The organism is Streptomyces sp. NPDC001848 (assembly GCF_042891915.1).
Taxonomy (GTDB): Bacteria; Actinomycetota; Actinomycetes; order Streptomycetales; family Streptomycetaceae; genus Streptomyces.
The window spans coordinates 201,718-242,679 of the sequence record NZ_JBIATP010000012.1; the positions used below are offsets into that span (position 1 = coordinate 201,718).

General features: G+C 68.6%; 39 protein-coding genes and 5 pseudogenes. 12 read left to right on the forward strand and 32 right to left on the reverse strand.

Translation table 11 applies throughout. From position 1 onward, the window contains the following. Positions 1-26: 26 nt before the first annotated feature. The 24 genes from map to rpsJ form a co-directional block, all read right to left on the reverse strand. Entirely contained in the window at positions 27-863 is an 837-nt protein-coding gene (gene map, locus ACFYZJ_RS25255) for a type I methionyl aminopeptidase (protein WP_388571533.1), read from the reverse strand. A gap of 180 nt (positions 864-1,043) precedes the next feature. Then, positions 1,044-1,706: an adenylate kinase gene (locus tag ACFYZJ_RS25260; RefSeq protein ID WP_388571534.1), complete on the reverse strand. Its 663-nt coding sequence runs from the start codon at positions 1,704-1,706 to the stop codon at positions 1,044-1,046. Further along, the gene (gene secY / locus ACFYZJ_RS25265; protein ID WP_388571536.1) at positions 1,706-3,019 is read right to left on the reverse strand and encodes a preprotein translocase subunit SecY; all 1,314 of its coding nucleotides are present in this window, start codon (positions 3,017-3,019) and stop codon (positions 1,706-1,708) included. Before secY ends, ACFYZJ_RS25260 begins: the two co-directional genes overlap by 1 nt. 250 nt (positions 3,020-3,269) lie before the next feature. Next, a complete protein-coding gene (gene rplO / locus ACFYZJ_RS25270; RefSeq protein ID WP_344645644.1) occupies positions 3,270-3,725 on the reverse strand; it encodes a 50S ribosomal protein L15 in 456 nt (151 codons plus the stop codon). A 2-nt stretch (positions 3,726-3,727) separates the two neighbouring features. After that, positions 3,728-3,910: a 50S ribosomal protein L30 gene (gene rpmD, locus ACFYZJ_RS25275; protein WP_030174559.1), complete on the reverse strand. Its 183-nt coding sequence runs from the start codon at positions 3,908-3,910 to the stop codon at positions 3,728-3,730. Positions 3,911-3,912: 2 nt separating this feature from the next. After that, positions 3,913-4,518, reverse strand: a complete 606-nt coding sequence (gene rpsE / locus ACFYZJ_RS25280) for a 30S ribosomal protein S5 (RefSeq protein WP_014674381.1) — start codon at positions 4,516-4,518, stop codon at positions 3,913-3,915. 36 nt (positions 4,519-4,554) lie between these two features. After that, complete coding sequence (gene rplR / locus ACFYZJ_RS25285; RefSeq protein ID WP_029380981.1) at positions 4,555-4,938, reverse strand: 50S ribosomal protein L18; 384 nt, start codon at positions 4,936-4,938, stop codon at positions 4,555-4,557. Positions 4,939-4,941: 3 nt separating this feature from the next. Then, entirely contained in the window at positions 4,942-5,481 is a 540-nt protein-coding gene (gene rplF / locus ACFYZJ_RS25290; protein ID WP_388571539.1) for a 50S ribosomal protein L6, read from the reverse strand. A 24-nt stretch (positions 5,482-5,505) separates the two neighbouring features. Continuing rightward, the gene (rpsH, locus tag ACFYZJ_RS25295) at positions 5,506-5,904 is read right to left on the reverse strand and encodes a 30S ribosomal protein S8 (protein WP_103837545.1); all 399 of its coding nucleotides are present in this window, start codon (positions 5,902-5,904) and stop codon (positions 5,506-5,508) included. Positions 5,905-6,114: 210 nt separating this feature from the next. Further along, positions 6,115-6,300 (reverse strand): type Z 30S ribosomal protein S14, encoded by a 186-nt coding sequence (locus tag ACFYZJ_RS25300; protein WP_003956452.1) that lies wholly within the window; start codon positions 6,298-6,300, stop codon positions 6,115-6,117. A 5-nt stretch (positions 6,301-6,305) separates the two neighbouring features. Beyond that, positions 6,306-6,866 carry a 50S ribosomal protein L5 gene (gene rplE / locus ACFYZJ_RS25305; protein ID WP_388571541.1) on the reverse strand — a complete coding sequence of 187 codons (561 nt, stop codon included), beginning with the start codon at positions 6,864-6,866 and terminating at the stop codon, positions 6,306-6,308. Continuing rightward, positions 6,866-7,189 carry a 50S ribosomal protein L24 gene (rplX, locus tag ACFYZJ_RS25310; protein WP_200418829.1) on the reverse strand — a complete coding sequence of 108 codons (324 nt, stop codon included), beginning with the start codon at positions 7,187-7,189 and terminating at the stop codon, positions 6,866-6,868. Before rplX ends, rplE begins: the two co-directional genes overlap by 1 nt. A 2-nt stretch (positions 7,190-7,191) precedes the next feature. Then, complete coding sequence (gene rplN / locus ACFYZJ_RS25315; protein ID WP_003998823.1) at positions 7,192-7,560, reverse strand: 50S ribosomal protein L14; 369 nt, start codon at positions 7,558-7,560, stop codon at positions 7,192-7,194. A gap of 348 nt (positions 7,561-7,908) precedes the next feature. After that, the gene (gene rpsQ, locus ACFYZJ_RS25320; RefSeq protein ID WP_388571543.1) at positions 7,909-8,193 is read right to left on the reverse strand and encodes a 30S ribosomal protein S17; all 285 of its coding nucleotides are present in this window, start codon (positions 8,191-8,193) and stop codon (positions 7,909-7,911) included. Next, positions 8,193-8,417: a 50S ribosomal protein L29 gene (gene rpmC / locus ACFYZJ_RS25325; RefSeq protein ID WP_018564811.1), complete on the reverse strand. Its 225-nt coding sequence runs from the start codon at positions 8,415-8,417 to the stop codon at positions 8,193-8,195. The genes rpsQ and rpmC overlap by 1 nt, the downstream gene beginning before the upstream one ends. Then, a complete protein-coding gene (rplP, locus tag ACFYZJ_RS25330) occupies positions 8,417-8,836 on the reverse strand; it encodes a 50S ribosomal protein L16 (protein WP_103837549.1) in 420 nt (139 codons plus the stop codon). The genes rpmC and rplP overlap by 1 nt, the downstream gene beginning before the upstream one ends. A 5-nt stretch (positions 8,837-8,841) precedes the next feature. Then, positions 8,842-9,660 (reverse strand): 30S ribosomal protein S3, encoded by an 819-nt coding sequence (rpsC, locus tag ACFYZJ_RS25335; RefSeq protein ID WP_055706471.1) that lies wholly within the window; start codon positions 9,658-9,660, stop codon positions 8,842-8,844. Further along, positions 9,660-10,007 carry a 50S ribosomal protein L22 gene (gene rplV / locus ACFYZJ_RS25340; protein ID WP_006130776.1) on the reverse strand — a complete coding sequence of 116 codons (348 nt, stop codon included), beginning with the start codon at positions 10,005-10,007 and terminating at the stop codon, positions 9,660-9,662. The genes rpsC and rplV overlap by 1 nt, the downstream gene beginning before the upstream one ends. Before the next feature lie 43 nt (positions 10,008-10,050). After that, positions 10,051-10,332 (reverse strand): 30S ribosomal protein S19, encoded by a 282-nt coding sequence (gene rpsS, locus ACFYZJ_RS25345; protein ID WP_039656232.1) that lies wholly within the window; start codon positions 10,330-10,332, stop codon positions 10,051-10,053. A gap of 12 nt (positions 10,333-10,344) precedes the next feature. Then, positions 10,345-11,181: a 50S ribosomal protein L2 gene (gene rplB / locus ACFYZJ_RS25350; protein WP_388571546.1), complete on the reverse strand. Its 837-nt coding sequence runs from the start codon at positions 11,179-11,181 to the stop codon at positions 10,345-10,347. A 40-nt stretch (positions 11,182-11,221) separates the two neighbouring features. Next, a complete protein-coding gene (rplW, locus tag ACFYZJ_RS25355) occupies positions 11,222-11,641 on the reverse strand; it encodes a 50S ribosomal protein L23 (protein WP_388571548.1) in 420 nt (139 codons plus the stop codon). Continuing rightward, positions 11,641-12,294: a 50S ribosomal protein L4 gene (rplD, locus tag ACFYZJ_RS25360; RefSeq protein WP_388571550.1), complete on the reverse strand. Its 654-nt coding sequence runs from the start codon at positions 12,292-12,294 to the stop codon at positions 11,641-11,643. The genes rplW and rplD overlap by 1 nt, the downstream gene beginning before the upstream one ends. A gap of 8 nt (positions 12,295-12,302) precedes the next feature. Then, positions 12,303-12,947, reverse strand: coding sequence for a 50S ribosomal protein L3 (gene rplC / locus ACFYZJ_RS25365; RefSeq protein WP_388571552.1), 645 nt, complete (start codon positions 12,945-12,947; stop codon positions 12,303-12,305). Between the two features lie 18 nt (positions 12,948-12,965). Further along, positions 12,966-13,274: a 30S ribosomal protein S10 gene (rpsJ, locus tag ACFYZJ_RS25370; RefSeq protein ID WP_003948644.1), complete on the reverse strand. Its 309-nt coding sequence runs from the start codon at positions 13,272-13,274 to the stop codon at positions 12,966-12,968. A 634-nt stretch (positions 13,275-13,908) separates the two neighbouring features. Here rpsJ and ACFYZJ_RS25375 point away from each other — a divergent pair. Beyond that, a pseudogene (locus ACFYZJ_RS25375) lies at positions 13,909-14,411 on the forward strand (hypothetical protein); the annotation flags it as partial. Here the strand turns inward: ACFYZJ_RS25375 and ACFYZJ_RS25380 are convergent. Next, a pseudogene (locus ACFYZJ_RS25380) lies at positions 14,401-15,147 on the reverse strand (helix-turn-helix domain-containing protein); the annotation flags it as partial. The pseudogenes ACFYZJ_RS25375 and ACFYZJ_RS25380 sit on opposite strands and share 11 nt — an antisense overlap. A gap of 115 nt (positions 15,148-15,262) precedes the next feature. Between ACFYZJ_RS25380 and ACFYZJ_RS25385 the strand changes: the two are divergent. The 5 genes and pseudogenes from ACFYZJ_RS25385 to ACFYZJ_RS25405 all read left to right on the forward strand — a co-directional run. After that, complete coding sequence (locus tag ACFYZJ_RS25385; RefSeq protein WP_388571554.1) at positions 15,263-15,757, forward strand: ATP-binding protein; 495 nt, start codon at positions 15,263-15,265, stop codon at positions 15,755-15,757. 193 nt (positions 15,758-15,950) lie between these two features. Beyond that, positions 15,951-16,963, forward strand: a pseudogene (locus tag ACFYZJ_RS25390) (helix-turn-helix domain-containing protein). Between the two features lie 88 nt (positions 16,964-17,051). Next, positions 17,052-17,398 (forward strand): annotated as a pseudogene (locus ACFYZJ_RS25395) (hypothetical protein). Beyond that, positions 17,395-17,622, forward strand: coding sequence for a hypothetical protein (locus ACFYZJ_RS25400; RefSeq protein WP_388571556.1), 228 nt, complete (start codon positions 17,395-17,397; stop codon positions 17,620-17,622). Before ACFYZJ_RS25395 ends, ACFYZJ_RS25400 begins: the two are co-directional and overlap by 4 nt. An 82-nt stretch (positions 17,623-17,704) precedes the next feature. After that, positions 17,705-17,971: pseudogene (locus tag ACFYZJ_RS25405) on the forward strand (hypothetical protein); the annotation flags it as partial. A gap of 51 nt (positions 17,972-18,022) precedes the next feature. Here the strand turns inward: ACFYZJ_RS25405 and ACFYZJ_RS25410 are convergent. The 5 genes from ACFYZJ_RS25410 to rpsL all read right to left on the reverse strand — a co-directional run bounded on the left by ACFYZJ_RS25410 (position 18,023) and on the right by rpsL (position 24,011). Next, the gene (locus ACFYZJ_RS25410) at positions 18,023-19,429 is read right to left on the reverse strand and encodes an alpha/beta hydrolase family protein (protein ID WP_388571558.1); all 1,407 of its coding nucleotides are present in this window, start codon (positions 19,427-19,429) and stop codon (positions 18,023-18,025) included. 210 nt (positions 19,430-19,639) lie between these two features. After that, complete coding sequence (gene tuf, locus ACFYZJ_RS25415; RefSeq protein WP_103841183.1) at positions 19,640-20,833, reverse strand: elongation factor Tu; 1,194 nt, start codon at positions 20,831-20,833, stop codon at positions 19,640-19,642. Positions 20,834-21,000: 167 nt separating this feature from the next. Continuing rightward, positions 21,001-23,127, reverse strand: coding sequence for an elongation factor G (fusA, locus tag ACFYZJ_RS25420; RefSeq protein ID WP_388571560.1), 2,127 nt, complete (start codon positions 23,125-23,127; stop codon positions 21,001-21,003). 39 nt (positions 23,128-23,166) lie between these two features. Further along, positions 23,167-23,637, reverse strand: a complete 471-nt coding sequence (gene rpsG / locus ACFYZJ_RS25425; protein WP_003998848.1) for a 30S ribosomal protein S7 — start codon at positions 23,635-23,637, stop codon at positions 23,167-23,169. Between the two features lie 2 nt (positions 23,638-23,639). Beyond that, positions 23,640-24,011, reverse strand: coding sequence for a 30S ribosomal protein S12 (rpsL, locus tag ACFYZJ_RS25430; protein ID WP_003948652.1), 372 nt, complete (start codon positions 24,009-24,011; stop codon positions 23,640-23,642). Positions 24,012-24,480: 469 nt separating this feature from the next. Between rpsL and ACFYZJ_RS25435 the strand changes: the two genes are divergently transcribed. From ACFYZJ_RS25435 to ACFYZJ_RS25460, 6 genes are all read left to right on the forward strand, one after another. Continuing rightward, positions 24,481-25,239 (forward strand): Crp/Fnr family transcriptional regulator, encoded by a 759-nt coding sequence (locus tag ACFYZJ_RS25435; RefSeq protein ID WP_388571562.1) that lies wholly within the window; start codon positions 24,481-24,483, stop codon positions 25,237-25,239. Between the two features lie 737 nt (positions 25,240-25,976). Then, positions 25,977-26,852, forward strand: coding sequence for a hypothetical protein (locus ACFYZJ_RS25440; protein WP_388571564.1), 876 nt, complete (start codon positions 25,977-25,979; stop codon positions 26,850-26,852). After that, positions 26,849-29,059, forward strand: a complete 2,211-nt coding sequence (locus tag ACFYZJ_RS25445; protein ID WP_388571565.1) for a hypothetical protein — start codon at positions 26,849-26,851, stop codon at positions 29,057-29,059. Before ACFYZJ_RS25440 ends, ACFYZJ_RS25445 begins: the two co-directional genes overlap by 4 nt. 27 nt (positions 29,060-29,086) lie before the next feature. Then, on the forward strand, positions 29,087-30,694 hold the full coding sequence (locus ACFYZJ_RS25450; RefSeq protein ID WP_388571567.1) for a hypothetical protein: 1,608 nt from the start codon (positions 29,087-29,089) through the stop codon (positions 30,692-30,694). Then, on the forward strand, positions 30,691-31,239 hold the full coding sequence (locus tag ACFYZJ_RS25455; protein WP_388571569.1) for a Pycsar system effector family protein: 549 nt from the start codon (positions 30,691-30,693) through the stop codon (positions 31,237-31,239). The genes ACFYZJ_RS25450 and ACFYZJ_RS25455 overlap by 4 nt, the downstream gene beginning before the upstream one ends. A 37-nt stretch (positions 31,240-31,276) precedes the next feature. Then, positions 31,277-32,587, forward strand: coding sequence for a M48 family metalloprotease (locus ACFYZJ_RS25460; protein WP_388571571.1), 1,311 nt, complete (start codon positions 31,277-31,279; stop codon positions 32,585-32,587). Between the two features lie 82 nt (positions 32,588-32,669). On the opposite strand, the gene ACFYZJ_RS25465 is transcribed toward ACFYZJ_RS25460, so the two are convergent. Continuing rightward, positions 32,670-36,569: a DNA-directed RNA polymerase subunit beta' gene (locus tag ACFYZJ_RS25465; RefSeq protein WP_388571572.1), complete on the reverse strand. Its 3,900-nt coding sequence runs from the start codon at positions 36,567-36,569 to the stop codon at positions 32,670-32,672. A gap of 99 nt (positions 36,570-36,668) precedes the next feature. Next, positions 36,669-40,157: a DNA-directed RNA polymerase subunit beta gene (rpoB, locus tag ACFYZJ_RS25470; RefSeq protein ID WP_388571573.1), complete on the reverse strand. Its 3,489-nt coding sequence runs from the start codon at positions 40,155-40,157 to the stop codon at positions 36,669-36,671. Between the last annotated feature and the right edge of the window lie 805 nt (positions 40,158-40,962).

Genomic DNA, 40,962 nt, shown 5'->3' on the forward strand with positions numbered 1-40,962 from the left:
ACCGGCGGTCGTGGGTCCGGACGGCGTCAGCCCAGCGGGTCCGGCGCCGCCGTGATCCCGTACTCGGCCAGCTTCGCCTTGCCCCCGTCCGGAGCCGTCAGCACCAGCGGGCCCTCCTCCGTGAGGGCGACGGAGTGCTCCCAGTGGGACGACCATGTGCCGTCCGTCGTGATGACCGTCCAGTCGTCCGACAGGACCTCGGTCTTCGGGGTGCCCAGCGACACCATCGGCTCGATGGCCAGGCAGAAGCCGGGGACCAGCTTCGGGCCCTTGCCCCGGCGGCGGTCGACGTAGTTCAGCAGGTGCGGGTCCATGTGCATCTCGGTGCCGATGCCGTGGCCGCCGTAGTCCTCGATGATTCCGTACCGGCCGCCACCCGGCTTCGGCTGCCGGCGGATGTACGTCTCGATGGCCCGGGAGACGTCGACGAGGCGGTTGCCCTGCTTCACCGCCGCGATGCCGGCCCACATGGACTCCTCGGTCACCCGGGAGAGCTCGATCAGCTCCGGGGCGTGACCGGAGCCGACGAAGCAGGTGTACGCGGCGTCGCCGTGCCAGCCGTCCACGATCGCGCCGGCGTCGATGGAGATGATGTCGCCGTCCTTGAGGACCACCTCGTCGGAGGGGATGCCATGGACGACGACCTCGTTCACCGAGGTGCAGATGGTCGCGGGGAAGCCGCCGTACCCCAGGAAGTTCGACTTGGCCCCGTGCTCGGCCAGCACCTTGCGGGCGACCTCGTCCAGGTCCTTCGTCGTGGCACCCGGCACCGCCGCCTCACGCGTGGCCGCGTGCACGGCGGCGACGACCAGCCCCGCCTCACGCATCTTGGCGATCTGCTCGCGGGTCTTGATCTGCACCATGGGGGCTGCGGCCTTTCTGGACCGGGAAGAGACGGACACCATCAAAGATACGGGGCGGCACGTTCAGCCCGTCCGGCGCTTGCGGACGAGAGCACCGGCGGCTGCGCCCCGAAGCAGCGGCACCCCACACGTCGGCCGCGGCCCCTTCAGGGAACCGCGGCCGTGGAGCGCCTGGAGCGACTACCTGTCGCCCCCCTTCTGCTGGAGCGCCTCCATCGCGCGTGCCGTGACCTCTTCCACCTTGCCGAGGGCCGAGATGGTGACCACGAGGCCCTGGGCCTTGTAGTAGTCGATGATCGGCTCGGTCTGCGTGTGGTAGACCTCCAGCCGCTTTCGGACCGTCTCCTCGGAGTCGTCGTCCCGCTGGTACAGCTCCCCACCGCAGATGTCGCAGACGCCCTCCTGCTTCGGCGCCTTGTACGACACGTGGAACACGTGCGACGAGTCGTTGCGGCACACCCGGCGGCCCGCGATGCGCTTGACGACCTCGTCCTCGGGGACCTCCAGGTCGAGCACCGCGTCCAGCTTCATGCCCTCGGCATCGAGCATGTCGTCCAGCGCCTCGGCCTGCGAGACGTTGCGCGGGAAGCCGTCCAACAGGAAGCCGCCCTGCGCGTCCGGCTGCTCCATGCGGTCCTTGGCCATCGCGATGGTGACCTCGTCGGGCACCAGGTTGCCCGCGTCCATGTAGGACTTCGCGAGTTTCCCGAGCTCCGTCTGCCGGCTGATGTTGGCGCGGAACAGGTCGCCCGTGGAGATGTGCGGGATCGACAGGTTCTTGGCGAGGAACGCGGCCTGCGTCCCCTTGCCTGCACCGGGCGGCCCGACGAGCACGATTCGCATCAGCGGAGGAACCCTTCGTAATTGCGCTGCTGGAGCTGGCTCTCGATCTGCTTCACCGTCTCAAGGCCGACACCCACGATGATCAGGATGCTGGTGCCCCCGAACGGGAAGTTCTGGCTCGCCCCGAAGCCAACCAACGCCATTGTCGGTACGAGAGCGATCAAGCCCAGGTACAGCGAACCCGGCCAGGTGATCCGGTTGAGCACGTACGACAGGTACTCAGCGGTGGGCCGACCGGCCCGGATGCCCGGGATGAAGCCACCATACTTCTTCATGTTGTCCGCGACTTCCTCGGGGTTGAACGAGATGGCCACGTAGAAGAACGCGAAGAACACGATCAGCAGGAAGTAAAGGGTGATGTACATCGGGTGGTCACCCTTGGTGAGGTTCTGCTGGATCCAGGACTTCCACCCGGAATTGCCGCCGGCGAACTGCGCGATCAGCGCCGGGATGTAGAGCAGCGACGACGCGAAGATGACAGGGATCACACCCGCCTGGTTGACCTTGAGCGGGATGTACGTGGACGTACCGCCGTAGGAACGGCGGCCGATCATCCGCTTCGCGTACTGCACGGGGATGCGCCGCTGCGCCTGCTCGACGAAGACCACCAGGCCGACCATGACCAGGCCCACCAGGATGACCGTGCCGAACTCGATCCAGCCGCCGGCCAGGGTGCCCTGCTTCTTGATCGCCCACAGGGCGGACGGGAAGGTCGCGGCGATCGAGATGAACATCAGGATGGACATGCCGTTGCCGATGCCGCGGTCGGTGATCAGCTCACCGAGCCACATGACGACGGCGGTACCGGCGGTCATGCAGATGACCATCGTGATGGTGGTGAAGATCGACTGGTCGGGCACGATCGAGGACGCCACCGGGCAGCCCGAGAACAGTGCGCCGCTGCGGGCGGTGGCCACCAGACCGGTGCCCTGGAGGATCGCCAGCGCCACCGTCAGGTAGCGGGTGTACTGCGTGATCTTCGCCGTACCGGCCTGGCCCTCCTTCTTCAGGGCCTCCAGGCGCGGGATGACCACGGTCAGCAGCTGGAGAATGATGCTCGCCGTGATGTACGGCATGATGCCCAGCGCGAAGACCGTGATCTGGAGCAGCGCGCCGCCGCTGAACATGTTGACCAGACCGAACAGGCCCTGCTGTCCCTTGGCCACGTCGATACAGGTCTGAACGCTCTTGTAGTCGACGCCGGGGATCGGGATGTGCGTACCGACCCGGTACACCACGATGATGCCCAGCGTGAAGAGCAGCTTCTTGCGCAGGTCGGGCGTCCTGAACGCCCGGGCGAACGCGGTGAGCACGGTGCCTCCTGCGACCCCCGCGCAACTGCGTCAAGGGTGACGGTCTGAGTTTCCGACTGAACAACGACAACAACGACATACGTAACGGTCGACTGCCGCTCCGGGTGCCCGAACCGCGACACCCGGTGAAATAGGCAGTGCAGGCCACCTTACCCGCGAGACTGCCTCCCTTGGAACGACCGACCGGGGATACCCCTGTGTGAGGTATCCCCGGTCGGGATCGTTCAGGTCATCGAGACGCCCGAAGGTTTCAGACGAGCTCGGTGACGGTACCGCCCGCGGCGGTGATCTTCTCCTTGGCGGAGCCGGAGACGGCGTCGACCGTCACCTGCAGCGCCACGGAGATCTCGCCCTGGCCGAGGACCTTGACGAGGCTGTTCTTGCGAACCGCACCCTTGGCCACGAGGTCCTCGACGGTGACCTCGCCACCCTCGGGGTAGAGCGCGGCCAGCTTGTCGAGGTTCACGACCTGGTACTCGGTCTTGAACGGGTTCTTGAAGCCCTTCAGCTTCGGGAGACGCATGTGGAGCGGCATCTGGCCACCCTCGAAGCTCTCCGGAACCTGGTAGCGGGCCTTCGTGCCCTTGGTACCACGACCGGCCGTCTTACCCTTCGACGCCTCACCACGACCGACACGGGTCTTGGCGGTCTTGGCGCCCGGGGCGGGACGGAGGTTGTGGATCTTGAGCGGGTTCTGCTCCGCCATGATCAGTCGACCTCCTCGACCGTCACGAGGTGGCGGACGGTGTGCACCATGCCGCGGAACTCGGGGCGGTCCTCCTTGACGACCACGTCACCCAGGCGCTTCAGGCCCAGGGAACGCAGGGTGTCGCGGTGGTTCTGCTTGCTGCCGATGTAGGACTTGACCTGCGTGATCTTGAGCTGCGCCATGATTACGCACCCACCCCGGCACGCGCACGCAGCAGGGCCGCGGGGGCGACGTCCTCGAGCGGCAGACCACGGCGGGCCGCGATCTCCTCGGGACGCTGCAGGCCCTTCAGGGCCTCCACGGTCGCGTGCACGATGTTGATGGCGTTGTCGGAGCCGAGCGACTTCGACAGCACGTCGTGGATACCGGCGCACTCGAGCACGGCACGCACCGGACCACCGGCGATAACACCGGTACCGGGCGAGGCGGGCTTGAGCAGCACGACGCCGGCAGCCTTCTCACCCTGGATCGGGTGCGGGATGGTGCCCTGGATCCGGGGGACCTTGAAGAAGTGCTTCTTGGCCTCCTCAACGCCCTTGGCGATGGCGGCCGGCACCTCCTTGGCCTTGCCGTATCCGACACCCACGGTGCCGTCACCGTCGCCCACCACGACCAGCGCGGTGAAGCTGAAGCGACGACCACCCTTCACAACCTTGGCGACGCGGTTGATCGCGACGACGCGCTCAACGTACGCGGTCTTCTCGGCGGCAGCAGCGCCGCCGTCACGGCCCTTCCGGTCCCGCCGCTCGCCGCCACCGGCACCGCTTCCGCGGCGCTGGGGTCCAGCCATTGGATTACCTCTCTCTTTCCGCTAGCTACAAGCGGCTCAGAACTTGAGCCCGGCTTCGCGGGCGGCGTCCGCCAGGGCGGCGATGCGCCCGGCGTACTGGTTGCCACCACGGTCGAACACGACGGCCTCGACACCGGCGGCCTTGGCACGCTCGGCGACCAGGGCGCCGACCTGCTTGGCCTGCGCGGACTTGTCGCCCTCGCCACCGCGGATCGACGCGTCCAGGGTGGACGCCGACGCCAGGGTGTGGCCCTTGAGGTCGTCGATCACCTGCGCCACGATGTGGCGGTTGGAGCGGGTCACGACCAGACGGGGACGCTCCGCCGTACCGGACACCTTCTTGCGGATCCGGATGTGACGACGCTTGATCGCGGCGCGCTTGTAGGCGTCGCCCTTGAGGATCTTCTGCCCGTATGCCATGGCTTACTTACCCGCCTTTCCGACCTTGCGGCGGATGACTTCGCCCTCGTACTTGACGCCCTTGGCCTTGTACGGGTCGGGCTTGCGCAGCTTGCGGATGTTGGCCGCAACCTCGCCGACCTTCTGCTTGTCGATGCCCTCGACCGAGAAGCGGGTCGGGGTCTCCACCTTGAAGGTGATGCCCTCGGGCGCCTCGACGGTGATCGGGTGGCTGTAGCCGAGCGCGAACTCGAGGTTCGAGCCCTTGGCGGTCACGCGGTAACCGACACCGCTGATCTCGAGCTTCTTCACGTAACCCTGGGTCACGCCGGTGATCATGTTCGCCACCAGCGTGCGGGACAGGCCGTGCAGGGCCTTGTTCTGCCGCTCGTCGTTCGGGCGGGTCACCTGGAGGGTGCCGTCCTCAGTCTTGACGATCTCGATCGGCGCGGCGACGGTGTGGGTCAGTTCGCCCTTGGGGCCCTTGACCGAGACCGTGCGGCCGTCGATGGTGACGTCCACGCCGGCGGGAACCGCGATGGGGAGCTTGCCGATGCGCGACATAGCTGTTTCCTCCGTTCCCTTCCGTTACCAGACGTAGGCGAGGACTTCTCCGCCTACGCCCTTCTTGCCGGCCTGCTTGTCGGTGAGGAGCCCGTGGGACGTGGAGATGATCGCCACGCCGAGGCCGCCGAGCACCTTCGGCAGGTTGGTGGACTTCGCGTACACCCGGAGACCGGGCTTGGAGATCCGCTTGATGCCCGCGATGGAGCGCTCACGGTTCGGGCCGAACTTCAGCTCGAGGACGAGGTTCTTGCCGACCTCGGCATCCTCGACGCGCCAGCCCGTGATGAAGCCCTCCTGCTGGAGGATCTCCGCGATGTGCGACTTGATCTTGGAGTGCGGCATGGTCACCGTGTCGTGGTACGCCGCGTTCGCGTTCCGCAGACGCGTGAGCATGTCTGCGATCGGATCAGTCATGGTCATGAATTGGCCTTCGGCCTCTCTCGCCGGGGTTTCCTGGTGCGCCATCCCTCTCCCCGATCCGAGACGGGACGGGTGCGGCGCGGTGGACCTACGGCGTAGTAAGTCGTACGGGCGGCAGACGCCCAACCCCACAAGCCTAAGGCATGTGAGGTGGGCCGCCTGCCGACCCAGTTGCTTACCGAGAGCCCTGGGAAGTCCCCAATTAGGGGATTACCAGGAGCTCTTGGTCACGCCCGGCAGCTCGCCACGGTGAGCCATCTCACGAAGGCACACGCGGCACAGGCCGAACTTGCGGTACACGGAGTGCGGACGGCCGCAGCGCTGGCAGCGGGTGTACGCGCGCACACCGAACTTGGGCTTGCGAGCAGCCTTCGCGATGAGAGCCTTCTTCGCCATCTCGCTCACGCCTCCTTGAAGGGGAAGCCGAGGTGACGGAGGAGGGCGCGGCCCTCTTCGTCGTTGGTCGCCGTGGTGACCACGGTGATGTCCATACCCCGGACGCGGTCGATCTTGTCCTGGTCGATCTCGTGGAACATGACCTGCTCGGTGAGACCGAAGGTGTAGTTGCCACGGCCGTCGAACTGCTTGGGGGACAGGCCGCGGAAGTCGCGGATGCGCGGCAGCGCGAGCGACAGGGTGCGGTCCAGGAACTCCCACATGCGGTCGCCACGGAGCGTGACGTGGGCACCGATCGGCTGGCCCTCACGCAGCTTGAACTGCGCGATGGACTTGCGGGCCTTGGTGACGGCCGGCTTCTGACCGGTGATCGTGGCGAGGTCGCGGATGGCGCCCTCGATCAGCTTGGAGTCGCGGGCGGCGTCGCCCACACCCATGTTGACCACGATCTTGACGAGGCCCGGAACCTGCATGACGTTCTCGTACTTGAACTGCTCACGCAGCTTCTGGACGATCTCGTCGCGGTACTTCTGCTTCAGACGCGGAGTCACGGTGGTGGTCGTCATCAGATGTCCTCACCCGTCCGCTTGGCAACGCGGATCTTGTTGCCGTTCTCGTCGAAGCGGTAGCCGACGCGGGTCACGACCTTCTTGCCGTCCTTCTCCACGACCAGCTGAACGTTGGACACGTGGATGGGGGCCTCGGTCGTGATGATGCCGCCGGCCTGCGAGCCGCGAGCGGTCGGACCAGCCTTGGTGTGCTTCTTGACCCGGTTGACACCCTCGACCAGGACGCGCTCCTCGCGCGGGAAAGCGGCAATGACCTTGCCCTGCTTGCCCTTGTCCTTGCCGGTGATGACCTGGACCAGGTCGCCCTTCTTGATCTTCATGCTTACAGCACCTCCGGCGCGAGCGAGATGATCTTCATGAACTTCTTCTCGCGCAGCTCACGGCCGACCGGGCCGAAGATGCGGGTGCCGCGAGGGTCGCCGTCGTTCTTCAGAATGACGGCGGCGTTCTCGTCGAAGCGGATGTACGAGCCGTCCGGACGGCGGCGCTCCTTGACGGTGCGAACGATGACCGCCTTGACGACGTCACCCTTCTTCACGTTGCCACCGGGGATCGCGTCCTTGACGGTGGCGACGATGACGTCACCGATGCCCGCGTAGCGGCGACCGGAACCACCGAGCACACGGATGCAAAGGATCTCCTTCGCACCAGTGTTGTCGGCGACACGCAGTCGCGACTCCTGCTGGATCACGTCTATCTCCTGATCGTCTGCCGGTTCCCTCCGGGGGTTGAACCGGAGAGCCTGGCGGAACTGTCCTGCGAGGTCTGCCCCGCAGGAATTACTTGCGCCTCTGAAGGCGGAAACCCTCTCCGCCGGGGGCGGGTTCGCGCTGACGCGCGGGCCGTCGGCGGCCGCAGGCGGTCCGGCCGGGCTCCGCGAGGACTCGCGGGCCGACCGGGCTGCCTGGCGTCGGCCTCCCCGGGCCTCGCCCTTCGGCCCGAGGCCGAGGGCGGTGCCCGGGCCGGGGGCTTCAGCCCCCGACGGGCTACCAGGGGCGGCAGCCCCTGGCGGGGTCAGCGGGGGCCGGGCCCCCGCTTATTACTTCGCCTTCTCGAGGATCTCGACGACGCGCCAGCGCTTGGTCGCGGACAGCGGCCGGGTCTCCATCAGGAGGACGCGGTCGCCGACACCCGCGGCGTTCTGCTCGTCGTGCGCCTTGAGCTTGCTCGTACGGCGGATGACCTTGCCGTACAGCGCGTGCTTGACGCGGTCCTCGACGGCGACGACGACGGTCTTGTCCATCTTGTCGCTGACGACGAGACCCTCACGGGTCTTGCGGAAGCCGCGCGCCTCAGTCTTCTCAGTCACGTTGTTCTCGCTCATCAGGCGTTCTCCACCGTTTCGATGCCCAGCTCACGCTCGCGCATCAGGGTGTAGATCCGCGCGATGTCCTTGCGGACCGCCTTCAGACGGCCGTGGTTCTCGAGCTGCCCGGTCGCCGCCTGGAAGCGGAGGTTGAACAGCTCTTCCTTGGCCTCGCGGAGCTTGCCCAGAAGCTCCTCGTTGCCCAGCTCGCGCAGCTCGGACGCCTTGGTACCGGCCGACATCACGCTTCACCTGCCTCGCGCTTGACGATCCGGCACTTCATCGGCAGCTTGTGGGCCGCACGGGTCAGCGCCTCACGGGCGATCTTCTCGTTGGGGTACGACAGCTCGAACATCACGCGTCCGGGCTTGACGTTGGCGATCCACCACTCCGGAGAACCCTTACCGGAACCCATGCGGGTCTCGGCGGGCTTCTTGGTGAGCGGACGGTCCGGGTAGATGTTGATCCAGACCTTGCCACCACGCTTGATGTGACGCGTCATGGCGATACGAGCGGCCTCGATCTGACGGTTCGTCACATACGCCGGGGTGAGCGCCTGGATGCCGTACTCGCCGAACGCAACCGTCGTGCCACCCTTGGCAGCGCCGTCACGCTTCGGGTGGTGCTGCTTGCGGTGCTTGACCCTACGGGGGATCAGCATGTCGGTCAGGCCTCCGTTCCGGTGCTCTCAGCCGGAGCGGCAGGGGCCTCGGCCTTGGGGGCCTCGGCACCGGCAGCCTGCTGCGGCTTGCGACCGCGCCGCTCGCCACCGCGGCCACCACGGGCCGGGCGGTCGGCACCGCCACGCGCCGGGCGGTTACCCGCACGGGCGGCAGCGTTCTCGGCGCGGACCTCGGCGATGTTCTTGACGTCGCCCTTGTAGATCCAGACCTTCACGCCGATGCGGCCGAAGGTCGTCTTGGCCTCGAAGAAGCCGTAGTCCACGTTCGCGCGGAGCGTGTGCAGGGGCACACGGCCCTCGCGGTAGAACTCCGAGCGGGACATCTCGGCGCCGCCGAGGCGGCCACCGCACTGGATCTTGATGCCCTTGGCGCCTGCCTTCATCGCCGACTGCATGCTCTTGCGCATGGCGCGGCGGAAGGAGACGCGGGAGGACAGCTGCTCGGCAACGGCCTGGGCAACCAGCTGAGCGTCGGTCTCGGGGTTCTTGACCTCGAGGATGTTCAGCTGGACCTGCTTGCCCGTGAGCTTCTCGAGGTCGCCGCGGATGCGGTCGGCCTCGGCGCCACGGCGGCCGATGACGATGCCCGGACGCGCGGTGTGGATGTCCACGCGGACGCGGTCACGGGTGCGCTCGATCTCCACCTTGGAGATGCCGGCGCGCTCCATGCCGGACGTCATCATCCGACGGATGGCGACGTCTTCCTTGACGTAGTCCTTGTAGAGCTTGTCGGCGTACCAGCGCGACTTGAAGTCGGTGGTGACACCGAGCCGGAACCCGTGCGGGTTTACCTTCTGGCCCATTACCGGGTTCCTTCCTTGCTGCTGACGACCACGGTGATGTGGCTGGTCCGCTTGCGGATCCGGTAGGCACGGCCCTGGGCACGCGGACGGAACCGCTTCAGGGTCGGGCCCTCGTCGACGTAGGCCTCGGAGATGAAGAGGCTGTCGACATCGGTGTGGTCGTAGTTGTGCGCGGCGTTGGCGATGGCGCTGTCGAGCACCTTGCCCACCGGCACCGAGGCGGCCTGCGGAGCGAATCGCAGGACGGCCTGGGCCTCCGTGGCGTCCATGCCACGGATGAGGTCCACCACGCGGCGGGCCTTCATGGGCGTGACGCGGATGTACCGCGCCTGGGCCCTGGCTTCCATGGTTGTCCCTTCAGTTACTTACGTGTCTGAATGCGATCCGCTACTAGCGGCGCTTCGACTTCCGGTCTTCCTTGACGTGACCCCGGAAGGTGCGCGTCGGCGAGAACTCGCCGAGCTTGTGGCCGACCATCGACTCGGTGACGAACACCGGGATGTGGGTCTTGCCGTTGTGCACCGCGATCGTGTGGCCGAGCATGGCCGGGACGATCATCGAGCGACGGGACCAGGTCTTGATGACGTTCTTGGTGCCGGCTTCGTTCTGCGAGTCCACCTTCTTCATCAGGTGGTCGTCGACGAAGGGCCCCTTCTTCAAGCTACGAGGCATCTCAACCCGTCCTTAGCGCTTCTTGTTCGTCTTGCGGCGGCGGACGATGTACTTGTTGCTCGCCTTCTTGGGAGAACGCGTACGACCTTCCTTCTGGCCCCACGGGGAGACCGGGTGGCGGCCACCGGAGGTCCGGCCCTCACCACCACCGTGCGGGTGGTCGACCGGGTTCATGACCACACCACGCACGGTCGGGCGAACGCCCAGCCAGCGCTTGCGGCCCGCCTTGCCCCAGTTGATGTTCGACTGCTCGGCGTTGCCGACCTCGCCGACGGTGGCGCGGCAGCGGACGTCGACCAGGCGGATCTCACCGGACGGCATGCGCAGGTGGGCGTAGGCGCCCTCCTTCGCGAGCAGCTGCACGGAGGCACCGGCGGAGCGGGCGAACTTCGCGCCGCCGCCCGGACGCAGCTCGATGGCGTGCAGGGTGGTACCGACCGGGATGTTGCGCAGGGCGAGGTTGTTGCCCGGCTTGATGTCGGCCCCGGGGCCGTTCTCGACACGGTCGCCCTGCTGCAGGCCGCGCGGCGCGAGGATGTAGCGCTTCTCGCCGTCGGCGTAGTGCAGCAGCGCGATGCGCGCGGTGCGGTTGGGGTCGTACTCGATGTGCGCGACCTTCGCCGGCACGCCGTCCTTGTCGTGACGACGGAAGTCGATCACGCGGTAGGCGCGCTTGTGGCCACCGCCCTGGTGGCGGACGGTCACACGACCGGAATTGTTACGGCCGCCCTTGCTGTGCAGGGGACGGACCAGCGACTTCTCCGGCGTGGACCGCGTGACCTCGACGAAGTCGGCAACGCTGGCGCCACGACGGCCCGGCGTAGTCGGCTTGTACTTGCGGATACCCATTTCTCAGTCCTCGTCCGATATCGGACGATCCGGACCGCCCTTAGGCGGTCGGACCGCCGAAGATGTCGATACGGTCGCCCTCGGCGAGGGTCACGATCGCGCGCTTGGTGGCCGCACGCTGGCCGAAGCCGGTGCGGGTCCGCTTGCGCTTGCCCTGGCGGTTGATCGTGTTGACCCCGGTGACCTTGACCGAGAAGACCGACTGGACGGCCTCCTTGATCTGGGTCTTGTTGGCGCGCGGGTCGACGATGAACGTGTACTTGTTCTCGTCGAGGAGCGCGTAGCTCTTCTCGGAGACGACCGGCTTCAGCAGGACGTCACGGGGGTCCGTGTACGCCTTGCTCAGCGGGGTCTCGACGGTGTTCTTGCCCTCGGCGGCGTGGCGGCGCGCCTTGGCGACGCGCGCGGCCTTGGCGGCCTTGGCGGCCTTCGAGGCAATGGCGGGGTGACGGATAGCCATCAGGCCTCGCTCCCTTCGGTGTCAGTGGCCTTCGGGCCGGACACGAAGGACTCGAAAGCGGCCTGGGTGAAGACCACGTCGTCGGAGACGATCACGTCGTACGTGTTCAGCTGGCCCGGCTCCAGGATGTGCACCTGGGGCAGGTTGCGAGCGGACAGCACGGCCTTCTCGTTCTCGCGGTCGACGACCAGCAGCACGTTCTTGCGCTCGCTGATCTTGGCGAGGAGAGCCTTGGCGGCCTTGGTGGAGATGTCCGACTCGACCACGTCGGTCACGACGTGGATGCGGTTGTTGCGCGCCCGGTCGGTGAGGGCGTGGCGCAGGGCCGCGGCCTTCATCTTCTTGGGCGTCCGCTGCGAGTAGTCGCGCGGCACGGGACCGTGCACGACGCCACCACCGGCGAACTGCGGCGCGCGGGTCGAACCCTGACGGGCGCGACCGGTGCCCTTCTGGCGGTACGGCTTCTTGCCGCCACCACGGACTTCACCGCGGGTCTTGGTCTTGTGCGTGCCCTGGCGGGCAGCGGCCAGCTGCGCGACGACGACCTGGTGGATCAGCGGGATGCTGACCTTCTCAACGCCGAAGATCTCCGCGGGGAGCTCGACGGTACCGGCCTTCTCGCCCGCCGGCGAAAGGATGTCAACAGTGCTCATCGGTTACCTCAGGCCCCCTTGGCCGCGGTGCGGACCAGGACGAGGCCGCCGTTCGGACCGGGAACCGCGCCCTTGATGAGCAGCAGACCCTTCTCCGCGTCAACGGCGTGGACGGTCAGGTTCTGGGTGGTGACCCGCTCGTTGCCCATGCGACCCGCCATGCGGAGGCCCTTGAACACACGGCCCGGGGTGGCGCAGCCACCGATCGAACCGGGGGAGCGGTGCTTGCGCTGGGTGCCGTGACCGGCGCCGAGGCCCTTGAAGTTGTGACGCTTCATGACACCGGCGAAGCCCTTGCCCTTGCTCTTGCCGGTGACGTCGACCTTCTGACCGGCCTCGAACACCTCAGCGGTGATCTCCTGGCCGAGCGTGTACTCGGAGGCGTCCGCGGTGCGGATCTCGACGAGGTGACGACGGGGGGTGACGTCGGCCTTGGCGAAGTGACCCTTGAGGGGCTTGTTCACCTTGCGCGGGTCGATCTCGCCGAAGGCGATCTGGACGGACTCGTAGCCGTCGACGTCGTTCGTACGGACCTGGGTGACGACGTTCGGCCCGGCCTTGACGACGGTGACCGGGACAACGCGGTTGTTGTCGTCCCACACCTGCGTCATACCGAGCTTCTCGCCCAGGATGCCCTTGATCTGCTTAGCCATCTCTTCAGATCACCGGCCTCAGAGCTTGATCTCGATGTCGACGCCGGCCGGGAGGTCGAGTCGCATCAGAGAGTCAACGGTCTTGGGGGTCGGGTCGAGGATGTCGATCAGGCGCTTGTGCGTGCGCATCTCGAAGTGCTCGCGCGAGTCCTTGTACTTGTGCGGCGACTTGATGACGCAGTACACGTTCTTCTCAGTGGGCAGCGGCACCGGGCCCGCGACCGACGCACCAGTGCGGGTCACCGTCTCGACGATCTTCTTCGCCGAGGAGTCGATGACCTCGTGGTCGTAGGCCTTGAGCCGGATGCGGATCTTCTGTCCCGCCATGGCTACTTCGTAGTCCTGTCTCTCTTACGCTCTGGAACCCGGCGTTCCCTGCCCTCGTCTCCGACCCACGCGGTCGGGCGTGTCGCGCTCCCGCTGACACAGATGTCCCTTGATCGAACATCCCCGCGGGATTGCGCACGGCCCTGCGAACCGCGCCTGCCGGGGCCGAAAGGCCCACCGGGTGCCTGGCCGGCGCCGCGCCCACGCTTCCCGGAAGATTCCCGTACGTCCGCCCCAGCGCTGCCCTTGGGCAGTTAGGACGACGAGTACCGTGGGACTCGCTTCCGGTCCTCCCGGCGGGAGGCGCGCAGCATCAACACTCGACCGAGCAACTCGGACAGTCTGCCACAGGGGGCGGGGGGCTGGCCAATCGGGCCGGAGAGATTACCCCGGGCGTGACGCGAGTCAAACACGGGCCCCCGCGGGGCCGCGCACGGCGCCGCGCGCAACACCGGTCCAGGTGGCGCAAATCGTTCATGTCCATGAATAAGAATCAACTAGACGCCCATTGACGCGTCTGCAGCAAGCGCTTACGTTCGCCGTGAGAAAGCGCTTTCCGTGACGGGTCTCACTTGCATGGTGCTACCTCCGGGTTCGTCCCGTCATCGCGTGTGTCAGCCTGCTGACCGGCGCGGTGGTCGCGCTGTCCGGCCCCACGGCCCAGGCCGCGCCCACGGCGAGCACGACGCTCCACGTGTCGCCGAGCGGCAGCGACAGCGCGGCCGGCACGCAGTCGGCCCCCACGACCCTCACCTCGGCGATCAGCCGCATCGCTCCTGGGGGAACGATCTACGTACGCGGCGGGACGTACAAGTACGCGTCGACGATCACCATCCCGCAGGGCGACAACGGCACCTCCGGTGCCCGCACCACCCTGACCGCCTACCCGGTGAGAAGCCGGTGCTGGACTTCTCGGGGCAGACCGAGAGCTCGTCCAACCGGGGCATCCAGCTGAACGCCGACTACTGGCCCCTGTACGGCCTGACCGTCCAGCACGCCGGTGACAACGGGATCTACGTCGGTGGCAGCAACAACGTCATCGAGCGCGTGGTGACGGCGTACAACCGCGACACGGGGTTGCAGCTCGGCCGGATCTCCTCCAGCACCCCGAGCAGCCAGTGGCCGTCCAACAACCTGCCGAGCGCCCCACCGCTGTGCCGTCCGGGAACTTCGGCAGCTCGATCTTGCCGTCCAGGCCCGGGTGGGCGTCGGTACTCGTCGGCATTACCTGAAGCGTGACGTTGCGCAGCCTCCCCACCTCCAGCAAGTGTTCGAGCTGCTGTCGCCACACCATTGTGCCCCCGACCGGTCGGCGCACCACCGCTTCTTCCAGGGCGAAGTGGAGGGAGGGGGCGGGATCGCGGTCGAAGACCGACTTCCGGGCCAGGCGCGCAGACACCATGCGCTCCACGTCGTCCTGCGAGTACGGCGGCTGCGCTGCCTCGAACAAGGCCCGCGCATGGTCGAGTGTCTGCAACAACCCGTGGACGCTGTTGCACTCGTACACACCGATTTCGACCGCCTTGGCCTCCATCTGCGCCAAGTCCCGCACCTGCTTCGGATACCGGACCTTTTTCACGTCCTCCTTCATCGCCGAGAGCAGCCCACTCGCCCCGAGCACCTCGTCCGCCTTGTCCAGATACTCGGGCCGAGGGATCCGCTTCCCGCCTTCGATCTTGTAGACCAGGTCCTCGCCGTACCCGACGGCCTATCCGAAATCGACTGCCCGCATCCCCACGGCCTCGCGCCGCAGCTTCAGCTGTCTCCCCACGGTGGCGATCACCGCCAGGCCCCACTCGTCGTCCGGATCCACCTCCCAGCCCGGCTCGTCCGCCTCGCCCTTGAGCCGAACCACATCGGCGTCCACCGACATCCGCGCCCCTCCCTCTCCCGACAGCCCGGACACCACCGGACAGGCAGCGGACAGTCACCGTACGCAACGGCATCGTCACTGTTCACAGTAGGCAGGCGCGGCCACTCTGAGTGATGTGAATCAGGAAATCGCCGAATCCGTCACCCAACTCGACTGCCCCATCCGCCACTTCAGCGTGCTGCTCTCCTCCACCCCGCGCGGAGCCCGCCTCGCCCGGCTTCTCGCCACGGAGCAACTGCGCACCTGGGGGCTGCCGTTGGAGGCGCCAGGGCACATCGTCGCCGAGCTGGCGGCCAACGCGGTCACCCACGGCCGGGTGCCAGGGCGCGACTTCCGGCTCATGCTCTACGTGGTCGCCGAGACTCTTCGCATCGAAGTGACCGACACCCGCTGTGAACGGCTCCCCCAGCTCCAGCAGCCGGCTCCCGGCGCCGAGTCCGGTCGTGGCCTGCTCGTGGTGAACGCGCTCGCGGACCGATGGGGTGTGCGGGAGGAACGCTTCCCGCGCAAGACCGTATGGGCGGAACTGCGCTGCTCAGAGCCGGAACCCGCCCTCACGGACTTCGGTGGCGAAGGCGATCCCCACCCAAAGAACTCGGGGGAGAAATGACCCCACCAAGCCCCACCCCTCCGCCCGAGGTCCACGCTCACTCGGGCGGGTGAACATCCCCGGCTCGGCTGGATCTCGCGGCCCCCAACTCCCCTACTCTCAGCGCAAACAACCGCACACATGCATCGGCCCCCGGCCGGGAGTAGCGATCCCGATCGAGGGCCTGGCCACCGAGGAAGGTAAGGACTTCCCGATGGGTACCCACGACCCTAGCGTGCCCCCGCACGCCCAGTCAGCCGTTGCCGCGAACGAACCCCACTCACGGGCGAACCCACGCACGCGTGCCCGCCGCAGCGCCTACGGTGTCATCCACGAGAACACCCGCCACACCACCCGCTTCACGGTGATCGGCAACCACCTGGCCCAGCACCCGGAGCTGTCGCTGGTCGCCAGCGCGCTGGCCGTGCACATCCAGTCCTTGCCGAGCAACGCCCCCGTGGACATCAAGACGCTCGCCGAGCGCTTCCCGGAGGGACGCCACCGCATCGCCGCCGGGTTACGCGAGTTGGAGGCCCACGGCTACCTGCGCCGCGTGCGCGAACGCACCCCCACCGGCCGGATCGTCACCCGCACGATCAGCTGCAACCAGCCGAAGGCACCGCGCCACCGGAAGCCTGGCCAGGCACCCGTTCCGGTCGCCTCCACAGGGGTGGTGGACCCACCGAACTGCAACACTCCCGGGAAATGTGTCGCACCCGCGGACTCGGCCCCGCGGAAGCCCCCCGCAGGAAGCCTCGCGAACCCCGCACGAAGCACCCGCTCCCGCCCGTCCCCCAGCCGGCGTACCCCTCCCCCACCCTCCTCCAGACCGCCACGGGCCTCCTCGCCACCCTGCATCACCAGGACCCCCGCCTGCTGCTCAGCGCCTGCGACACGGCCCACCTCGCCCCCGGCGTCGCCGCCTGGCTGCAACGCGAGGTGTCCCCCACCGCCGTACGCCACGCCCTGACCACCGACCTCCCACCCGAAGGCCCACGCCGCCCCGCCGCCCTCCTCGCCCACCGCCTCACCGCCCAGCTGCCACCCCCACCCCCGTTCCCCGCACGCGCCGAACCCCTATCCCCCCGGCTCCCCCTCCAGAACTGCGACGGCTGCGACCGCGCCTTCCACGCACCCGAGCCCGGAGCACGCTGCCGCGACTGCCGCTCGGCAACAGCCGACTCGGTCGGCACTTCGCCCGATCCCGACCCCTCGTATGCCCCATGACCAGGAGGAATGGACGTCAATGTTCGCGCCCCAGTACCCCAGGCGTCCCGGACGACTAACCTGGCCAGTGCACTCCCGGGAGGACTCCATGAGCACGCAGGCTGATCACGGACACGAGCTGGTCCCGCGCCCCGAGCAGACCCGGACGCCCTGCGGGCCGCCCTCTCCGTCCTCGATCCCGGGCGACTGCCGGAGATGCAGCGCACGAAGGACGAGGCGTTCGCCAAGGCCGTGGAGTGGCAGTCCCTCAGCCCAGTGCGGAGCTGGGTCCTGGCCTGGGCCAGGGACATCGAGATCGCCCGCCGCGCCGACCTCGCCGCCCGCCACGCCCGCGCCAAGAGCAACCTGGAACATGAGGACTCGGCCGTTGCCCGCGAGGCCCTGAGAGAGCTGACCGCCGTCCTGGACGAAGCCATGAAGGCAGTACGCGGTTGAGCTGGACCTGGGAGTACGCTTTCGGCGCGGAGGAATCCGCCCGCACTGCCCCGTCCGCGTTCCTCGCAGAGGTGGAACGCAAGGCCGCCGAGGTGGTCAGAGCGGCGGAGGCACTGTACATACACGGCCGAAGCCATGACGGAAACGACCCGAAGGGCGGGGACGTCGCCGTTCCAGGCGGCATGTTCACGTACCAGATCGTCGTGCGGAGCGAACGGGTCTAGGTCGTGCAGCTCACTTACCTCGGCTGGTGAGCAGCGGCCCATCCCAGCACCCCGCTCTGACACTCCGGCCTCTCGTCGCAGCAACCGCCCGGCCAAGCACCTCTGGAGGAACCTGGTGGCCGTGGACCTCTCCTTCCACAAGTCCTCCATCTCCGAAGAGATCCGCGACGAGGGCCGCGCCCAGGGGCGCGCCGAAGACATCCTGGTCGTCCTCGAACAACGTGGCCTCGACGTCTCCGAGGACGTCCGCAGGCGCATCACGGACTGCACCGCCCCGGATGTCCTCCGCCGCTGGCTCATCCGCGCCGTCACCGCGGCCAAGGCCGAAGAGATCTTCGAAGACGAGTGACCGAACTCGTTCCCCGCCCCCGCAGACCCCGGACGCCCGCCGCCGGCCAGGTCAACCCGCCACCAACCTCTCCCCCAGCCAGTCGAACACCACCTCGCCGTGCTGCTGCGGCGCCATCGGTGAGCAGTGCAGTTGGGCGCCCGTCGCCGCCGTGAGCTTCACGTAGTCCTTGGGGGCCCTCAGCCTGTCGTACAGCTGGGCCGCCTGGCCCGGGTAGAACTGCTCGTCCTGGTAGTCGAGGACCAGGGTGGGGGCCTTGATGCGGCCCACGACGTCCGTGATCGTCAGGGACCGGATGAGGCTCGCCGGGGTGTGGAAGTCCGTGAACATGCCGCCCTTGCGGGCCGCCTGCATCGCCGCGGCCGAGAACGGCTCGAAGCGTTTCTTCAGCGTCGCGGCGTCGGTGGGGGACAGCTTCGGCACCACCTCCTTGTTCCAGACGGCGTTGGTCTTCGCCCTGTCCGGGGTGAGGATGCCGCGGATCTCCGGCGGAAAGCCGAGCCAGGGCTCCAGACAGCCGGGCATCGCCACGAGCGCCGCGATGCGCGGCTCGAAGGCCGCCGCGCGGGGAGCCAGGCAGCCCCCCAGGCTCAGCCCCGTGAGGGCGATTCTTCGCGGGTCGACATCGGTACGGGCGACCAGCCAGTCGACGAGCGGCCCGACCACGTTCTCCCAGCGCGGGGTGAACACCACCCGGTCGACGAAGATCAGCCGGCCCTGGCCCGGCCCCTCGTACACCAGGGCGTTCCACCCCCGGTCCAGGGCGGCGGACACGCCGTACGTCCACATGTCGACGTTCTGTCCGTCGCTGCCGTTGGTGAGGATCACGGTGGGGCGGGGCCGTTCCGATGCGTCCGGGCGGAAGAGCCACACGGGCAGCGGGGTCCTGCCGTACGGGACGTTCGCCGTCACCGGCGCCGGGTCGCACAGGCCGCAGAAGGTGTTCCAGGCGCCGCGCCCGGCCCGGTACAGCGCCTCCTCGCTGCCGGGGTCCTCGGATCCGAGGACGAAGAACAGCGCCTGGGCGTAGTACTGCGAGGCCCGCAGCGCGCGGAAGCGCCGCGTCTCCCGGTCGGGCCTGCTGCCCTCGGGCGGCCTCATCAGCTGGTCGCCGAGGGTTCTGAAGGTCTGGACGTACGACTGTGCGGAGAGGCCGACCTTGTTGATCGCGTTGACCGCGGTGAGCACCTCGCCCACCTCGCTGCTGCCCCGGCCGGCCGCGCCGAGCGCCAGCAGCCCGCTGAAGTTGAACTCCGGGTTGTCGAAGAGTCTCATCGCACCGGGCGCCGGGACGTCGGCCGTCACCGAGGCCGACGGTCCGGCCCCCGGTCTGCGCGCCGACGAGGTGTCCATGGGCGTGCACCCGGTGGCCAGCAGGGCCCCGGCCGCACCGGCGAGCCCCGCCAGGGTGCTGCGCCGGCTGACTCCGGTCTCCAGGGCAGCCGTTGGGTTCTCCATGCCGCCCGAACGTAGGACCGCACCCGTCCCACCTCTTCGCGCGACACCTGCCGTTACCCCGAACAGCGTCGGAGATCAGCTCGGCCAGGGCACCATCGAGGCGGAGACGAGGAACCGGCATGACAACGCGAAGAGGCCCGCACGACGGAAGTCGTGCGGGCCTCTTCGGGTCAGCTGACCCAGGGGGTCGGACCCTCAAGCAAGCGGAACTTACTTGACGATCTTGGTGACCTGGCCGGCGCCCACGGTCCGACCACCCTCACGGATGGCGAACTTCAGGCCCTCCTCCATGGCGACGGGCTGGATGAGCTCCACCTTCATCTCGGTGTTGTCACCCGGCATGACCATCTCGGTGCCCTCGGGGAGGGTCACCACGCCGGTCACGTCCGTCGTACGGAAGTAGAACTGCGGGCGGTAGTTGTTGAAGAACGGCGTGTGGCGGCCACCCTCGTCCTTGGACAGGATGTAGGCCTGCGCCTCGAACTCGGTGTGCGGGGTGACCGAGCCCGGCTTGATGATGACCTGGCCGCGCTCGACGTCCTCGCGCTTGATGCCGCGGAGCAGCAGACCGACGTTCTCACCGGCCTGACCCTCGTCGAGCAGCTTGCGGAACATCTCGATGCCGGTGACCGTGGTGGAGGTCTTCTCCGGCTTGATGCCGATGATGTCGACCGTCTCGTTGACCTTCAGGACACCGCGCTCGATACGGCCGGTGACGACCGTACCGCGACCGGTGATCGTGAAGACGTCCTCGATCGGCATCAGGAACGGCTTGTCGACGTCACGCTCGGGCTCCGGGATGGAGGTGTCGACGGCGTTCATGAGGTCGAGGACCGACTGGGTCCACTTCGGGTCGCCCTCGAGCGCCTTCAGAGCGGAGACCTGGACGACCGGAACGTCGTCGCCCGGGAACTCGTACTCGGTGAGGAGCTCACGAACCTCGAGCTCGACGAGCTCCAGGATCTCCTCGTCGTCCACCATGTCGGCCTTGTTCAGGGCGACGACGATGTACGGCACGCCGACCTGGCGGGCCAGGAGCACGTGCTCCTTGGTCTGCGGCATCGGGCCGTCGGTCGCGGCGACCACCAGGATCGCGCCGTCCATCTGGGCGGCACCGGTGATCATGTTCTTGATGTAGTCCGCGTGACCCGGGCAGTCGACGTGGGCGTAGTGACGCGACTCGGTCTGGTACTCGACGTGCGCGATGGAGATGGTGATACCGCGCTGGCGCTCCTCAGGAGCCTTGTCGATGTTGTCGAACGGGGTGGCCTCGTTCAGGTCCGGGTACGCGTCGTGCAGCACCTTGGTAATGGCGGCCGTGAGGGTCGTCTTACCGTGGTCGATGTGACCGATGGTGCCGATGTTGACGTGCGGCTTAGTCCGCTCGAACTTCGCCTTCGCCACTGGGGTCCTCCTGTGGAGTGGTTCTGTACGCCTTACTCATCGGCGCCAGGTGATCTTTGCTGGGGTGCCGCCCGCCGGGGGTCTCCCGGGGGCAAAGCCCCCGGTCCCTGTCCGGGGAAGAATCCCCGGCGGTCGGTGTCAAGCCTAAAGCGTGTGAACGGGGTGCGTTACTCGCCCTTGGCCTTCGCGATGATCTCCTCGGCGACGTTCCGCGGAACCTCGGCGTAGGAGTCGAACTGCATCGAGTAGCTCGCGCGACCCGACGTCTTGCTGCGGAGGTCGCCGACGTAGCCGAACATCTCCGACAGCGGAACCAGGCCCTTCACGACACGGGCGCCGGCACGTTCCTCCATGGCCTGGATCTGGCCACGGCGGGAGTTGATGTCACCGATGACCTCGCCCATGTAGTCCTCGGGCGTGGTGACCTCGACGGCCATCATCGGCTCGAGCAGCACGGGCTTGGCCTTGCGCGCGGCCTCCTTGAAGGCCTGCGAACCGGCGATCTTGAACGCCAGCTCCGAGGAGTCGACCTCGTGGTAGGCACCGTCGAGCAGGGTGACGCGGACGCCGGTCATCTCGTAGCCCGCGAGGATGCCGAACTGCATCGCCTCCTGGCAGCCGGCGTCGACCGAAGGGATGTACTCCTTCGGGATGCGACCACCGGTCACCTGGTTCACGAACTCGTACGACATGTCGCCGCTCTCGATCGGCTCGATCGAGATGATGACGCGACCGAACTGGCCGGTACCACCCGTCTGCTTCTTGTGGGTGTACTCGACCTTCTCGACCTTCTGGCGAATGGTCTCGCGGTACGCGACCTGCGGCTTGCCGACGTTGGCCTCGACCTTGAACTCACGGCGCATACGGTCGACCAGCACCTCGAGGTGCAGCTCGCCCATACCGCCGATGACGGTCTGGCCCGTCTCCTCGTTGGTGTGCACCTGGAAGGAGGGGTCCTCCTCCGCGAGACGCTGGATGGCGACACCCAGCTTCTCCTGGTCACCCTTGGACTTGGGCTCGATCGCGACCTCGATGACCGGCGCCGGGAAGTCCATGGACTCCAGGATGACCGGGTTCTTCTCGTCGCAGAGCGTCTCACCGGTGGTGGTCTGCTTCAGGCCCATGACGGCGACGATGTCGCCGGCGCCCACCGACTCGATCTCCTCACGCTTGTTGGCGTGCATGCGGTAGATCTTGCCGATGCGCTCCTTGCGGCCCTTGACGGAGTTCAGCACGGCGGTGCCGGACTCCAGGCGGCCGGAGTACACGCGGACGAAGGTGAGCTTGCCGAGGTGCGGGTCGCTCATGATCTTGAACGCCAGCGCGGACAGCGGCTCGTCGTCGGACGGCTTGCGCTTGATGACCGTCTCCGGGTCCTTGACGTCGTGGCCCTCGATGGCCTCGATGTCGACCGGGGACGGCAGGTAGCGCACGACCGCGTCGAGCAGGGGCTGGACGCCCTTGTTCTTGAACGCGGTGCCGCAGAACACCGGGGTGACGGTGGTGCCGGTGCCCTTGCCGGACGCGATGGTGATACGACGGATCGCCGCGTACAGCTGCTCCTCGGTGGGCTCCTCGCCCTCGAGGTACAGCTCCATCAGCTCCTCGTCGTTCTCCGCGACGGCCTCGAGCAGCTTGCCGCGCCACTCCTCGGCGGCCTCGGTGTGCGTGGCCGGGATGTCGACGACGTCGTACATCTCGCCCTTGGTCGCCTCCGCGGACCAGACCAGGGCCTTCATGCGGACCAGGTCCACAACGCCCTTGAAGTCCGCCTCGGCACCGATCGGCAGCTGCATGACCAGCGGCTGCGCGCCCAGGCGGTCGGAGATCATGTCGACGCAGCGGTGGAACTCGGCACCGGTACGGTCGAGCTTGTTGACGAAGCAGATGCGCGGAACGCCGTAGCGGTCCGCCTGACGCCACACCGTCTCGGACTGCGGCTCAACGCCGGCGACGCCGTCGAACACCGTCACGGCACCGTCGAGCACGCGCAGGGAGCGCTCCACCTCGACCGTGAAGTCGACGTGGCCCGGGGTGTCGATGATGTTGATGGTGTGGTCGACGTCTTCCAGCGACCAGTGACAGGTGGTGGCAGCAGAGGTGATCGTGATGCCACGCTCCTGCTCCTGCTCCATCCAGTCCATGGTGGCAGCGCCGTCGTGGACCTCACCGATCTTGTACGAAACGCCGGTGTAGAACAGGATCCGCTCGGTGGTGGTCGTCTTGCCCGCGTCGATGTGGGCCATGATGCCGATGTTGCGCACCCTGGCCAGGTCAAGCGAAGTGGTAGCCATAAGGCTTCAGTCTTCTCTCGGTTCTCGATGGGGTAGCGACTACCAGCGGTAGTGCGCGAAGGCCTTGTTGGACTCGGCCATCTTGTGCGTGTCCTCGCGCTTCTTCACAGCGGCGCCGAGGCCGTTGGACGCGTCGAGGAGCTCGTTCAGCAGACGCTCGGTCATGGTCTTCTCGCGACGGGCGCGGGAGTAACCGACCAGCCAGCGCAGCGCCAGGGTGTTGGCACGGCCGGGCTTGACCTCGACCGGGACCTGGTAGGTGGCGCCACCGACACGGCGGGACTTGACCTCGAGGGTCGGCTTGATGTTCTCGAGAGCGCGCTTGAGCGTGATGACCGGGTCGTTGCCGGTCTTCTCGCGCAGGCCCTCCATGGCGCCGTAGACGATGCGCTCGGCGGTGGAGCGCTTGCCGTTCAGCAGCACCTTGTTGATCAGGGAGGTCACCAGAGGAGAGCCGTAGACCGGGTCGATGATGACCGGACGCTTCGGGGCGGGGCCCTTACGAGGCATTCTTACTTCTCCTTCTTGGCGCCGTAACGGCTGCGGGCCTGCTTGCGGTTCTTGACACCCTGGGTGTCGAGGGAGCCACGGATGATCTTGTAGCGAACACCCGGCAGGTCCTTCACACGGCCGCCGCGCACGAGCACGATGGAGTGCTCCTGCAGGTTGTGTCCCTCACCCGGAATGTAAGCGGTGACCTCGATGCCGCTGGTCAGACGCACACGCGCGACCTTGCGGAGGGCCGAGTTCGGCTTCTTCGGGGTGGTCGTGAACACACGCGTGCAGACGCCGCGGCGCTGAGGAGAACCCTCGAGTGCGGGCGTCTTGTTCTTCTCGACCTTGTCCTGCCGGCCCTTGCGGACCAGCTGCTGGATCGTAGGCACTACTTCTCCGGTTTCTGTGTGCCGATGGGTACAGCTAACCTGGAACGTCGCCGACCCACGCGGTCGGGTGTGTCGAATCCCGCAGATTCCCGCCGCGAGGCGAAAAGGGCGCAGATTACGGTGGCCGGTCTCGGCTCCCGGTGCGGTGTGAAGGCACGCACGAGAGCCAGGGCACACCCCAGGCACAAGGTCTGAGCGTACCTACCTCACGGACTTCGGTCAAAACAAATGGAGTGCCTCACGACACGCCGGACTTCTCACCTCGCCGCCTGCGATTCCTCCCGGCTTGTCCGATGGTGCCAGGGCGGCTCCCCGGAAGCACCCGGAGCCAGGTCGAAGGCCGTGCGCAACGCTCCGGACACCGATGGCTGAATCCCGCCCTTCCACGCTCCGCGGTCTTGCGCTTTCAGTACGTTGATCCGTCCGCCGCGGCGCATGGTGAACGGGCGGAGTGTTGGGGGGTGGGGCAATGACAACGGCCTGGACGGCCGCGTACTCGCCGGACGACGGCGGGCTGGACGACAGGGTGCCGTTCCTGGCGCGGCTGGAGACCGAGGACCGCTCGGCGCTGCTGTCGCTCGGGCGCGAGTTGACGTTCACACCGCGGATGGTCCTGATCCACCAGCACGAGCCCTCGTCCCATGTCCTGTTCCTGGTGAACGGCTGGACGAAGGTCACCGCGTCGGCGGCCAACGGCTACGAGGCGCTGCTCGCGCTGCGCGGGCCCGGTGACGTGGTCGGCGAGTCGGCGGCGCTGACGGGGCGGCCGCGATCGGCGACGGTGACCGCGCTGGAGGCGGTGCGGGCGGTGGCGGTGGAGCACGAGAGGTTCAGAGGCTTCCTGGGCGACCGGCCGGCCGTCTCGTTCGCGCTGCTGGGCCTGACCGCGGACCGCACGCGGGCGGCGGACCGGCGCCGGCTGGAGTTCGCGTCGATGAGCGTGCGGGAGCGGTTCGCCGTGCTGCTGCTGGACCTGGCCCGCATGCACGGCCGCCGCACCGCCGAGGGCGTCGAACTGTGCGTCCCCTTGAGCAAACAGGAGTTGGCGGGGTCGGTGGGCGCGTCACGGGAGATGGTGCAGCGGCTGCTGCGCGAACTCCGCGACAAGGAGGCGGTGGCCACGGGGCGGCGGACGCTGCTCATCCTGCGGCCGGACATCCTGCGCCGGATCGCGGCGGCGGGGCCTGCGGCGGGGGTTCCCTCGCCACCAAGGCCGCGGGAGCAGTGAGGGATCCTCTCCGCAGGGCGCCGCCCTTACCCTCCCCGCCTTCCAGGGGCTCCGCCCATTCGACCCAGGCGGGGACTGCGTCCCCTACACCCCTTCGGCGGGGCTCCGCCCCCACACGCCTGGCGGGACCGCGCCCCCTTACACCCCTGGCCGGACCGCGCCCCTTACCCCCTGGCCGGACCACGCCCCTCACACCCTGGCCGGACCGCGTCCCCTGCACGCCTGGCGGGACCGCGCCCCCTTACCCCCTGGCCGGGGACCGCACCCCTTACCCCCTGGCCGGACCGCGCCCCTTACCCCCTGGCCGGACCGCGTCCCCTGCACGCCTGGCGGGACCGCGGCCCCTACACCTCTGGCCGGACCGCCCCCGCTACGCCCCTTCGCGGGCTCCGCCCCCGCACCCCGCTGGGGCTTCGACCCGACCCCGTTTCGGGGGCCGGCCCCCCGACCTTCGCTCCTCAAACGCCGGAGGGCCGATGTGTCAGCCCTCCGGCGTTTGAGGACGAGGCCGTTCAGGCCGAAGCGGGGGTCTGGGGGCGCAGCCCCCAGGGACGGGACGGGTAGGGGCGGCGGGGGCGAGAAACATTCCGGGCACCCGCAGCCCGCCCCGCCCCCACCACCCCGCCCAGCCCTTCTGTGCATACGGTCACACTTCTACTGCGTCATCCGCCCTCACCGCGGAGCGTCCCGTGCAGCCACGCTGCTGCCCTGCACGGCGACCCCCTCGAGAGGCGACCATGACCGACCCCGTCAGCCGCACCATCCTTCTGCTGGACGTCGAGAGGTTCAGCGACCGGGACGACGTGGAGCAGGCGTATCTGCGCCGCATGCTCCACGACATCACCGACCGCACCCTCGACGGCGCCGGCATCGACGAGACCCGGCGGCTGCGGGCCGACCGCGGTGATGCCGTGATGGAGCTCATCGACGCGAACGCCCCGGTCACCGCCCTGCTGCGAGCCCTGCTCAACGACGTGCCCGCGCACCTCCGCACGGTCAACCGCATGGCGTCCCGCTCCGCGCAGATCCGTCTGCGCGGGGTCCTGGCCACCGGGTACGTCGCGATCGACGGACAGGGCGGCTGGGTCGGCTCCGACCTCAACCACGCGTGCCGGCTGCTGGACGCCGGCCTGCTGCGCGACGCCCTGCGCGAGAGGCCCGACGACTTCGCGCTGTGCGTGTCCGACGGGCTGTACCTGGGCGTCGTACGCCACGACCACGCCGGCATCCCGGCCGACGCCTTCCACCCGGTGACGGTGGACAGCAAGAACGGCCCCCTCAAGGCGTGGCTGCACGGCCCGCTGCCCGGCGCCGCCGCCGCGCCCCGGAACGACGGCCACGACCACGACGACCACGGTGACACGGGGGCGGGGGAAGCGCCGGGCGGTTCGGGGGACCGCCCGGCGCCGCAGGTCCCCCCGCAGGGCCGCCCGGCGCCGGCCGGATCAGGGGGAGCCCCGGCGCCGGGCCCTGTCATCAACATCCACGGCGGCACCTTCAGCGGCGGCCTGATCGGCGGCACCCAGTACGGCGGCATCAGCGGCGGCCACTTCTCCGGCGACGTCTTCCTCGGTGAGCGCGGCGGCGACCGCGAACGGGGTGAGCGCGCATGAGCGGCCCCGAAGCGGAAGCGCCTCCGCATCCGGCCACCGGAAGCGGACCTTCCGCAGAGCAGCCCCCGGCCGACACAAGCGCCGCGGAGGACACCGCTCAAGGCCAGGGCCCCGAGGCGGAGTCCGAGGAGCACGACCAGCCGCAGAACGCCTGGTCGGCACGGCGGGACCTGGTCGACCACAGCCCGCGGACCATGAACGTCGGCGCCCGCGCCCGCTTCAGCGGCGGCGTCCTCGGCGACCAGCACGGCGGCATCAGCGGCGGCCACTTCTCCGGCGACGTCTTCCTCGGCAGCAAGACGGAGATCTACCAGCTCGCGGTCCCCGGCCTCACCGCGCCCACCGCCGCCTCCGGCGAGGTCCCGCACACCGCCCTGGAGCAGCTGGCCGGACGCTTCGTCGCCGACGAGCAGACCATGGACCGCCTCCTCGACCGGCTGCGCCACGACCGCGTCCTCGTCCTGTCCGGCGCCCGCTTCTCCGGCCGCCGCACAGCCGCCCTCATGCTGTTGCGCCGCCTCGGCGCGCTCCCCGTGCGCACTCTGGTGCGCGACACCAGCCCGAGCGCCCTCGCCGATCAGTTCGGCGACCGGCAACCGGCCCGCGGCCATGTGCTGTGCGACCTCACCACCCGCGGCGACCAGCCCCTGCGCGAGCCCCATCTGCTGGCCGCCCGCGACCGCCTAGCCGAGCGGGACGCCTACCTCGTGGTCACCGTCGGCCCCACCGCCGCGCTGGAGGACGTGGCCGTAGAGGAGTGGCGCCCGCCGGCCCCTGGCGACGTGCTCGCCGCCCAGCTGCGCGCCCTCACCGACGAGGAGACCGCCGCCAAGCTTCTGGGTCTCCCGGCGGTGGCCGACTTCCTGGACCGCGGCCACCAGCCGCGCGAGGTCTCCGCCTTCGCCCGCTTGCTCGGCCGGTACGCGGCGGGCGAGGTCACCGAGGACGCGATCGACGGCTTCTCCCTCGTGTCGCTGGAGAACCAGGTGCAAGAGTGGTTCGAGGAGGACGAGACGTCCCTGCACCTGCGGGACAAGGCGTTCCTCGTCGCCCTGGCCGCGTTCGACGACGGCCCGTACGCGCTGACCGCCGAACTCAGCGACCTGCTCTACCGCTTCCTGCAGGAGACCGAGAACCCGGCCCGTGTCCCCGAGGTCCCCGTCTTCGGCACCCACGCAGGCAAGCGCGTCCAACTGGCCCGCGCCGAACTGTACGTGGACGCCGAGCACACCGAGTGGGGTCCCGTCACCCAGCAGAAGGCGAGGTTCCGCGACGAGCGGGCCTCGCTGGTGCTGCTGCGCGAGGTGTGGACCGGACATCCGTCCGCCCGGCCCGCCGTGATCCGGTGGCTGCGCCGGCTCGCCGACGACGGCCGCCCCCTGGTCCGCACCCGCGCCGCCTCCACCGTCGCCGTCCTCGCCCGCACCGACCTGCCCTCCGCGATGGCCCTCGTCATCGAGCCCTGGGGCACGTCCAGGCGCTCCAAGCACCGGCTCGTCGCCGTCAACGCGCTCACGCTCGCCCACCTGGTCGGCACCCCCAACATCCCGCGCATCCTGGACGCCTGGTGCGCGGGCGACGACCCGCGGCTGCGCTGGGTGGCGGTACGGGCGTACGGGCTGGTCGGGCCGGAACGCCCGGAACAGGCTCTGGCGGCACTGCGTGGCGCCGTACGGCGGCTGTACGCGGACACCCCCGGCGACACGGACGGCGCACTCGCGCAGGAGCTCGCCCAGGCCGTGGAGCTGCTGCTGCTGTCCTCGGCGAGCGACCGCGTCCTGACCGAACTGCGCCACCACCTCGATGACGACGAGGCGGTGCGGGACCTCACGCTCGGCGGCTTCGTCGGGGCCTGCCGGCGCACCGAGGACGACGAGCGGTACGGCACACCCCTGGTCCTCGGCTGGTACGCCCGCGCGGCCGGCGAGGGCGGACCCGCCGCGCAGGGCCTGCCCCACCTGTGGCGGCACGCCCTGGCCGACCCGCACACCACCCGGCAGGCGCTCGACGTCCTACGGGACTGGGTGCTGATCGCCGACCGGTCCACGGCGGTGGAGTGGGCGCTGGCCGCGCTGCTGCCCACGCTCGTCACCACGGCCGCAGAGCACCAGCGGCTGAGCCACCTGCTGCGGACCATGCCCGGCGAGGACGGCAACCCGCCGCCGCCGGTCGCGGCCCGGCTGCTGACCACGCTTCCCGCCCGCTGAGTTCCGTCCCGAGGAGAACCACGCACCATGCCCACGTTCCGTCAGCCCGAATGGCAGCAGTCGGCAGACCGGCACACCCAGCTGGTCGACCCGGTGCTCACCGTGCGCCAGCTGTCACGCTTCGACTTCAACCTCAGATCGTTCGTCCGCATCGACCACGCGCTGGTCTTCTCCACCCCCAAGGGCACCTACGAGCCCTACCTGCCGCCCCGGCGTCCCACCCGCGCGGAGGTGGTGGCGAACCGGTACACCGCCGTCTACGAGGTGGACATGGGGGTGCACCCCCACACCTCCGAGCTGGCGCTGCCCAGCGACAACGACGCGTTCGAGTTCACCGCCGCGGTCGACCTGTCGTGGCAGGTGCTGGATCCGGCGCGGTTCGTGGCGAGCGGGCACCGGGACGTGCCGGGGCTGCTGCTCAGCGAGCTCCAGCAGGCAGCACGACCGGTGACCCGGCGCTTCGCCATCGCCGACAGCGCGGCGGCGGAGCGGGAGCTGCTGCAGGCGATGACCGTGCTGGGGCCGCTGGGGGCGCCCGCGGGGCTGCAGGTCACCTGGACGATGCGACTCAAGCGGGACAAGGCCAACATCCGGCACCAGCACCGGCTGCAGGCCATCGACCACTCGGCCACCGAGCAGATGCACGCGGCGCAGCGCGGCATGGAGATCGACGTCGAGGTGGACCGCCGCCAGCGCCAGCAGGACGCCCTCCAGATCGAACGGGCCATGGCGTACGGGGAGCAGCAGCAGGCGCTCCTGCTCCAGCAGCAGCGGTGGCAGCACGACCAGGCGATGCTCGCGAGCGGACAGCAGCACCAGCTCGCGCTGCAACAGGGGCAGCAGGACCTGGAGTTGCAGCGGATCCAGGCGGAGAAGATCAACTTCTACGAGTGGCACCTCCAGCAGGGCGGTGTGCACGCGTGGGCGCTGCACCTGGCCCAGCACCCGGAGGACTCGCACCTGGTCATGTCCACCATGCGAGACGACCAACTCCGCATGATCCAGGCGCAGATGGACCTGGTGAAGCAGCTGCTGAACGGCGACGCGGCGGAGAGCTACGAACTGGAGGGCCCCAAACAGCTGGCCCTGCGCACGGTCAACGACATCCTCAACCAGCGTCTCCCCGGCGTCCCGCAGAACCCGCCCCCACTCCCGCAGGCTCCGGGACCCGTGTACCCGGGGTCCGTGCAGCAGGCGGCTCCCCAGACCGGCGTCGTGCAGGGCGAGGCCGTGCAGGGCGGCGGTGCGGCGGACGGTCAGGCGCCGGTTCCGGGTGCCGGGCAGGCGCCGCCGTCTGCAACCGTGCCGCCACCGCCGGGCATGCCGCCGTTGCCGCCCACAACGCCGGCAACACCGGCAACACCGGCAACACCGGCAACACCGGCACCGTACGGAGCCGGAGGCACGTATCCCCCGCCGCCCGCCACGCAGCCGCCGGTGCCGGGGCTGCCCGGGTTGCAGCCGCCCGCAGGTCCGTACGTTCCGCCGCCCCCGGCCTGGCAGCCGCCGCCCGGCTACGGCAGCACCCCGACCGCACCCGGCCGACCCGAGGCCACGGTCGGGGAACCCGGCGGGGGCCCTGCCGGGAACCCCGCCGACGACACCGACGGCGGCGGCGAGAAGGGCGCCCCGTGACGGACCTCGACCCCTTGGCCGCCCCGACCGGCGGTGAACCCGGCGCGGATCCCGCCGCCCGGGCCCGGCTCTGCGAGCGGCTGCTTTCCGAGTTGCGGGCCGAGATCGCACGGGCCGACAGCAAGGCGTCCGTCCTCGTCGCAGCGCTCGGTATGACCGCGGGGGTCTTCAGCGGGCTGCTCGCCGGGCGGAAGTGGACGCCGGCCGCGCTGTCCGGACCGGGGACCGCGATGTGGTGGGCCGGGGCCGTCTGCCTGGCCTTCTCCCTGTTCGCCCTGTTGCTCGCCGTGCTCCCCCGCTACCGCTCCGGCACCTGGGCGCCGGGCCGGCCCCTGTCGTACTTCGGTGACATCCAACAGGCGGTCCGGCAGGGCCACTTGGAGCGCGCCCTCGCCGACACCGAGCGGCGGCCCATGGACGGCCTGGCCCGGGCGCTCACCGAGACCAGCCGGATCGCCGCCCGCAAACACCAGTGGATCCGGGCCGGCCTCGTCGCCTTCTGCGTCGGCACGGTCCTGCTCCCCGCCTCCCTGTTGATCGGCTGACCCGCCGTCGCACATCAAGGAAAGAACGAGAACCGCCATGACCGCACCACAACCGTCCCCACCGGAGTACCCGGGGCCTCCCGCCCAGGCCGCACACCCCACCGCCCCACAGCAGCCGGCACCGCCACCGGGACACCCCCAGCAGCCGCCCGCCTACCCGTCGGCCGCCCAGTCCCCGCAGTATCCGCAGCACCAGCGGATCCCGCAGCAGCCGCCGGCCTACCCGCAGCAGCCGCCCGCCTACCCCCAGAACGCACAGCAGCCGCCGCCCTGCCCGCAGACGACCGCCCCACCCGTGTACCCGCCCCAGTACCCCGAGACCGCGCCGACAGCGGTCGCTCCGCCACCCGACGCACCGCCGGCGGGCGCCGTCCTCTCCCCCGACGACCCGGAGCACCCTCACCACATCAGCACCGAGCACGGCCGGGTGCACATCTCCCGGGACCAGCGGCGCACCGACGTCACCGCCGTCGGCAACCTCCTCCTGCACCTGCCGAACTTCCTGTGCAGCCTCTTCGTCGTCGGCCTGGTCTCCCTCTTCTTCGGCGGTTTCGGCATCGTGCTGGTGCTCGCCTGGCTCGCCAGCGGCGCACTCGTCTTCCATCGCCCCAGCGAGAGCGCCCTCGCGCGCCGTCTGCTCCGTCTGCGCTACCCCACTCCACAAGAACGAGCCAAACTCGAACCGGTCTGGCGGGAGGTCACCGCCCGCGCCGGCATCGACGGACGCACCTACGAACTGTGGGTGGAGGACAGCGACAGCCTGAACGCGGTCGCCGCGGCCGGCCACATCGTCGGCGTCACCCGCTTCGCCATGAACCAGCTGCCCAACGGCGAGCTGGCCGCCGTCATGGCGCACGAGCTGGGCCATCACGTCGGCGGCCACGCCTGGTCCTCGCTGCTCGGCTACTGGTACGCGCTGCCCGGCCGCGTCGCCTGGCGCTTCCTCAAGGCGTTCTCCGGTGTCGTGTTCAAGGTGTCGCGGGCGTTCGGTTGCCTCGGCGTCGCCGTCGTGGCGGTGACCATCGGCTGCGTCGCCCTGGCCACGATCAGCACCCTCTACGGCCTGCCCCTGCTGATCCTTGGCGTGCCCTACGCCCTCGCCGCCGTCGGCCGCCGCGCCGAGCTGCGCGCCGACGAGCACGCGGCAGCGCTCGGCTTCGCCCCGATGCTGGCCGCCGTCCTCGACAAGCTGCACCAGCAGGAGCAGCGGCGGACGGCCGAAGCGACCGCCCAGGGCGGCGGCGCCCCCGCCGAGGAGAGCGCGCTCAGCAAGCTGCTCTCCTCGCATCCGGACTACCACACCCGGCTGCACCACCTGCAGCCGTACCTCCAGCCGCAGCGCAACTGAGCCGACGGGCCCGGACAGCCCCGGACACGCCGAAGGGCGGCCACCCGCACGGGGTGACCGCCCTTCGGTTCATGCCGCTCGCTTACTGGTTGTACGGACCGTAGTCGTAGTCCTCCAGCGGCACGGCCTGGCCGGAGCCCGTGCCGAACGGCGAGTAGTCGATGTCGTCGTAGCCCACGGCCGAGTACATCGCGGCCTTGGCCTCCTCGGTCGGCTCGACCCGGATGTTGCGGTAACGGGCGAGGCCCGTACCGGCCGGGATGAGCTTACCGATGATGACGTTCTCCTTGAGGCCGATCAGGGAGTCGGACTTGGCGTTGATCGCCGCGTCCGTGAGGACCCTGGTCGTCTCCTGGAAGGACGCCGCCGACAGCCAGGACTCGGTCGCCAGCGAGGCCTTGGTGATACCCATGAGCTGCGGACGACCGGAGGCCGGGTGACCGCCCTCCTGGACCACACGACGGTTCTCCTGCTCGAACTTCGAGCGCTCGACCAGCTCGCCGGGCAGCAGCTCGGCGTCACCGGACTCGATGATCGTCACGCGGCGGAGCATCTGCCGGATGATGATCTCGATGTGCTTGTCGTGGATCGACACACCCTGCGAGTTGTACACCTTCTGGACCTCGCCGACCAGGTGGACCTGGACGGCACGCTGGCCCAGGATGCGCAGCACGTCGTGCGGGTTGGTGGCACCCACGGTGAGCTTCTGGCCCACCTCGACGTGCTCGCCCTCGCTGACCAGGAGTCGGGCGCGCTTCGAGATCGGGTAGGACGTCTCGTCGCTGCCGTCGTCCGGGGTGATGACGATCTTCTTGGTCTTCTCCGTCTCCTCGATGCGAACGCGGCCGCTCGCCTCGGAGATCGGGGCGACACCCTTCGGGGTACGGGCCTCGAAGAGCTCGACGACACGCGGCAGACCCTGGGTGATGTCGTCACCGGCCACACCACCGGTGTGGAAGGTACGCATCGTCAGCTGGGTGCCGGGCTCACCGATGGACTGGGCGGCGATGATGCCGACCGCCTCACCGATGTCGACGAGCTTGCCGGTGGCCAGCGAACGGCCGTAGCACATGGCGCAGGTGCCGACCGCGGACTCGCAGGTCAGGACCGAGCGGGTCTTGACCTCCTCGACGCCGCGCGTGATGAGCTCCTCGATGAGCACGTCGCCCAGGTCGGTGCCGGCCGGGGCCAGCACCTGGCCGTCGACGACGATGTCCTCGGCGAGGCAGCGCGCGTACACGGACGTCTCGACGTTGTCCGCCTTGCGCAGCACGCCGTCGGCGCCCCGCTCGGCGATCCGCAGCTTGAGGCCGCGGTCGGTGCCGCAGTCCTCCTCGCGGATGATGACGTCCTGCGACACGTCCACCAGACGACGGGTCAGGTAACCCGAGTCGGCGGTACGCAGGGCGGTGTCCGCGAGACCCTTACGGGCACCGTGCGTGGAGATGAAGTACTCCAGCACGGACAGACCCTCGCGGAACGACGCCTTGATGGGCCGCGGGATGGTCTCGTTCTTCGCGTTGGACACCAGACCGCGCATACCGGCGATCTGGCGCATCTGCATCATGTTTCCGCGCGCACCCGAGTTCACCATCATGAAGATCGGGTTCGTCTTCGGGAAGTTCTCGTTCATGGCCTCGGCGACCTCGTTGGTCGCCTTGGTCCAGATCGCGATCAGTTCCTGGGTGCGCTCGTCCTTGGTGATCAGACCGCGCTCGTACTGCTTCTGGACCTTCTCGTCCTGCGCCTCGTAGCCCTTGACGATCTCCTTCTTCGCCTCGGGAACGACGACGTCGGAGATGGCGACGGTGACGCCGGAACGGGTGGCCCAGTAGAAGCCGGCCGTCTTCAGGTTGTCGAGCGTGGCCGCCACGACGACCTTCGGGTAGCGCTCGGCGAGGTCGTTGACGATCTCGGAGAGCTGCTTCTTGCCGACCTCGTAGTCCACGAACGGGTAGTCCTCGGGCAGCAGCTCGTTGAAGAGCGCGCGGCCCAGCGTGGTCTTCAGCGTGAAGCTGTCACCCTGCTGCCACTCCGGCTCGTCCTCCTCGCGGACCGGCGGCGTCCAACCGCGCGGCGGGATGGTGCCCACCGGGAAGCGGATGTCCACGCGTGCCTGCAGCGAGAGCTCGCCGGCGTCGAACGCCATGATCGCCTCGGCCACGGACGCGAACGAGCGGCCCTCGCCCTTGACGTCGCGCATCTCGCCGTCGGTGGTGAGGAAGAACAGACCGAGGACCATGTCCTGGGTCGGCATCGTCACCGGACGGCCGTCGGCCGGCTTGAGGATGTTGTTCGAGGACAGCATCAGGATGCGGGCCTCGGCCTGCGCCTCCGCGGACAGCGGCAGGTGCACGGCCATCTGGTCACCGTCGAAGTCCGCGTTGAACGCGGTGCAGACGAGCGGGTGGATCTGGATGGCCTTGCCCTCGACCAGCTGCGGCTCGAAGGCCTGGATGCCGAGGCGGTGCAGGGTGGGAGCACGGTTCAGCAGAACCGGGTGCTCGGCGATGACCTCTTCGAGGACGTCGTACACGACCGTACGGCCGCGCTCCACCATGCGCTTCGCGCTCTTGATGTTCTGCGCGTGGTTCAGGTCGACCAGGCGCTTCATCACGAACGGCTTGAACAGCTCCAGCGCCATCGCCTTCGGCAGACCGCACTGGTGCAGCTTCAGCTGCGGACCGACGACGATCACGGAACGCGCCGAGTAGTCGACACGCTTGCCGAGCAGGTTCTGACGGAAGCGACCCTGCTTGCCCTTCAGCATGTCACTGAGGGACTTCAGCGGGCGGTTACCCGGACCGGTCACCGGGCGGCCGCGACGACCGTTGTCGAAGAGGGCGTCAACGGCCTCCTGAAGCATGCGCTTCTCGTTGTTGACGATGATCTCCGGGGCACCGAGGTCCAGGAGCCTCTTCAGACGGTTGTTGCGGTTGATGACACGGCGGTACAGGTCGTTCAGGTCGGAGGTCGCGAAGCGGCCACCGTCCAGCTGCACCATCGGACGCAGGTCCGGCGGGATGACCGGGACGCAGTCCAGGACCATGCCCTTGGGGCTGTTGGACGTCTGCAGGAACGCGGAGACGACCTTCAGGCGCTTGAGGGCACGGGTCTTCTTCTGGCCCTTGCCGGTACGGATGATCTCGCGGAGCCTCTCGGCCTCCTCCTCGAGGTCGAAGGACTCCAGGCGCTTCTGCAGCGCCGCGGCACCCATCGAGCCGTCGAAGTACGTGCCGAAGCGGTCCCGCAGCTCGCGGTAGAGCAGCTCGTCGCCCTCGAGGTCCTGGACCTTGAGGTTCTTGAACCGGGTCCACACCTCGTCGAGGCGGTCGATCTCGCGCTGCGCACGGTCGCGCAGCTGCTTCATCTCACGCTCGGCACCCTCGCGCACCTTGCGGCGCACGTCGGCCTTGGCACCCTCGGCCTCCAGCTCGGCGAGGTCGGCCTCGAGCTTCTTGGCGCGGGCCTCCAGGTCGGCGTCGCGGCGCTGCTCGATCTGCTGGCGCTCGACGGAGACATGGGCCTCCAGCGAGGGCAGGTCGCGCTGACGGCGCTCCTCGTCGACGTACGTGATCATGTACGCGGCGAAGTAGATGACCTTCTCCAGGTCCTTCGGCGCGAGGTCCAGCAGGTACCCGAGGCGCGACGGGACGCCCTTGAAGTACCAGATGTGCGTGACGGGCGCGGCCAGCTCGATGTGGCCCATCCGCTCACGACGCACCTTCGCGCGCGTGACCTCGACGCCACAGCGCTCGCAGATGATGCCCTTGAAGCGGACGCGCTTGTACTTGCCGCAGTAGCACTCCCAGTCCCGGGTGGGGCCGAAGATCTTCTCGCAGAAGAGGCCGTCCTTCTCGGGCTTGAGGGTGCGGTAGTTGATGGTCTCGGGCTTCTTGACCTCGCCGTGGCTCCACTGACGGATGTCGTCAGCGGTGGCCAGGCCGATCCGGAGCTCGTCGAAGAAGTTGACGTCGAGCACTATGCGTCAATCCCTCTCAGGGTCGTAAGTCTTTGGTCTGAAACGGGGGCCTGGGGGTCGGCGGGGCCCCTTGTGGGTCGGGGCCCCGCCGGACTCCCGTCAGACCTCTTCGACGCTGCTCGGCTCGCGCCGGGACAGGTCGATGCCGAGCTCCTCCGCAGCGCGGAAGACGTCCTCGTCGGTGTCGCGCATCTCGATGGACATACCGTCGCTGGACAGCACCTCCACATTCAGGCAGAGCGACTGCATCTCCTTGATGAGCACCTTGAAGGACTCGGGGATGCCGGGCTCGGGGATGTTCTCGCCCTTGACGATGGCCTCGTAGACCTTCACGCGGCCGGTGACGTCGTCGGACTTGATGGTCAGCAGCTCCTGGAGGGCGTACGCGGCGCCGTAGGCCTCAAGGGCCCACACCTCCATCTCACCGAAGCGCTGGCCACCGAACTGGGCCTTACCACCCAGCGGCTGCTGGGTGATCATCGAGTACGGACCGGTCGAGCGGGCGTGCAGCTTGTCGTCGACCAGGTGGTGCAGCTTCAGGATGTACATGTACCCGACCGAGATCGGGTCCGGGAACGGCTCACCGGAGCGGCCGTCGAACAGCCGCGCCTTGCCGGACGGGAGGACCATGCGGTCGCCGTCGCGGTTCGGCAGCGTGTGCTGCAGCAGACCGGCCAGCTCGTCCTCGCGGGCACCGTCGAACACCGGGGTGGCGACGTTGGTGCGCGGGGCGACCTGGTCGGCGCCGATGGCCTGCAGGCGCTGCGCCCACTCGTCCGCCAGGCCGGAGACGTCCCAGCCCTGGCTGGCGAGCCAGCCGAGGTGGATCTCCAGGACCTGTCCCGGGTTCATTCGGGACGGCACACCCAGCGGGTTGAGGATGATGTCGACCGGGGTGCCGTCCTCCAGGAACGGCATGTCCTCGATCGGCAGGATCTTGGAGATGACGCCCTTGTTGCCGTGGCGGCCGGCGAGCTTGTCACCGTCGGTGATCTTGCGCTTCTGCGCGACGTAGACGCGGACCAGCTGGTTCACGCCCGGCGGCAGCTCGTCGCCCTCCTCGCGGTCGAAGACGCGCACGCCGATGACCTTGCCGGTCTCGCCGTGCGGCACCTTCAGCGAGGTGTCACGGACCTCACGGGCCTTCTCACCGAAGATCGCGCGCAGCAGGCGCTCCTCGGGGGTCAGCTCGGTCTCACCCTTGGGGGTCACCTTGCCGACGAGGATGTCGCCCGCGATGACCTCGGCGCCGATGCGGATGATGCCGCGCTCGTCGAGGTCGGCCAGGACCTCCTCGGAGACGTTCGGGATGTCCCGGGTGATCTCCTCGGGGCCGAGCTTGGTGTCACGGGCGTCGACCTCGTGCTCCTCGATGTGGATCGAGGAGAGGACGTCGTCCTGGACCAGGCGCTGGCTGAGGATGATCGCGTCCTCGTAGTTGTGGCCTTCCCAGGGCATGAAGGCGACCAGCAGGTTCTTGCCGAGCGCCATCTCGCCGTTCTGGGTGGCCGGGCCGTCGGCGAGGACCTGGCCCTCGATGACGCGGTCGCCCTCGTTGACGATGACCTTCTGGTTGACCGAGGTGCCCTGGTTGGAGCGGGCGAACTTGGCCAGGCGGTACGTGATGTACGTGCCGTCGTCGTTGGCGGTGGTGATGTAGTCCGCGGAGACCTCCTGGACCACACCGGCCTTCTCGGCCTTGACGACGTCGCCGGCGTCGACGGCGGAGCGGTACTCCATGCCGGTGCCGACGAGCGGCGCCTCCGACTTAATCAGCGGAACGGCCTGGCGCATCATGTTCGCGCCCATGAGGGCACGGTTGGCGTCGTCGTGCTCGAGGAAGGGGATCATGGCGGTCGCGACCGACACCATCTGGCGCGGCGAGACGTCCATGTAGTCCACGTCCTCGGGGGCGACGTAGTCGACCTCACCGCCACGGCGGCGGACCAGGACGCGGTTCTCGGCGAACCGGAGGTCGTCGGTCAGCGGCGCGTTGGCCTGGGCGATGACGAAGCGGTCCTCCTCGTCGGCCGTGAGGTAGTGGACCTCTTCGGTGACGACACCGTTCTCGTCGACCTTGCGGTACGGGGTCTCGACGAAACCGAACGCGTTCACACGGCCGTAGGTGGCGAGCGAGCCGATCAGACCGATGTTCGGGCCTTCGGGCGTCTCGATCGGGCACATGCGGCCGTAGTGCGAGGGGTGCACGTCACGGACCTCGAAGCCGGCCCGCTCACGGGACAGACCACCCGGACCCAGCGCGGACAGACGCCGCTTGTGCGTCAGCCCGGACAGCGGGTTGTTCTGGTCCATGAACTGGGACAGCTGGCTGGTGCCGAAGAACTCCTTGATGGAGGCGACGACCGGCCGGATGTTGATCAGGGTCTGCGGCGTGATCGCCTCGACGTCCTGCGTGGTCATGCGCTCGCGGACGACGCGCTCCATACGGGCCAGACCCGTGCGGACCTGGTTCTGGATGAGCTCGCCGACGCTGCGCAGGCGGCGGTTGCCGAAGTGGTCGATGTCGTCGGTCTCGACGACGACCTTCTGGCCGTTGTCACCGACCGTCTCGGTCTCGCCGGCGTGCAGCTTCACCAGGTACTTGATCGTCGCGATGATGTCCTCGACGGTCAGGATGCCCGCGTCCAGCGGGGTGTCCGTACCCAGCTTCTTGTTGACCTTGTAGCGGCCGACCTTCGCGAGGTCGTAGCGCTTGGGGTTGAAGTAGAGGTTCTCCAGCAGCGTCTGCGCGGCCTCACGCGTCGGGGGCTCGCCCGGGCGCAGCTTGCGGTAGATGTCGAGCAGCGCGTCGTCCTGGCCCTGGGTGTGGTCCTTCTCCAGGGTGGCGCGCATGGACTCGTACTCGCCGAACTCCTCGAGGATCTGCTCGGTGGTCCAGCCGAGCGCCTTCAGGAGGACGGTGACGGACTGCTTGCGCTTGCGGTCGATACGGACACCGACCATGTCGCGCTTGTCGATCTCCATCTCCAGCCAGGCACCCCGGGACGGGATGATCTTGGCGGAGAAGATGTCCTTGTCGGACGTCTTGTCGATGGTGGAGTCGAAGTAGACACCGGGGGAACGGACCAGCTGCGACACCACGACACGCTCGGTGCCGTTGATGACGAAAGTGCCCTTGTTCGTCATGAGCGGGAAGTCGCCCATGAAGACGGTCTGGGACTTGATCTCACCGGTCTCGTTGTTGGTGAACTCGGCCGTGACGAAGAGGGGCGCGGCGTAGGTGAAGTCGCGCTCCTTGCACTCGTCGATCGAGTTCTTCGGCGGCTCGAAGCGGTGGTCCCGGAACGTCAGCGACATCGACCCGGAGAAGTCCTCGATCGGGGAGATCTCCTCGAAGATCTCCTCGAGGCCGGACTTGGTGGGGACGTCCTGACCGTTCTCCAGAGCCTCCTCGACGCGAGCCTTCCACGCGTCGTTGCCGAGCAGCCAGTCGAAGCTCTCGGTTTGCAGCGCGAGAAGGTTCGGAACCTCGAGGGGCTCCTTGATCTTTGCAAAGGAGATGCGCAGCGGGGCGGTGCTGGCGCCGTTGTTCGTATTCGCGGTCGAGGCGTTGCGCGAGGCGGCCAAGAGGGGGTCCTTCCGAGGGCTCGGACTCACTACGCGCGTCCCGGTCCCCGCCGGGCACAGAGATGGAAAGCCTCAGGTCAGAGACTTCTTATGCTCGGTGCTCAAGCATGGGGCGTGCTCCTGGTGACGGGCAGGAGGCAGCTAACAGGCAGCGCAAAGGGTCAGTGTAGCCACACGGCACACTGATGTCCAGTGCGGGTTTTCAGGCTTCCGCTGGAGGCCCTCGTTGTCCCTCAACACCTGCGGCACGCCACGCCTTCGATGCACATCGATACTGCCCTCTTCGTCGTCGATCCATGCCTCGGATCCGGATCGTTGTGACGACGCGTCCTGAGAATTGCGCGCTGCGTGCGGTTCGTCAAGGCCCCCCTTGCCCGAACCGGGTGCTGCCATCGTCACGTTCGACCTGTCACCGGGGCCCTCGGGAGGCACGACCGAAGATCACCATACCCCCCACGGCGACGCACGCAAGGCAGCCGCCACCGGACCCCCCGGAACACCGAGAAGCGACCACCCGGATGGATGATCGCACCTGGGCGTGTTCGCGTTACAGCCTTGGGGGTGAGGCGTGCGGGGGTCTGGGGGTGGAGGGTTACGGCATCCGGGTGAAGCGCTGTTCGGGGCTGGGCAGGGGGCGGTCTACTGCGTCGGGAAGAGTGGTGGTGCGGGCGGCCGGCCAGAGATGGGCAGAAGACGCAGGCCGCCGGCCCAGGATGGGCAAGCAATGCGCGCCGCCGACCCAGGATGGGCAAGCAATGCGCGCCGCCGACCCAGGATGGGCAAGCAATGCGCGCCGCCGACCACG

Coding starts and splice junctions, on each gene's coding strand:
- ACFYZJ_RS25410 (WP_388571558.1), bottom strand. CDS start 19,429: ATGGAGAACCCAACGGCTGCCCTGGAGACCGGAGTCAGCCGGCGCAGC.
- rplV (WP_006130776.1), bottom strand. CDS start 10,007: ATGGAAGCCAGGGCCCAGGCGCGGTACATCCGCGTCACGCCCATGAAG.
- rplB (WP_388571546.1), bottom strand. CDS start 11,181: ATGGGTATCCGCAAGTACAAGCCGACTACGCCGGGCCGTCGTGGCGCC.
- rplP (WP_103837549.1), bottom strand. CDS start 8,836: ATGCTGATCCCCCGTAGGGTCAAGCACCGCAAGCAGCACCACCCGAAG.
- rplD (WP_388571550.1), bottom strand. CDS start 12,294: ATGAGCACTGTTGACATCCTTTCGCCGGCGGGCGAGAAGGCCGGTACC.
- ACFYZJ_RS25450 (WP_388571567.1), top strand. CDS start 29,087: ATGCCCACGTTCCGTCAGCCCGAATGGCAGCAGTCGGCAGACCGGCAC.
- rpmD (WP_030174559.1), bottom strand. CDS start 3,910: ATGGCGCAGCTCAAGATCACGCAGGTCAAGTCCTACATCGGCAGCAAG.
- rplF (WP_388571539.1), bottom strand. CDS start 5,481: ATGTCGCGCATCGGCAAGCTCCCCATCGCGGTTCCCGCCGGCGTGGAC.
- ACFYZJ_RS25460 (WP_388571571.1), top strand. CDS start 31,277: ATGACCGCACCACAACCGTCCCCACCGGAGTACCCGGGGCCTCCCGCC.
- ACFYZJ_RS25435 (WP_388571562.1), top strand. CDS start 24,481: ATGACAACGGCCTGGACGGCCGCGTACTCGCCGGACGACGGCGGGCTG.
- rpsQ (WP_388571543.1), bottom strand. CDS start 8,193: ATGAGCGAGAACAACGTGACTGAGAAGACTGAGGCGCGCGGCTTCCGC.
- rplW (WP_388571548.1), bottom strand. CDS start 11,641: ATGGCTATCCGTCACCCCGCCATTGCCTCGAAGGCCGCCAAGGCCGCC.
- rplE (WP_388571541.1), bottom strand. CDS start 6,866: ATGACGACCACCACCGTGACTCCGCGTCTGAAGCAGAAGTACCGCGAC.
- ACFYZJ_RS25445 (WP_388571565.1), top strand. CDS start 26,849: ATGAGCGGCCCCGAAGCGGAAGCGCCTCCGCATCCGGCCACCGGAAGC.
- rpmC (WP_018564811.1), bottom strand. CDS start 8,417: ATGTCGGCCGGTACCAAGGCGTCCGAGCTGCGCGAGCTGGGCAACGAG.
- map (WP_388571533.1), bottom strand. CDS start 863: ATGGTGCAGATCAAGACCCGCGAGCAGATCGCCAAGATGCGTGAGGCG.
- ACFYZJ_RS25260 (WP_388571534.1), bottom strand. CDS start 1,706: ATGCGAATCGTGCTCGTCGGGCCGCCCGGTGCAGGCAAGGGGACGCAG.
- fusA (WP_388571560.1), bottom strand. CDS start 23,127: ATGGCTACCACTTCGCTTGACCTGGCCAGGGTGCGCAACATCGGCATC.
- rpsS (WP_039656232.1), bottom strand. CDS start 10,332: ATGCCTCGTAGCTTGAAGAAGGGGCCCTTCGTCGACGACCACCTGATG.
- rpsG (WP_003998848.1), bottom strand. CDS start 23,637: ATGCCTCGTAAGGGCCCCGCCCCGAAGCGTCCGGTCATCATCGACCCG.
- rpsH (WP_103837545.1), bottom strand. CDS start 5,904: ATGACCATGACTGATCCGATCGCAGACATGCTCACGCGTCTGCGGAAC.
- rpsC (WP_055706471.1), bottom strand. CDS start 9,660: ATGGGCCAGAAGGTAAACCCGCACGGGTTCCGGCTCGGTGTCACCACC.
- rplX (WP_200418829.1), bottom strand. CDS start 7,189: ATGAAGATCAAGAAGGGCGACCTGGTCCAGGTCATCACCGGCAAGGAC.
- rpsJ (WP_003948644.1), bottom strand. CDS start 13,274: ATGGCGGGACAGAAGATCCGCATCCGGCTCAAGGCCTACGACCACGAG.
- rplC (WP_388571552.1), bottom strand. CDS start 12,947: ATGGCTAAGCAGATCAAGGGCATCCTGGGCGAGAAGCTCGGTATGACG.
- rplR (WP_029380981.1), bottom strand. CDS start 4,938: ATGGCATACGGGCAGAAGATCCTCAAGGGCGACGCCTACAAGCGCGCC.
- rplO (WP_344645644.1), bottom strand. CDS start 3,725: ATGGCGGAGCAGAACCCGCTCAAGATCCACAACCTCCGTCCCGCCCCG.
- rpsE (WP_014674381.1), bottom strand. CDS start 4,518: ATGGCTGGACCCCAGCGCCGCGGAAGCGGTGCCGGTGGCGGCGAGCGG.
- ACFYZJ_RS25300 (WP_003956452.1), bottom strand. CDS start 6,300: ATGGCGAAGAAGGCTCTCATCGCGAAGGCTGCTCGCAAGCCCAAGTTC.
- ACFYZJ_RS25440 (WP_388571564.1), top strand. CDS start 25,977: ATGACCGACCCCGTCAGCCGCACCATCCTTCTGCTGGACGTCGAGAGG.